Source organism: Marinicrinis sediminis (assembly GCF_042685085.1).
In the GTDB taxonomy this organism is placed as follows: domain Bacteria; phylum Bacillota; class Bacilli; order Paenibacillales; family KCTC-33676; genus Marinicrinis; species Marinicrinis sediminis.
In genome coordinates this window covers 172,171-229,841 of record NZ_JBHUMM010000010.1, presented here as the reverse complement: position 1 = coordinate 229,841, position 57,671 = coordinate 172,171, and the positions used below count along the sequence as shown (strand labels likewise).

The 57,671-nt window shown below is 49.9% G+C and carries 34 protein-coding genes, 1 pseudogene and 1 riboswitch (2 of these 36 only partly in view); of the genes and pseudogenes, 2 read left to right on the top strand and 33 right to left on the bottom strand.

All coding sequences use genetic code 11. The annotated features are described in order from the left end of the window. From ACFSUC_RS06995 to ACFSUC_RS06930, 14 genes and pseudogenes are all read right to left on the bottom strand, one after another. Positions 1-5,540: the 5' portion of an alpha-amylase family glycosyl hydrolase gene (locus tag ACFSUC_RS06995; RefSeq protein WP_379928805.1), read on the bottom strand. The gene continues 46 nt to the left of window position 1, outside the view; the window shows 5,540 of its 5,586 coding nt (coding positions 1-5,540); the start codon lies at positions 5,538-5,540; the stop codon falls past the left edge of the window. Positions 5,541-5,822: 282 nt separating this feature from the next. Continuing rightward, complete coding sequence (glnA, locus tag ACFSUC_RS06990) at positions 5,823-7,247, bottom strand: type I glutamate--ammonia ligase (RefSeq protein WP_379928804.1); 1,425 nt, start codon at positions 7,245-7,247, stop codon at positions 5,823-5,825. Positions 7,248-7,524: 277 nt separating this feature from the next. After that, complete coding sequence (gene aroF, locus ACFSUC_RS06985) at positions 7,525-8,565, bottom strand: 3-deoxy-7-phosphoheptulonate synthase (protein ID WP_379928803.1); 1,041 nt, start codon at positions 8,563-8,565, stop codon at positions 7,525-7,527. Between the two features lie 165 nt (positions 8,566-8,730). Continuing rightward, a complete protein-coding gene (locus tag ACFSUC_RS06980; protein ID WP_379928802.1) occupies positions 8,731-9,687 on the bottom strand; it encodes a 4-hydroxy-3-methylbut-2-enyl diphosphate reductase in 957 nt (318 codons plus the stop codon). Positions 9,688-9,939: 252 nt separating this feature from the next. Next, on the bottom strand, positions 9,940-11,382 hold the full coding sequence (locus ACFSUC_RS06975) for a sensor histidine kinase (RefSeq protein WP_379928801.1): 1,443 nt from the start codon (positions 11,380-11,382) through the stop codon (positions 9,940-9,942). 3 nt (positions 11,383-11,385) lie between these two features. Beyond that, positions 11,386-12,072, bottom strand: a complete 687-nt coding sequence (locus ACFSUC_RS06970; RefSeq protein WP_379928800.1) for a response regulator transcription factor — start codon at positions 12,070-12,072, stop codon at positions 11,386-11,388. A 278-nt stretch (positions 12,073-12,350) separates the two neighbouring features. Then, complete coding sequence (locus ACFSUC_RS06965; RefSeq protein WP_379928799.1) at positions 12,351-13,877, bottom strand: S1C family serine protease; 1,527 nt, start codon at positions 13,875-13,877, stop codon at positions 12,351-12,353. 131 nt (positions 13,878-14,008) lie between these two features. Continuing rightward, positions 14,009-14,419, bottom strand: coding sequence for a YugN family protein (locus tag ACFSUC_RS06960; protein WP_379928798.1), 411 nt, complete (start codon positions 14,417-14,419; stop codon positions 14,009-14,011). 69 nt (positions 14,420-14,488) lie between these two features. Beyond that, entirely contained in the window at positions 14,489-15,148 is a 660-nt protein-coding gene (locus ACFSUC_RS06955; RefSeq protein WP_379928797.1) for a response regulator, read from the bottom strand. Further along, positions 15,145-16,215 carry a sensor histidine kinase gene (locus ACFSUC_RS06950; RefSeq protein ID WP_379928796.1) on the bottom strand — a complete coding sequence of 357 codons (1,071 nt, stop codon included), beginning with the start codon at positions 16,213-16,215 and terminating at the stop codon, positions 15,145-15,147. Before ACFSUC_RS06950 ends, ACFSUC_RS06955 begins: the two co-directional genes overlap by 4 nt. A gap of 5 nt (positions 16,216-16,220) precedes the next feature. Next, the gene (gene liaF, locus ACFSUC_RS06945) at positions 16,221-17,288 is read right to left on the bottom strand and encodes a cell wall-active antibiotics response protein LiaF (protein ID WP_379928795.1); all 1,068 of its coding nucleotides are present in this window, start codon (positions 17,286-17,288) and stop codon (positions 16,221-16,223) included. Positions 17,289-17,613: 325 nt separating this feature from the next. Beyond that, a complete protein-coding gene (locus ACFSUC_RS06940) occupies positions 17,614-17,742 on the bottom strand; it encodes a hypothetical protein (protein WP_379928794.1) in 129 nt (42 codons plus the stop codon). A 93-nt stretch (positions 17,743-17,835) separates the two neighbouring features. Next, positions 17,836-18,342: an RNA polymerase sigma factor gene (locus tag ACFSUC_RS06935; RefSeq protein WP_379928792.1), complete on the bottom strand. Its 507-nt coding sequence runs from the start codon at positions 18,340-18,342 to the stop codon at positions 17,836-17,838. A 362-nt stretch (positions 18,343-18,704) separates the two neighbouring features. Further along, positions 18,705-19,073 (bottom strand): annotated as a pseudogene (locus tag ACFSUC_RS06930) (3D domain-containing protein); the annotation flags it as partial. Positions 19,074-19,788: 715 nt separating this feature from the next. Here ACFSUC_RS06930 and ACFSUC_RS06925 point away from each other — a divergent pair. Continuing rightward, positions 19,789-20,082 carry a hypothetical protein gene (locus ACFSUC_RS06925; RefSeq protein ID WP_379928791.1) on the top strand — a complete coding sequence of 98 codons (294 nt, stop codon included), beginning with the start codon at positions 19,789-19,791 and terminating at the stop codon, positions 20,080-20,082. 121 nt (positions 20,083-20,203) lie between these two features. Here ACFSUC_RS06925 and thrS read toward each other — a convergent pair whose 3' ends face one another. From thrS to metA, 19 genes are all read right to left on the bottom strand, one after another. Continuing rightward, positions 20,204-22,144, bottom strand: a complete 1,941-nt coding sequence (thrS, locus tag ACFSUC_RS06920) for a threonine--tRNA ligase (protein WP_379928790.1) — start codon at positions 22,142-22,144, stop codon at positions 20,204-20,206. Positions 22,145-22,556: 412 nt separating this feature from the next. Next, positions 22,557-23,435 (bottom strand): sporulation protein YtxC, encoded by an 879-nt coding sequence (gene ytxC, locus ACFSUC_RS06915; RefSeq protein WP_379928789.1) that lies wholly within the window; start codon positions 23,433-23,435, stop codon positions 22,557-22,559. 146 nt (positions 23,436-23,581) lie between these two features. After that, complete coding sequence (locus ACFSUC_RS06910) at positions 23,582-24,832, bottom strand: extracellular solute-binding protein (protein WP_379928788.1); 1,251 nt, start codon at positions 24,830-24,832, stop codon at positions 23,582-23,584. Between the two features lie 79 nt (positions 24,833-24,911). Next, a complete protein-coding gene (locus tag ACFSUC_RS06905; RefSeq protein WP_379928786.1) occupies positions 24,912-25,346 on the bottom strand; it encodes a hypothetical protein in 435 nt (144 codons plus the stop codon). Beyond that, positions 25,315-26,931: a response regulator gene (locus tag ACFSUC_RS06900; RefSeq protein WP_379928785.1), complete on the bottom strand. Its 1,617-nt coding sequence runs from the start codon at positions 26,929-26,931 to the stop codon at positions 25,315-25,317. The genes ACFSUC_RS06905 and ACFSUC_RS06900 overlap by 32 nt, the downstream gene beginning before the upstream one ends. Before the next feature lie 60 nt (positions 26,932-26,991). Then, positions 26,992-28,770, bottom strand: a complete 1,779-nt coding sequence (locus tag ACFSUC_RS06895) for a sensor histidine kinase (protein ID WP_379928784.1) — start codon at positions 28,768-28,770, stop codon at positions 26,992-26,994. 130 nt (positions 28,771-28,900) lie between these two features. After that, positions 28,901-35,512 (bottom strand): glycoside hydrolase family 66 protein, encoded by a 6,612-nt coding sequence (locus tag ACFSUC_RS06890; RefSeq protein ID WP_379928783.1) that lies wholly within the window; start codon positions 35,510-35,512, stop codon positions 28,901-28,903. A 313-nt stretch (positions 35,513-35,825) separates the two neighbouring features. After that, complete coding sequence (locus ACFSUC_RS06885) at positions 35,826-38,219, bottom strand: glycoside hydrolase family 66 protein (RefSeq protein WP_379928782.1); 2,394 nt, start codon at positions 38,217-38,219, stop codon at positions 35,826-35,828. A gap of 133 nt (positions 38,220-38,352) precedes the next feature. Next, positions 38,353-40,131 (bottom strand): glycoside hydrolase family 66 protein, encoded by a 1,779-nt coding sequence (locus ACFSUC_RS06880; RefSeq protein ID WP_379928781.1) that lies wholly within the window; start codon positions 40,129-40,131, stop codon positions 38,353-38,355. Between the two features lie 96 nt (positions 40,132-40,227). Further along, positions 40,228-41,061, bottom strand: coding sequence for a carbohydrate ABC transporter permease (locus ACFSUC_RS06875; RefSeq protein ID WP_379928780.1), 834 nt, complete (start codon positions 41,059-41,061; stop codon positions 40,228-40,230). A 33-nt stretch (positions 41,062-41,094) separates the two neighbouring features. Beyond that, the gene (locus ACFSUC_RS06870; RefSeq protein ID WP_379928779.1) at positions 41,095-42,066 is read right to left on the bottom strand and encodes a carbohydrate ABC transporter permease; all 972 of its coding nucleotides are present in this window, start codon (positions 42,064-42,066) and stop codon (positions 41,095-41,097) included. 137 nt (positions 42,067-42,203) lie between these two features. Beyond that, positions 42,204-43,520 (bottom strand): extracellular solute-binding protein, encoded by a 1,317-nt coding sequence (locus tag ACFSUC_RS06865; protein WP_379928778.1) that lies wholly within the window; start codon positions 43,518-43,520, stop codon positions 42,204-42,206. Between the two features lie 324 nt (positions 43,521-43,844). Continuing rightward, on the bottom strand, positions 43,845-45,524 hold the full coding sequence (locus ACFSUC_RS06860) for a glycoside hydrolase family 13 protein (protein WP_379928777.1): 1,680 nt from the start codon (positions 45,522-45,524) through the stop codon (positions 43,845-43,847). Between the two features lie 104 nt (positions 45,525-45,628). Beyond that, positions 45,629-46,639 carry a LacI family DNA-binding transcriptional regulator gene (locus ACFSUC_RS06855; protein ID WP_379928776.1) on the bottom strand — a complete coding sequence of 337 codons (1,011 nt, stop codon included), beginning with the start codon at positions 46,637-46,639 and terminating at the stop codon, positions 45,629-45,631. Positions 46,640-46,844: 205 nt separating this feature from the next. Further along, on the bottom strand, positions 46,845-49,709 hold the full coding sequence (locus ACFSUC_RS06850; protein WP_379928930.1) for a trypsin-like peptidase domain-containing protein: 2,865 nt from the start codon (positions 49,707-49,709) through the stop codon (positions 46,845-46,847). 103 nt (positions 49,710-49,812) lie between these two features. Then, on the bottom strand, positions 49,813-52,260 hold the full coding sequence (locus ACFSUC_RS06845) for an EAL domain-containing protein (protein WP_379928775.1): 2,448 nt from the start codon (positions 52,258-52,260) through the stop codon (positions 49,813-49,815). A gap of 168 nt (positions 52,261-52,428) precedes the next feature. Continuing rightward, complete coding sequence (gene mqnC / locus ACFSUC_RS06840; RefSeq protein WP_379928774.1) at positions 52,429-53,562, bottom strand: cyclic dehypoxanthinyl futalosine synthase; 1,134 nt, start codon at positions 53,560-53,562, stop codon at positions 52,429-52,431. Positions 53,563-53,735: 173 nt separating this feature from the next. After that, positions 53,736-54,890 (bottom strand): PLP-dependent transferase, encoded by a 1,155-nt coding sequence (locus ACFSUC_RS06835; RefSeq protein ID WP_379928772.1) that lies wholly within the window; start codon positions 54,888-54,890, stop codon positions 53,736-53,738. Between the two features lie 106 nt (positions 54,891-54,996). Then, positions 54,997-55,932: a homoserine O-acetyltransferase MetA gene (gene metA / locus ACFSUC_RS06830; protein ID WP_379928771.1), complete on the bottom strand. Its 936-nt coding sequence runs from the start codon at positions 55,930-55,932 to the stop codon at positions 54,997-54,999. Between the two features lie 154 nt (positions 55,933-56,086). Continuing rightward, positions 56,087-56,213: riboswitch (SAM riboswitch) on the bottom strand. 136 nt (positions 56,214-56,349) lie between these two features. On the opposite strand from metA, the gene mgtE reads away from it, so the two are divergent. Beyond that, on the top strand, positions 56,350-57,671 hold the 5' portion of the coding sequence (gene mgtE, locus ACFSUC_RS06825; protein WP_379928929.1) for a magnesium transporter. 46 nt of this gene lie beyond the right edge of the window; only the first 1,322 of its 1,368 coding nucleotides appear in the window; its start codon is at positions 56,350-56,352; its stop codon lies off the right edge, out of view.

Genomic DNA, 57,671 nt, shown 5'->3' with positions numbered 1-57,671 from the left:
TCTGCCCGGGTGGCATTGCCTTTTGGCACAAACTGATTTTGTCCCTGTCCTTTCATAATGTCCAGCGCATGGGCTTTGCCCACATCGTCAGCAGCCCACTTGGAAATGGACGCTTCGTCACCAAAGCGGTGCGAGCTAATTTCCGCAGTCACGCCTGCTGCATATTCATACGCCTTCACCATCATAACGGCCATTTCCTCACGGGTAATCGTCTCATCCGGCGCGAATTGCTCTTTGCTTCTGCCATTGACGATTCCCGCCTGGTATACTGCTGATACATCGGCTGCATACCAAGCCTGATCTTTCACATCCGCAAACGGATGCTCCCCATCGCCTTGCAAGTTCAAGGTTCGGGCAATCAATGCTGCAAACTGGGCACGCGTTACTTCTTCACCAGGTGCAAACATCGTGTCTGTCACACCCGCTATAATCTGCTTCGCAGCCATTTCTTTGATGGCTTGCTCTGCCCAGAAGCCCGCTTTGACATCTGCAAAAGTTTTGTTGTATTCCAGTACGGCATATTTACTGAAATGGCTGACCTGTGCCACCATCATGCCATTCTCCACTTTGCCGCCTACATATTCCAGTTCTCCGTCATCCCCTACATAATACATGCCGGTTAGCGATTCGTCCGCTCCCTCTTTGACTTTCAGACGCAGCGTAATCGGCTTGCTGAATTGCGTCAGCTTTGTTTGCTTGCCCTCTTTCGTCTGGATAGACAGGGTGAATGCATACACCTCACCTGCTGTCTGAATCTCGGCTTTTTTCTTGCCCTTCGCCTTATCCAGCAGCTGTGCCGTCTCATTACCGTTCAATGCTGTAAATTCAAAGCTGATTTCAGCATCCTGCATTTCTTCATCAGACAACAGCCCCTGCACCTGCTTCAGTACATCAGCCGGAATCTCTGCAGTGAACTCTTCACTTTGCACAGACAGGCTGTTCTTGCCGTCAATAGCCGCTGCATTCGCAGGAAGCAATACTTTCTTTTTGCCTTTGGCCACACTCACGCCAATTTTGCCATCCTTGTCTGCTTTCGGGTTGGTTACCGTTTCCGTGTCTTCTTCGGAATCTTCCTCTGTATCATTCGGCGGAATCACGCCGCCTGAGCCCGAACCGCTGGAAGGTCTTTTCATGACCGTCACTGCGAAATAACGTTTCTCAGACTGTTCTCCGTTCTCAATTTCTGCCGTCAACGTTACCGTCTTGTTAGATTGACCGGATGCAGGTCTGCTGACCTCTCCGTTCACCTTGATCACCTGTTCGTCGCTGGAGCTCCATGTGATGGCAGAGCCGTTGGCCCCTTCCACCGGTAAGGTCAGATGATTGGTCACGCTGGAAGCCGAATTGCTGCCTGCAAAACCAATTGCCAGCGCTTCTGTATCCAGCTCCAATGCCAGCTGCTCTTCGGCAGGTACGTCAGTCAGGATAAAGGTCCCCCCATCGTGCATCGCAGGCAAGGTCACCTCAATCTGATCATTTGCATCGGCGGTATATACGACACGATTGTAGGCATCATAGATCTCCATGCCTTCCGTGATTCCATCGAGTGTTAGCGTAACCTGCTGGGCCGAGTCGGAGGTGTTCAATCCGACATATAGAGCCTCATCCTCATGTTCACGCTCAAATACAAGGTATTCATCTGCATTGCTGCCCTGAATTTTGCTGCGTGTTCCTTTGGAGAAGATTTTCGAATGATCATCCCGAATGTTCAGCAGCTTCATGTAATGATAATGAAGCTCACCGTTGACACCGATCTGATCCCACGGCATGTCGTCTCTGTTCTCACCAAGTGCAGTATCAAAGTTCGCATTTTGACCTGTGCGGCCTAGCTCCTCCCCATAGTACACAACCGGCTGGCCTTTTGCCGTAATTTGCAGGGAAGCCGCCACTTTCAGCTGACTGAGAGCCTTGTCGTGAATCTGCTGGCTGCTGTAGGACGGATGCTTCCCCTTCAGCTTATCCTTCAAATGATACAAGAAGCCATCCTCATCATGACTGCTCAGGAATTGTCCCATCGTGACGTTATTGTCGATCTTGCCATTTCTGTCCTGTAAATAAGATTCAACCTCATCAACCTGACCTTGTACGAAATCCTCTGCTTTTACCTTGAAATCAAAATCAAGCAAGGAATCCATTTGTCCGGTTCCGGTATAGCCGCCGCGATTGTCTACGCCGCCGCCATAAAATTCCCCGATCATTTTAAAGTCAGGCTTGATCTCGGTCAGGGCGTTTTTGAAAGCACGCCACGTCGTGTTCTCGACATGTTTGACCGTATCGACACGGAAGAAATCAATGGTGTCACCACGCTCGGTGCGCGCACGCTCCAGCCAACCCGCCTGCCATTCTACAATTTGTGCCCGCACAGCCGGGTCTTCGGTCTTCAGATCCGGCAAACCGGAAAGCTCGCCGAACAGATCCGAGTCATTAATAGGCTGTTTCCGAATCATATTCTGGAATCTGGACTGATCGTCGCTTGTCGGATAATTGGTAGCTCCCGTCGTATTGGTATCACCCAGTTTCAATCCGTAACCAGTATGGTTCAACACCACATCGACCATGATCTTGATGCCACGATCATGTGCTTCGTCAATCAGCGTTTTGAACGTCTCCACATCCCCGAGATGTTCGTCTACGTCTGTAAAGTCAATGGCCCAGTAGCCGTGGTACCCGTATTGATACTGGTGCGGCTGTCCGAAACCAAGGTTATAGTTGATATTGTCGACAATCGGAGTAATCCAGATTGTATTGATGCCGAGCTCATCCAGATAATCGAGTCGATTGATCAATCCTTGGAAGTCTCCGCCATGATACGTCTCCAGATGTTCCTGATCATAGTTTTCACCATTCGGGTCATCATTGGAGGTATCGCCGTTCTCGAAACGGTCTGTCAGAATGAAGTAGATTCTGGCTTCATCCCAGTCAAAAGCCAGTTCCCCGACCGCTTGTTTCGGTTCAATGGTGACGGTCGTAGAAGTGTCATAATGATTCCCGTATTTGTCGATGACTTTCACCGGAATCGTCTTGGTACCTGCTGTTGTCGATTCCTCTACCGAAATGGTTTGAGTAAGCAGCTTCAGGTCAATCGGCTCTTTGTCACTACCGCCAATCGCAGATAAGTCCGCTCTCACACTCTTGATTATGTTCTGGTCTCCCTCATTCACTTGTACGGAGAGAATGGTATTCTCATCATAATGGACAGGGGATGGTGAGATGGAAGCGCTGATCTCCAAACTTGGACTTTGGTACTCGATATAGCTCTTCCCGTCCGTCTTGTCCGGATTATGCACATCGTCTTCTACTGTCATCTCGCTGTCGCGGGTAACTTCAAATTCATAGGTGGTCACACCATCGGCAATGTCGTTCAGTGTAAACACGAAGTATTCGTTGTCTGCGTCATAGCTCATCGTATGTCGGGATGTCCCTTCCGGGCTTTCCAGCACGAGCTCGACCCCTTCAATGCTATCCATTTCATTGTCCCTCATCAGCAGCTCATCGCGGTAATAGAACGTAGCCTTACCTTTGTCCAGTTCAGGACCTGTCAGATGAGGAATCTGGCGAATTTCCCTTGTGCCCTGAGTCACATATACCTTAGCGGTACGCTGAGTAGGTGCCAAGGTCACATATCGATCCGTCGTGATATCTTCCTCATCCCAATCATTGAGCCTGACCTTGAAGCCCATGGCACTCGTACCATCAGAAACGGGAATCTCGACAAATTTCATCCCGTCCCGTGTTTCCGTAAATTTCTTTTCATCGTTCGTCTTGCCTGTGGCCCAAACCCATAAGTTCCAGCCCTCGTAATCTCTTTCCGGACGATCATAGTAGAAGTGCACATAGCGTCTGGTCAGCGGATGCGGCTCTACCGTCAAGCTGTAAGACAGATCATGACCCAGCAAGCCATAGCCTTCACTCTCCAGTGATTGCGGCGGGATCTGGACGTCAATCGTCTGTCCGTACTCCAGTTCACTGCTGTCGATTGTAAACGTCAAGACATTTCCGCTAATGCTGTAGTCATACGTCACAACGGTAACTGACAGTCCACCATATACCGTTTCGGTAACCGATTCATTGAACTCGATGCGGAGCTCCGTCGTATCAATCGGCATATTGGCTGTTCCTACGGCCGGTGTCGCGTCCATGATGGTCAGCTGCTGGATAACCCCTTCCAGCGTCAGCGAACTGCTGTAAGCGCCCAGGGAATTCGGATCAGACCCTTCATTCCAGCTATCGGCGACTTCATTATTTGCGTGTTCGACTATGACGTCAAATGCACCATGTTGTCCGGCATTGTCTCCACTCAGTACGGCTATCGCCTGAATCTCGTCTCCACTATCTAGTTGCAGTACACTCAGCGGAATCTTGCCTTCGAATCCAACCGCAGGATCTTCTGCATTTTCTTTGTTCAGCTTTACGGCAAAATCAGCACCCTTGGTCGCCGTATCTGTGGAAAGGATCGAGTTGCCCATATCATCGGCATCAACCAGCTTGGCACTGCTATTGTCAGCCTGATGGACAATATGATATTGCGGCTTGGCCGTCGCAGCTCCGAAATTGAACGGATAGCCCTCCGGATTTGCCGATACACCTGAATCCACTCCATTGACGTTCAGGGCCAAATTCAGATATTGCCAATTTTCTACGTTAAGCGCTTCCACCCAGTAGTATAAATAATTTCCGTCATTCACCAGACGCAAATTGTCGATGTGGAAGTCTTGCCAGCCAGCCTGCTCCGAGCGACCTAGTACAGGCGCATCTGACCAGGTGGCGTCCTGACTGCCATCGATTTCAATATTAAACACCTGCAGTGTCAGTTCGTTGCTGTAAACGGACTGCACGTTCGGCGTGCTGCCATGATTCCAGTCCGAGGCGACAACATTGGAGGCGTCCTCTGGAATGACGTCAAATGCGCCGTGCTGATTGTCCGTATTTCCGCTCTGCACGACGATCGCCCGAACGGTATCCCCGTTTTCAAGTCCGAGCAGACTGAGCGGTATTTTCCCTTCAAAGCCCTGTTCACGATTGACTTTGAATTCGGCTCCCTTCTGGTCTCCGTCTGTGGTAGCAACCGGGTTGTTCAGATCGGTTGCCGCATAGATCGCTGCGACATTCACATCCGTGTTATTGCTTATGCGTTGCATGATATGAAATTGCGGCTTGGCATCCACGCCACTGAAATTGTATGAATAGTTCCAAGGGATACCGGATACACCGGAATCCGCTCCGTTCACATTGAGCGCGATATCAATAAATTGTCCGTTATCTGTCCAGTTGGGCACATTCACCGCATCCACCCAGTAGTAAAGGTACTCACTGTCGTTCGTCAATCTCAGATTGTCAATCTGATAACTCTGCCAACCTCCAGTTTGCGACCTTCCCAAAACCGGTACATTGTCCCATGCGGAATCCATGGAACCGTCCACTGCGATCAGTCCATCATTGACTCTGGCTTGCGCTTGCTGTGTGCCCATGACCGGGAACATGCCCACGATCAATGCGGCCATCAGTACATAAGCAAGCCATTTACGATACATTGTTTGCATGAATTGACCCCTTTCTCCCCTGTTAAAATAGAAACAGATGAAAACGTTTGCACATTTCTGAAAGAAAGAAGAACTGCTAGGGAGGTGTTGCCATGTTCCGAATCAGTTCTTTACCGTTGCATGAGTGCAAACGCTTTCAGCTTTACAGTGATTATTTTAACATGCTCCCGTCCTTTATACAATCCCCTATTCATTAATTAACCTCACAAAAAATGGCGGCGCAAGGTTCGACCCTTGGCACCGCCATTTTTTATGAAGCACGTTTTGCCATGTGTTCGGAAATTAGCAGTCGAAGTACAGGGAGTACTCGTGCGGATGAACACGGATGGATACGGATTTCGCTTCGTCACGTTTGAAGGACAAATAGTTATGGATGAATTCTTCGCTGAATACATCGCCTTGAAGCAAGAATTCATAATCTGCTTCGAGTGCATCCAGTGCTTCTTCCAGGCTAGCTGGAACACTGCGGATTTCAGCCTTGTCTGCATCAGACAGATCATAGATATTTTTATCCAGTGGACCATAGCCCAATTTGCGTGGATCAATTTTGTTCTTGATACCATCCAGACCAGCAAGCAGCATCGCTGCGAATGCAAGATATGGATTCGCCGTTGAGTCAGGTGTTCTGAACTCGATGCGGCAGCCTTTTGGTGTCACGGCTGCAACCGGAATACGGACTGCGGCAGAACGGTTTCCTTTGGAATATACCAGGTTAACTGGCGCTTCATAGCCTGGCACCAGACGTTTAAAGGAGTTCGTGCTTGGGTTGGTCAATGCAATCAGTGCAGGTGCATGATGCAAGATTCCACCAATATAATGAAGTGCGGTTTCACTCAGATTCGCATAGGAACCTTTTTCGTAGAACAAAGGCGTATCCCCATCGAAGATGCTCTGGTGAACGTGCATGCCTGATCCATTGTCGCCAAAGATCGGTTTCGGCATAAACGTAGCCACTTTGCCAAATTGTCTAGCTGTATTGTGAACGATGTATTTGTATTTCAACAGATTGTCAGCTGTTTTCGTCAGGGTGTCAAAACGGAAGTTGATTTCCCCTTGACCCGCTGTAGCCACTTCATGGTGATGACGCTCGACGCGAAGTCCGGCATCCGCCAGCAGGTTACAGATCTCACTGCGGATATCCTGTTGGGTGTCTACTGGAGCTACTGGCACATATCCACCTTTTTGACGAACTTTGAAGCCGAGGTTTCCGCCTTCTTCCTTGCGTCCAGTGTTCCATGCTGCTTCCTCGGAATCTACCGCATAAAAGGAAGACTGCTGTCCGCTCTCGTAGCGTACATCGTCGAAAATGAAGAACTCAGACTCCGGTGCAAAAAATGCAGCCGTTCCAACACCGGTTGTTTGCAGGAATTCTTCTGCTTTTTGTGCAATAGAGCGCGGATCACGATCGTAGCGATCCCCTTCTGGTGTATGAATGTTACACATGATATTTAAAGTAGGATGTGCGGTAAACGGATCGATAAAGGTAGATTCCGTATCTGGCAGCATCACCATATCGGATTCCTCAATACCGCGGAAGCCTGGAATGGAAGAGCCATCAAATGCAACGCCGTTCTCAAATGTCTCCTCCTCTACTTCTGTAGCAGGCAGGGTGATATGGTGGGCTTTACCGGACAAATCAACAAAACGGAAATCTACATACTCAATGCTGTTCTCTTCGATTACCTTTAAAACGTCTTGAACTGACATGAATAATTCCTCCTATTTCCGAACATTAAGCGGCTTACCACCGACGAACGTTCTCTTTTCTCAACCTTATAGACGTTATTATAAGATGAACCCCTACCCTCGTCAATAGCCATGTTAGGTATTTTTTTTATAAATGTAAGGTATCGTAACATTAGTATAAATTAATAATCCAATAGTACAAATGCGCGTGCAAAGGTGTCCAACAAAAAATCCTTCTTCCCGTCTCTAACACGGAAAGAAGGATCGATAAACGATGAGAATTCGCGCAATCAGCGGGTTAGCCGACCGGCTGTTTCACAGTATCAAACTTGCGGCCCATGACATTCGCCAGTTTCTCCAAATCAACAAGCAGATTGGCGAATTGATCAGGGAACAGGGATTGCACGCCGTCACCGGTCATGGAATTGTCCGGATCGGTATGCATTTCAATAATCAGACCGTCTGCACCTGCTGCCACAGAAGCCTTGGACATTGGCTCAACCAGCTCACGACGACCTGTGCCGTGACTTGGATCGGAAATAACAGGCAAGTGACTGAGTTGCTTCAGAACCGGAATAGCCGTCAGATCCAATGTATTTCTTGTGTAGCTTTCGAAGGTACGAATACCGCGCTCACACAGCATAACGTTTGGATTTCCACCAGCCAGAATGTACTCCGCCGCATTCAGGAACTCATCATACGTCGAACTGAAACCGCGCTTCAGCAATACAGGCGTATCGATCTCGCCCAGCTTGCGCAAAAGGTCAAAGTTTTGCATGTTGCGTGTACCCACCTGCAAAATATCCGCATACTTCGCACATACATCTACATACTCAGGCGTCATGACTTCTGTAATCGTCAGAAGTCCATGTTTTTCACCGGCTTCTGCCATCATCTCCAAGCCTTCCACGCCTACACCCTGGAAGCTGTAAGGACCTGTTCTCGGCTTGAATGCACCGCCACGGAGTACCTGTCCGCCCGCTGCCTTCACCAATTTTGCAATTTCGTCGATTTGCTGTGCATTTTCAACCGCACAAGGCCCGCCCATAACAACCAGCTGGTCGCCACCGATTTCCACGTCCTTGATTTTAATCACCGTATCACTCGGATGGAAGTCACGGCTAGCCAGTTTGTACGATTTTGAAATTTTGATCACGTTCTCTACGTCCTTCATTGCTCTGATTTGTTCAACTAGTTGCGGGTCTGCCTTGCCAATAATGCCAATGACGGTACGATCCGTCCCTTTGGAAATGTGCGCCTGTACCCCTTGTTTCTCAATGTGATTGACAATTTCCTGCAGACGCTCATCTGAAATCGTATTCGATGTAATTGCGATCATTCATTATCCACTCCATTCCATATATCGCTTCAACGCTTATACGCTTTTAAGCTTTTCATCATTAAAGTAACTATATCCTATTTTTTTTCATGCGTCAAGTGTGCCCTATTCCCATTTCAGAAAAAAACATCCCGGTCCCGCCAGGCGGTCAGACCGGGAGAATCATTACGAGGACTTTGCAGGCTGATTCTTGACACGCGGCAACAGCCGATTCAGGTCAATCGTTCGTTGCACATCCCAGGTTTCAGGCAACTCGGGATCAAACTGCTCCAGATAAGCAATCACTTCCTTGGTGATCAAGGTCGGGGTCGAGGCGCCTGAGGTAACCCCCACCTTGCGCACCTGCATGAGCCACTGGCGATCCAACTCAGTCACATCGGCGATCCGGTACGCTTTTACCCCTGCAATTTGCTCGGATACTTGCGCCAACCGATTGGAATTGTTGCTTCTCGGATCCCCCACTACGATGACGAGATCGGTTTGCTTGGCCTGTTCGGCTACCGCTTCCTGACGAACCTGTGTAGCCAGGCAAATCTCATTATGAATTTGGGCGGATGGAAACTTCCGAATCAAGGCATTCATAATATGCTTGATGTCCCATTGACTCATCGTCGTCTGATTTGTAATGATAATCTGCTTTGTCTCCAATTCCAGCGAGGCAATCTCTTCTTCCCGTTCAATGAGATGCACATGCTCAGGACAGATACCGATGGCGCCTTCCGGCTCAGGATGCCCTTTTTTCCCGATATAAATGATCTCGTAACCTTCATTCGTTTTTTCCCGAATCAGGTCATGCGTACGTGTCACATCGGGACAAGTGGCGTCGACCACGGTCAGTCCCTTCTCTCTTGCCGTATTGCGCACTTCAGGAGACACGCCATGTGCGGTCAGAATGATCGTACCTTCGGTGACCTGTTCCAGAATCTCCAGTCGATTGGGACCGTCCAGAGTCACAATCCCTTCCTTCTCAAACGCTTCCGTCACATGCGAATTGTGTACAATCATGCCCAGAATATAAATCGGTCGAGGCAAATCCAGATTTTTAGCCGTTTGCATGGCCAGCACCATGGCATCGACAACGCCATAACAGTATCCGCGTGGAGAAATTTTCACTACATCCATTTGTTCGGCCACCTCCGTTTGTTGTGATCCTGCTCGTGTAACATCGATAGCGAGCTTTCTATTGTCTTCTATAAGATAAGCTTTGTTAAGTTTCTTTGTTAAATTGCTTTGTTGAGCTACTCTATTGAAAGGCGCGATGGATATCCTCATCACAGATGATAACCGCATGAAGGAATGTCGTCTATACGGATGAGGTGGATGGGGTTGCGTTCATCTTGCCATGCAAATCTCCTTCATTATATATGAACCCATCTATTCTGCAAACCCGAGGGGCAGCCAGATGATAAAGGTGGTTCCCGTTCCCTTTTGAGTCTCTACCTCTACCGATCCATGGTGCGCGTCCATAATCCATTTGGCGATGGACAAGCCGAGACCGGTTCCTGGCGTTTCCCCTCTGGACACATCAGCCCGGTAAAAGCGCTCGAAAATATGCGGAACCTCTTCCGCTTCCATGCCTACACCCGTATCACGAATGCGAATGCCGACCTGGCTGCTTCCGGTTACAGCATCCAGCATCACTTCACCCTGTGGCGTGTACTTGAAGGCATTTTCAATAAAGATGAAGAACAACTGCTGCAAATAATCCGCATTTCCCTGAATCACCACGCCCTCAAGAGGGGAGAGATCCCCAATCTGCCACGTCGCCTTGCGAGGCAACCACTCGGCTCTGCGTGCCACTTCCTGCACAAGCGGCAGCAGGTCAATCTCCTCCAGCACGATATCATGGCCGGCATCCGCTCTGGCCAGTGAGAGCAGGTCGTTCACCAGTCTGCTCATACGCTCGGTCTCAGACAGGATATCTTTCATGGCCTCTTCATTCGTTTCTTTCACATAAACCGGGTCCAGTTCCTGCGGTTTTTCGATCCATTTTTGCTGCATTTTCTGCAACAGCTCCAGATTGCCGCGTATGGTCGTCAGCGGGGTGCGAAGCTCATGGGAAGCATCGGAAACGAATCGCCGCTGCGCCCGGTACGCCTCATTCAGATCATCATACGCTTGTTGAATACGTCCCAGCATCCGATTGATCCGATCCACCAGTCGTCCGATCTCATCATGCTGGGAGCCTTCGTAAGCGATGCGGTGGCTGAGATCATCCCCTTTTTCAATTTGCTCGGCCGCCTCGATTACATGGTCAATCGGGGTCAGGGCCTTGCGCGCCATGAACCAGCCGACACTCGCCGCCAGCGCCAGCAATACCAGGGCAGCAAACAGATAGATCCACCGGAATGCTTCCAGGGTTTGCTCTACATCCGAGACCACAACCGCGACCTGCAGCAAACCGATAAAGGTCGTCCCCTGATAAAAGGGCATATCATACACCATAAAGGTGACATCGGAATGGAGTGCATATTGCTTGAAGAGACTTCCGCTTATATCCCCCTGCTGATAGCGAGCCAGCTCTCCCTCCTTGACGGGCAGAGCCAACCCCTGCAAATTTTCCGATTGACGCATAATCTGTCCTTCTGCATTGACGATTTGAAAGAAATAGGATTCGAACGCATCCAGTGGAAAGATAATCGATCGTCCGAGCAGCTGTCTCTGCTCATAGACCTCCATGCCTTTCTCCTTCAGGTTGTTGCGAACATTGTCATACAGATAGTTTTGCAGGAAATAATACAGGATGAATCCAAATACGACGACAATCACCGTCAGAATGCCCGTATACCATAATGTTAGTTTCAATCGGATGGACATGGCTTATTCACCCCTTAATACGTAACCTGCTCCCCGCACGGTCTGAATAATTCGGGGGAAACCGTGCTCTTCTGTTTTTTGTCGCAGGAGATTAATATAAACCTCCAGCACATTAGACTCACCGCTATAGTCAAAACCCCATATCTGTTCCATAATGACATCTCTCGGAAGCACGCGATTCGGATTTTGCAAAAACAGCTTCAGCAGCTCATATTCCTTGGTCGTCAGCTCTATTCGGTGATCCCCGCGAAAAACCTCCCTCGCATCGAGGTGCATGGACACGTCCTTGAACTGAATCACGGTCGATGAATCCTGGTCTTCCCGCTGCTTGCGGCGCAGCAACGCCCTTACGCGGGCCAACAGTTCATCGAGGGAAAACGGCTTGACGACATAATCATCAGAGCCAAGGTCGAGCCCTTTGACACGATCGTCTATCTCGTCTTTCGCGGTCAGCATCAGAATCGGCACATGGATGCCGCTCTCGCGAATGCGCTGGCATACCTCCCAGCCGTCCAGCTTCGGCATCATCACATCCAGAATGACGAGATCGACCTCAATCTCCAGCAGCTTGCCCAATCCTTCCTGCCCGTTGGACGCAATATCTACCTGATAGCCTTCAAAGGCCAGACTGCGCCTTAGTAAAGACGTAATTTTCTCATCATCATCCACCACCAGAATTCGTTCCCTCATCCTGCTCTCTGCCTCCCCTGCCTCATATCTGCCTATCCCGTTTTCGCCATTTTCTAATTAGCTGTATCATAACAAAATGCGCCTCGAAAAAAAACCAAAGAGGCAAAAGCACCCTTGCTTTTGCCTCCTTCATCCATCTATTTCTCTGTTCACATCGATCTATTTCTCTATTCACATCAATCTATTTCTCTATTCACATCAATCAATTTCTCTCACTTCGTCTTTACCGCGCCTTCCCCGCGCCTTGTACAGTGTGCGGCGTATCATCAATACGGTAATCAAGACTGACTACGATCGCCGATCATCACGACAGCTTCGAGCTGTTTGCCGTCCCGAATGATGACCATGTTCACCTTGTCACCGACGTCCTTGCTGGAGATGATGTCGATCAATTCTTCCGTGTTCTTTACCTTCTTGCCATCTACTTCAACTACAACATCTCCAGGCTGGATACCTGCCTTGGCAGCCGGGCCGCCACGCTCCAGTTGCGTGACGAAGGAGCCGTCTGTGCTTTCCAGATTGTAGCTCTCCAAATAAGCTGGTTCAATATCTGTCAAATAGACGCCAATGTACGGCTTCGGAATGGTTTCATTGGTCTTCAGCTTCTCCACGACATCCAGGATCGTACTTGTTGGAATGGCAAAGCCAATTCCCTGGGCATCTGTGCTGACTGCCGTATTCACTCCAATGACTTCTCCCTGCAAATTAAGCAGCGGGCCGCCTGAGTTACCTGGGTTAATAGAAGCATCCGTTTGCAGCAAATGTTCATAATTGCGTTGTCTGTTTCCATCCGGGATCGAGATCTCCCGCTCTCTCTGACTGAGTACCCCTACACTAACGGTATGGTCAAAGCCGACCGGATTCCCGATCGCCACCACCCAATCTCCTACATTCAGGGAGGCGGAATCACCCATTTTCAGCGTTGGAAATGCTTTATCTGACTCAATTTTCAGAACAGCCAGATCCAGATCAAAATCCGATCCGAGCAGTTCCGCCTTATACGGTTCCTTGTGGCCTTGAATTTCCACATAAATCTCATCCGCGCCGCCTACGACATGCTCATTGGTCAGCACATAACCGGATTCTTCAAAGATAAACCCGGAACCCATGCCCGCCGGTCTTTTCTGACCGTTTCCATTGTTGTTATCCGGCTGCACATATTGATCCCCGAAGAAATATCGGAAAAAGTCATCATTGGAAAACGGACTTGCATTCGAAGACTGGGACGCGTACGTCTCAATCTTCACAACAGCCGGACTGGCCTGATTGACAATACCGGAGAATGAATCCGGGCTGACATTGCCGTTAAAAGCCGTCTGGGAAATACCAGGTGTAGTTGTGGACTGACCTTGTGAGGACGCAGCCTGCATTTGCACCGGATCATCGGTAAACAGATTGGTTCGGTCTGCCGCAAACATCAGGCCGCTCACAACCACTGCACCCGCAAGAAAACTGGCAAACATACGCTTGATCCCGGAGGATCTGGCAGGCTTCTGCTGTACGCGCCAGGTTCGATTCGCGGAGGAAGTCTGCTCGGCAGAACCGGCGTCCATCAAGACAGGGGTCTGGTCAGGAGCGGTGGATTCAGTAGACGCATCCTGTACCGGAATGGCATCTTCCTTGGACCGATAAGGCCCGTATGCGTAATACGTACTTACCGTACGCTCAGGGCGCTCGGCAGGTGGAGACGCGTCATCTTCATCCCGGGAGCGATCGGGTTGCTGCTCATTTTCGGAAGAAGCGTCACGGGCATCATTTTTGAAAAAATCATCATATGGATTGCGAGGTTTATTGGAATCGTTCATCGAAATACAGCCTCCTTTTTCATGTATCCTTTCACATGCATGCATGACTGGAAGTGTTCATGTGCGATATCTATATCTTGCACCTTTAACCTTAATAGAACCTTAATTCCAGCTAAAAAGGAGTTAAAACTTTATACAAATGCCTGTTCAATGCGGGCTAGCAGTTTCTCCGCGCTATCGATCCATTTCTTCTCTACCTCCGCATCCGCATCCACCGGAGCCTGAAACTGATCGAGCATGGCCCCATAGGTTCGGATACGGGCTTCCCCGTCCAGTCCCTCCTGATAGACATGCTTCAGCACATACGGTGTCCCCAGCTGAATCTGCGCATCCGGATCGTCCTGCAATCCGTCGAACGTACCGGAGACCACTTGAAACGGGATGCGAAGCCATACCTTCTGTCCTTCTTCCAGCGCCCGGTCAAAACAGCCATGCGCGTAGTCCCAGTTGCCTCCGAGGGAAAAGCCTTGCTGCTTCAAGGCCTCATGAATGGCCATATAGCGATCTTGCCTGTTTTCGATGGTAGATGAGATCGGATACATAAAAAGGCTCTCCTTTGGTTTTTTCCATAGGATGAGCCTCGCCTTCTCATTTTAAACATTCGCCATGCATCACGATGAGCCTGCCCAACCTTTTCGATGGGCAAATACCGCGAGCTGCGTACGATCCTCCAGCTGACATTTCATAAGTAAATTGCTGACATGGGTTTTGACCGTTTTGATACTGATATGTAGTTCCTCCGATATTTCCTTGTTCGTTTTCCCCTCGGCAATCAAGAGCAGCACTTCCTTCTCTCGCGGGGTCAGTTCTTCATGCTCCTGATGAGTCAGTCGGTGGCGAATACCACGAGTCAAAGCCTGGGAAACTTCCGATCCCATCATCTGCTCACCTCTGCTGGCCCGTCTCACGACTTCAACGAGCTCCCCAGAGGACACGGTTTTCATCACATAGGTGAGCGCACCTGCCTCTATCGCCTCCACCACCTTCTCGTCCTCCAGAAAGCTTGTCAGAATGACAATACTCGCTTTGGGATGTTGACGGAGCACCTGCTGCGTGGCTTCCACCCCGTTCATGCCCTTCATCATCAAATCCATCAGAATCACATCCGGAAAATCGGCATCGGACAACGCAGCCAGCTGCTGAATGGCATCCGCACCGCTGCTTGCTTCTCCCGCGATCTCTACATCCGGCTCTACCATGAAATAGGTCTTCAGTCCGGCACGAACCATGTCATGATCGTCGACTAAAAACAGACGAATCCTGTCGCTCATGCTTGACGCTCCTCCTCTCCTTCTGACCGATCCGGCTGGCTGTCCGCTTCGTTTGCGAACAATGGAATGCGCATGACGATTTTCGTGCCTGCTCCTCCATGACTGACGATCTCAATATGTCCGCCCAGCTTTTCTGCCCGTTCCTTCATATTATTCAATCCATAGGAGCCGACCGTCTCCTGCGCTGTGAATCCCTTTCCGTCATCCGTCAGATTCATCAGCAGACGATGTCGGTCACTGCGCAGATACAATACCGCATGCTTGGCTTCAGCATGCTTGACAATGTTGGCCATCGCCTCCTGAATGATGAAAAAAACCTGATGCTCGATCGATTCAGATACCGGTTCATCCATCTGAATATCCAGGCTGCCCTGCAGCTCATTCTGTCTGCAATAGTCCGGAAACCACGACTGCAACGCTTCGCCCAGGGTTCGATCCTCCAGCTCCATCGGTCTCAGCTGTGCAATAAAGCCCCTCATCTGTTTCTGGGCTGAATGCGACATCTCCGTCAACTGCTCCATGACCTGTCTCGCAGCCTGCGGATTGTGTTCGAGAATGCGGATGAGGGAAGAGGCCGACATGTGGATCGCAAACAGTTGCTGACTCACGGTATCATGCAAATCCCGTGCCAGTCTCTTCCTCTCTTCCAGGACGGCCATCTCCTGCGTCTGTTCCTTCATTGTACGCTCTTCTCCGATGATTTGCAGCAATTTCATCCGCTGCTCCAAAGCCGCAGCCATCCGATTGAACGATTCACTGGCATCTTCATAGCCGCCCCAACCAGCCGCATTCATCCGTGTCTTGTATCTGCCCTTCTCAATCTGTAGCAGACTCAGTTGCAGCTCATCCAGCTGTCTCTGGTAGCTTCTTGCCACCAAGTATCCGATAAAGGCATGGGCAAGGAGCACAACCAGCACCGTGATCCAGATCTGTTTCGCAGTAAGAAAATCCCCGTCATACCAGTATACCTGCATGGCTCCCGCCATCCCGATAGCCAGCACGGCGGCTCCCATAAAGGAGACGAGCAGCTGCCACTTCGAATGTCTCAGCTTCTTCAATACAATCATCTCAGCTAGCCCACCTGTCTGATCTTGATATCGCCGATAAACATACTCGCCGATATTCTAATCTTCTTGGGTGCCTCTGCATAGGCAGGAGACTGATAGGACATATTCTTCATCAGGCCGCTGTCCTTGCGGTCAAATACCTTCATATCTCCGAGGAAAGAAGAAAAGTGCACGTTCAGTTCGAGATCTGTATCCTCCGGGACAAAGATCTTGACATCGCCGATAAAAGCAGAGACGGTTATTTTGGTCTCCCCGTACGCAATGTCAGCCTTTGTCAGGTCAATGACCGTATCGCCTACAAAATGAGAGATGTTCATCGGCTCCAGTCTGTAGAATTGATGACCGAGCGTGAAATCACCGATAAACTGATTATGATTCACTGGCTTTCGTTTGTCCGGTCTCCCGCCATATCCTCCGTAATGTTCCTCATCCATATAGCCGTATTCATGGTCGTCTTCCATCCTCGCATCTGAATCGTACCGAGCATGATTGCCCTCACGCATGCTGCCTACGTCTGTCGCGGTCGTCTCGCCACGAGCCAGTCTCTGTTCTTCACGTTCCAGATCCTCCATCTTCTTGCGCAGCTCCGCCTTCAGTTCTTCATCCGTGAGCGTTTTTTCATTCCGCAGTTCTTCTCTGGCCATTCTCCATTGTTCTTTCATTTCGTCCTTTGATCGCGTCCATTCCGAACGGGCATGATTTTGCTCGTAACGCTGATCCTCTTTCCAGTGCGACCAGTTTTTTTTGGGACTCAGCATAATACTTAACCCCACTACAATCAGCACCACCGGCAAGATCAACGGATAAATTTGGCTGAATTCCATATGGATGTAACCGAGATTGTGTCCAAGGAAATAAATCCCGAACGCCAGCCCCAGCAAAGACCACAGCATATTCGCTCCATCCTGTCTGGACAACAGGCCGATCGTACAATAATAAATCAAAATCACAGGCCAGAAATCGGCAAACAGCATACCGATATTAATATGCCAGTATCCGATCTGATCCAGAAAAAAGGCCACACCCATCCCAATCAGCAATAGTCCCCAAAATATGCGCGAAGAGAGTTTCATCTGTATCTTCCTTTCCTGCTTCCTGCTTATCCTGGAACGAGCATTCTTCTCTCTCATCCCAACCTTCTATCACCAGTGTATCCAATTGGAAATGGCGGGTAAAGGAGCGGGGGTAGGAATTCTTCTCGGTCTCCAGACGGAGTTCAACAGCAAAAAAAGACCGCCTGACAGGGATGCTTGCATCCATCAGACGGTCTTTCTCTGCGATTGCGTGAGCCTGAACATTGTGAAAGTGAACACAGGAGAAGACATACGCAACGCATTGGCTTCATGAGCAAATTCGGCGGCACACGCATTAGACTTGATGCTTTTTCGAGTGGCCGGATTACTTTTCAGCCTGTTGATTTGCTTTCGCTGCATTCGCTGCATTCTTCGCGGCTACTTCTTCTGCAAACTCAGCGTTGTATTGTTGTTGTGGTTGTTGGTTTTGTTTGTTTTTGTTGTTCTTCGCCATGTCTGTTCACCTCCCCATACTCTGCTTGGAAGAGAACATGCCCTTCCACAACACCTAGTATGGTTCAGTGATCGTGCTTTTATGTAATGCCCTTTAACAATTTTGATCCGTCAGCTTCTTTTTGAGTTTCTCCCTGCAACGAAACAGACGAATCTTGACCGTTCCGAGCGGAATGCCCATCCGGTCCGCAATCTCCTGATCCTTGTAACCGTACATATACTTGTACTCCATCATCATACGCAGATCCTTGTCCAGCTCTTTCAGCTGCTCCCTGACATCATAACCCGCCAAATGCTCCTCAATGGTCATCTCGCCACCATGTGACTGGTCGGCAATCAACCGGTACTTGCCTTCCTCCATTGATTTGCGTTTGATCATATTCAGGGCGGTCTTGTTGACAATGGACTTTGCCCACTGGATAAACTTCTCCTTGTGATCAAGCGAATCCAGATGCTGCAGAATCTTGATCCATGATTCCTGGACGACATCCAGTGCATCCGCTTTATTCCGCATTCTGGCATAGGCAACCGTCATCATGTCGCGGTATACTTCCTCCAGAAAAGTGGGTTCTTTCATTGGCTCAATGGATGAATACTCCATGATTTAATTTCCCCCATTCCCCAAATTGGTGAGAAGTTAAACCGAACCGTCTCCCGTCTTGTCGAAATCCGGTCTCGGACAATCGTCGAACAAGTGGGAAGGTTCAACAATATTCACTAAACTTTATCAAATGTTTATTTTTGTTTACTTTTGGTTCCTCCATTGTAACATATCCAACAACAATTGGATGCTCATTTACAACACTTATATTTTTCTTGACAAAATCTGATGGATATCAACAGCAGACGCGATTAATGTCACACGACCCTCACACCAATATGAAAATACAGCCATACAGAGCAAAAAAGCCCGGACAGAAGTGTAAGGCTTCCGCCGGGCGTACGTTTGATTGATTGTGATACTCAAATCGCCTGATAGGTTTTCATTTTCTGTTCAAACATTTCTTCAGTCAGCTTTCCAGAGCCTCGTTCAATGACGTAGACATCAAGCGTTTTCTTTCCCCACTGTGTGAAGACATCGTCTTTTGTATGAAAATACAAGTCAATGACATTCCCCTTAATGGCAGAACCGATATCGGCCACGACCCCATAGCCGTAACCGGGAATCCACAACACGGTTCCCAGAGGAAACATATCCAGATCAGCCGCGATGGTCGAAACGATATCCCGCTTCACTTTGACCCCTGAATAAGTAATGCCATACTCCGGATGACCCGGTTCCTTGCCCGTCGATTCGATCCCCGCATAATAACCGGTTGCGGTAACCTCCACGGTCTCATAGTGACCAGACAGCTGCTCATCGCTCCATGCGGCCAGATCCACTTGGTGTGAACCTTCCCTTTCGTCAGCTATTTGCTTCTGCTGTGGCGTGACCGGTTCAATTGCTTGTGCCGTCTCTTCGGCATGTACATCTTGATCCGCGGTCGGTTCCAGCGGCTGATTTGCCGCAGATGCTGTCTGTTCCTGCTGTAAAGATTCCTCTATCAGTGGCAATGATGCTACTCTGCGCTCATAGGTACTGGTCTGAAACAAAGTCGGCGGCTTGACCGATTCCGCTGGTGCTGCGGACAACTCCGTTTGCCGCTGAAGCTGAAGTGCCTCAACCTGCTCTTCTGTCGAGAGAGTGGTTGGCAATGGCGCTGCCGATCGTGGTGTCGGCAACGAATGTCTGTCCTGCCCGGACATGACCATACTAATGGATATCATGAGCATCAGCAGCATACTGATACTGAGCCAGTTATGAACCCGTCGAATAAGAAATCGCATATACGATTCACCCCTCCTAGATAAGAGCGTGTCCACAATGGAACCCGTTTATACCTGTGAGAGGTTTGGGGAGATAATATATGGTATGATAATTACATTGTTCTTTACGATTATTAGGAAATGATGGGTTATACTGTATGTCTTCAGGACACCTCTGGCTGGTTATTCATACCTGACAGCACCGATGTGCTGCCAGTTTTATTTTAAGGAGGTCAATGTGATGGGAAATCCTCACCAGATTACAAAATATGGATTACTTGCTACCGCGGTATTGTCTATGATTTATGGTTTCTATATTCTCAACAACAGTAGCAAATGGGCCCATACGTTTTCATCAAAAGTGTATCTGGAGAATGTTTCAAAAGGAAGGCCCTCAGTAGAAGTTCAAACCGCTGTTCTGCAAAGTTACAGCGTAAAATATTTTTTAATCGGATCATTGTCATTTCTGCTTGGGTTAACCCTGTTCACGATATGGCTTATTTATTTTGGAAAACTGAAAAATAACAACGTCTGATGTGGTTGGCTTGTAAAAAAATAAATGATGCCCATGTTCATGATTCGTTAAAAAAGCCAGAGACGGAAGAACGTCTCTGGCTTTCGTGTTGTTAGGGACTGTTAGGGATTCTTAGGGATTGTTAGCGATACTGTTTGTTGCCGACTTCTTCCCGGATCATCTCGACAAACTCTGCCACAGCACGCATCCCGATATCTCCTTCGCCGCGTTTACGCACCGATACGCCTCCAGCTTCCCGTTCATTTTCACCAACGACAAGCATAAACGGATGCTTCTCCAGCTGGGCTTCGCGAATCTTGTAACCAAGCTTCTCATTTCGGAAGTCACCTTCTACCCGGATGCCCGCTTCCTGAAGCTGCTCGACCACCTGGTGGGCGTAGTCGTCGAAATGATTGGAGACAGGAATGACCTTTGCCTGAACCGGAGAAAGCCAGACAGGCAAGGCACCTGTAAAGTTTTCCAGCAAGAATGCGGTCATGCGTTCCATCGTGCTGATAATTCCGCGGTGAATGACGACCGGGCGATGCTTGTTCCCGTCCTCGCCGACATATTCCAGCTGGAAGCGGTCCGGCAGCAGGAAATCCAGCTGTGCAGTGGACAAGGTCTCTTCCTTCTTCAGTGCAGTGCGAATCTGCACATCCAGCTTCGGACCATAGAATGCAGCTTCTCCCTCTGCTTCATAATAAGGAATGTCCAGTTCCTCCACGACTTCCTTCAGCATGCGCTGGGACATTTCCCACATCTCGTCATCCTGGAAATATTTCTCCTTGTCTTCCGGGTCCCGATACGAGAGACGGAAACGATAATCGGTGATGCCGAAGTCCTCATACACTTCCTGAATGAGTCTGACTACCCTGGCAAACTCCTGCTTAATCTGGTCTGGTCTACAGAAAATATGGGCGTCATTCAATGTCATAGCTCTTACCCGGTGCAGGCCGGTCAAGGCTCCCGACATCTCATAACGGTGCATGGTGCCCAGCTCGGCGATCCGAATTGGCAGTTCACGGTAGCTGCGCATGTCCGACTTGTACACCATCATATGATGCGGACAGTTCATTGGACGAAGCACCAGTTCCTCATTGTCCATTTCCATTTTAGGAAACATATCTTCCTGATAATGCTCCCAGTGACCGGAGATCTTGTACAGTTCCACGTTTGCCAGCACAGGGGTATAGACATGGTGATATCCGAGCTTCTCTTCCTTGTCTACGATATACCGCTCGAGGATGCGTCGAAGCTTGGCACCCTTGGGCAGCCATAACGGTAGCCCCTGACCCACTTCGCGGTTAAACGAGAAAATTTTGAGGTCCTTGCCCAGACGTCTGTGATCGCGCTTCTTCGCTTCTTCAAGCAGATGCAGATGCTCATCCAGCTCCGCTTTCTTCGGAAAAGCCGTGCCATAAATCCGCTGGAGCATCTTGTTGTTGGAATCGCCCCGCCAGTAAGCTCCTGCAACGCTTTGCAGCTTGAACACCTTGAGCTTGCCAGTGGATGGTACATGTGGGCCTCGACACAGGTCGAAAAATTCGCCCTGATCGTAAATGGTGATCACCGAATCTTCGGGAAGATCACGGATCAGCTCCAACTTGAGGTGATCGCCCAGTTCTTCATAAGTGCGCAGCGCTTCTTCGCGGCTTACCTCTCTGCGCTGAATCGGCAGATTTTCCTTCACAATGCGGTTCATTTCCTTCTCAATCTTGTCCAGCTCTTCGACGGAGATGGAATGCTCCAAGTCCATATCATAGTAGAAGCCGTCCTCAATGACGGGACCGATACCCAGTTTAACCGCCTGGTCTCCATACAGACGCTTGATCGCCTGTGCCATCAAATGCGCGGTACTGTGCCGAATGACTTCCAGTCCATCCGCACTGTCTGGCATCACGATCTCGAATGCGGCGTCTTCGATAATCGGTGCATCCAGATCAACGACCTTGCCATTGACTTTGCCTGCGATTGCATTTTTCTTCAGACTGCTGCTGATGCTGCCAGCAATGTCACCTGTCGTGATCCCGGCATCATATTCCCTTACAGCGCCATCAGGAAAAGTAATTTGAATTGACATTTCATATCCCTCCATCAAGTGTTCAGAAAACAACAAAAAACGCCTGTCCCAAAAGGGACGGCGTCTGTTCAACCCGCGGTTCCACCCTAGCTTCCAGCATCAGACACACTCATGCTGCTCAGGTATTCGATAACGGAAATAACCCGGTCATGCATACTGGCTGCTACAGGCTTGCTGGCAGCGTTCCGCATTACAGCTACAAAGGGGTCAACCTCTGTCGACACTGGAGGAAATTGCAGCCCATGTTCCCTCTCTCTGTACAGCTCGCTTCAGAAGTTGGTATCTTTGATCTTCGCGTTGATTGTTTCTGACATGTTATTTGCCTTAATTATAGTCGGTTGCGAACCGTTGTCAAGCCCGTTTACACATTCTTCATACTGATCGCAGATCCCTTGGCTGATCATAGAGCCCTTCACGGAAGCGGGATCGGTCGCTTCGCTTCAAGCGGAAACGGCGCATCCCTGCAAATATGGGTGCGCGACTCGAAAATCTGCTCGATCGTGCGAATGACCTGAAGCTCCGGCTCTTCCGTGTGGATGTATATTTTCTTCGGGGATACATGGATCAGCGTGCTGACGATCATATCCTCGTAATTCAGATCCTGATCCAGCATCTCGACGACCACCGACTCCATCTGTTTGGACTTGATCGGCTGCAGCTGTTCATCAAGCAGTACAAATTCATAATCTCCCTTATGCACCAGATGCACATACGGGACCTTCGTTTCCTGCACGTATACGAAATATTTAAGCAAATGAATGAAATCCTGATATTGCCGCTCCATGACATATTCATCGATCGCAAATTCAGCGAGCTCACGCAGTTCGTTCTGATACCCGTGCAAGCGAAACCGGAACAGTCCAATCAGATTCAGCTGTCCCTCAAGCGTCAAATGGGGCAATATTTCTTGTGACAACCGCTTCACCCGGCACGCATAGCCGCCTTCCTCATCCTCTTCCTCCATCAGCTGTTTCGTGTAATCCGCCATCTTCACCCGTTCCTCGGATCGTTTTTCCTGACAGATTCGCTGGATGAGCGACTCTATAAATGCATGCTCGCAATGTCCGATCATAAATGAGGCGGACGCCCGGCTCAATGGCTCCTTCAGATCACATGCAAGCAATTCCGGTTTATATGATACATGGACTTCCCTGCGATCCATATAACTTTGCAAGCTAATGACAACCGCTTCCTCCGTGTAAACAGGCGCTACTTCGCTTTTGAGCGCGGTCGCAAATGCAGCCGCCTCCTCCGTCCCCTGCCCTGTAAACACGACAGCAAAATGCTTCATTTGCCCACTCCTTTCTCCAACTGTTTAAAGTATATGGGGTGCCAACCACAGATATACAATCAAACGATTGGAAAAAGCATGGCCAACAACACGGTGCCATGACCCGCTGTCAACCCGATCATCCACGCTTCAGACTGGACAACGGCCTACGGTTCAACCTGCAATAACTGATCCATTTTTTGCGCAGCTTCTGTAAGAGCCGCCTCTGTTTCCATCTCTCCCTGAAAAATGTGAGTCAGGTAGGTCACATATACCTCATCAATTTGTTCCCAGTTAATCACCGGCGGTCTCAGAAAAGCATGATCCAGTGCATCCATATAAGATTGCACATATGACATTTTCTCAGCATCCTCATGCAGCTTCTCCGCGGTCTCCATATGCGTAGGCAGTATCCCGGTGCTTGCCATCAGCATCTGGGCTTCTTCTTCCGCCATCCATTTCAGAAAGGTCCAGGCTTCCTCGGCAAATTTAGTCCCCTTCGAAATGACCAGATTTTCCCCGCCCAGAATAGACGTATCGAGTGACTGATTGGGAAACGGAACCGAAATCACCTTGTCCAGTTTTAACCGATCCGCAGGCTGGCTCTGCTGAATGCTGAAAAACCATGGCCCCGCATCAATCATAAAGATGCGATTGCTAAGAATCCCGCCCCACAAATCCGCCGTCCGGGAGAACATATCGGGTCCCAGCACCCCGGCCTGATGCAGGCGAACCATTTCATCGATTGCCCGGACACTGTCAGGATGATTGAAGTAGCCGCTGGCCTGCTTGAAATCCGGATCGGTCAATTTCCCGCCTAGCGCGTAAAAGTAAGGCAGACTGTACCAGGGCTCCACACTGGCCATCCCGATGACATAGTTCCTTTGTTCTGCAATCTGGAACAGCTCCTGTATCGTATCAGGCGGCTCGCTGTATCCTGCGGTTTTCAGGAGCAGTTTGTTGTACACGGCAGTTTTTGTGTTGATATTCAGCGGAATGCCATAGTATACGCCTTCGTACATGTTCGTCTCCAAGGCAACCGGATGAAGTGACTGCTTCACCTCATCGAAATCAGGAAAGGAGCTCACCGGATACAGCACACCCAGATGAGCAAATTGCGGCACCCAGACAATGTCCATGCGAATAATATCGGGTGTCTTGTGCGAGGTCGCTCGGGCAATCAGGGTAGATCTGAGCTCCCGAGTATGCGAGACCCGAACCGGCTTGATCTGGATATCCGGATGCAAGGCATGAAAGCGGGGGACAACCTCCTGCTCAAAGATTCGAGTTTCTTCCTCGCTGTACGTATGCCACAGCTCCAACGTCACATTCTCCTGCTCATGCAGCTTCTTCACTTCGTCGGGATCTTCAATGATTCGCTGATTCAGGCATCCGCTCAGCAGCACGATCGACAGCATGCACAGAACACACAGGAAAAGCCCCTTCACGACTCGAGATTTTTGCGGCGCAGGCAATGGATGAAATGCCTGCGGTGCACTAGATGTTCTCGGTGTTTTTGGTGTACTCGATGGTTCCCGTGACTGTGTTTTGAGTATTCTCAGTGTTGTGAGTTTGCTCAGGGTTGTGAGTTTGCTCAGGGTTGTGAGTTTGCTCAGGGTTGTGAGTTTGCTCAGGGTTGTGAGTTTGCTCAGGGTTGCGAGTATCTTCAGGGTTGTGAGTATCTTCAGGGTTGTGAGTTTGCTCAGGGTTGTGAGTATTTTCAGGATTGTGAGTTTGCTCGGTGTTCTCGATGGTTCTCGTGACTGTGTTGTCGATGTATACCGTGTTGTCGATGTATTCCGTGTTGTCGATGTATTCCGTGTTGCCGGTGTTCTTGGTTTTGGGGATGTTCCCAGTGTTTGCACTTTTGAAAGTGTATGTGAAATGGGCGTCATTGGCTTCACCTGCCTCGATGAATTTCCCGATAGTCAACGGGCGAACAGGATGTCATTTTCTTAAACAGCTTGCTGAAATATTTCACGTCATTGAAGCCCGAGGCTTCTGCCACCTCGTACACTTTTAATTCGGTATGCTCCAGCAGTTCCTTCGCTTTTCGGATGCGAAGCTGAATGACGTAATCAATGAAATTTTGTTCCGTATATTTTTTGAACAAGATCGAGAAATAATTTTTGCTAATGTGAACAATATCGGCTACTTCTTGCAAATGAATGTCCTGCTGATAATGTTCATGAATGTAATCCAGCGCCCGTTCCATCGGAGAATCATAGGAGGGATGACGATCCTGCTTCTCATCGAGCAGACGATGACATTCCTCTACCTGAGTCAGAAACGTATCCAGAAAATCTTCGATCGTTTCCGTCTCCTTCATGGCATCAAACCGCTCCAGTAAGTGAACGGATTCCATATGGTTGGAAAATTGCAAGGAAAGCAATTCGCACGCTTCATGCTTGATCCGCATTTCATCCCCATGTGAACAGGCTGTATGAGACAGCGCTTGCCAGGTCTTTATCCATGTCTGAAGCAAGGACTGCATGGCCTCATTGTCATTCAGGCGAACTTTCTGCATCAGCTCACTCTTGAAGCGGTCAAACTCAGGCTGGTTTGCCTGAGTGGATTCTCCCTGGCTGCTCAGGGGGGTTGTCTGAACCGCTTTCGCTTCCACTTCATGCTGGTATATATGACCCAGCCCTTCAAAAAATCGGCGCTGGCAGGCCAAACGGCTATGTTCAACGGCTTCATTCAACTGTCCAGCGTGATCGGCCTGGTCCATTCCCATCGTCAGCTTGTAGCCGATGACCGACTCCAGATCCCCTTTCAGCTTTTCCATGAACGATGCATCCTCGGATTCAGCAGGAAGCAGCAGCAGCAGTTCCTCACTGGAAATGTGCAGGGCATAACCTCGGTCTAGCTGATCATAGAAGGTCTCCACGAGATCTTCCCAAACAATCGTTCTTTCCAGTTCCCCGACTTCCGCCTCGCTCCGGCCTTCGTGCACCCTGTCCAGTCTCACGCACACGACCCACATCTTCGTCTCCATCCATGACGGAAGGGAAGCAGCCGATTCAATCGGTTGCTTTTGCAACAGGTTGCGCTTCAGCAGCTGTTCGACTTTCTTCCGTTCGAGTTGCCTCGTGCTGCTGGCATACGCATCGATGACATCGTGCATGCTGCGCTCTGCCTGCAGCTGTCGGATACACGTGTGCAAGACCTCCAGGAGTTCCTCAGGCTCAAGCGTCGGCTTCAGAATATAATCCATCGCGCCGAGCCTCATCGCTTCCCGCACATAATCAAAATCATTGTAACTGCTCACCAAGATCACCTTGGCATGGGGATAACGTGCGATGACCTCCCGTGTCAGCGCCAATCCGTCCATAACCGGCATTTTGATATCCGTAATTAAAATGTCAAGCGACTGGTTGTGCAGCAGCTCCAATGCCTCACTTCCATTCGCACAATCTCCGATCACCTGCATCCCATGCTGCTCCCATGGAATGGAAGCCCGTATCCCGAAACGGATGACCGGTTCATCATCTACAATCAGCACCTGATAAGCCACAGTGATTCCCCCTTCTCTTTCTCTGGATGTTTTGAACTGTATGCCTGTATGCGAGCTGAATCAGGATGACTGCCGCGCCATGAGCAGAATCCGGATCTCGGTGCCTTCCCCTTCCCGGCTGTCCACCTGAATGCGGGAGGAACCGTCAAAATAAAGCTGCATGCTCTCATAAACATGCTTCAGTCCAATACCAAGCCATCCTTCCTCGATCGCCTGCTCAGGATCGTTCAGCAGCTCTACCTTTTCAACAGGCATCCCGATGCCGTTATCGGTGATGACCATCTCAATGCCTGCCAGACGCTTGCGAACCTGAATGGTAATCTCTCCATTCTGATTGCGCGGTACAATGCCGTGGAAAATGGCGTTTTCCACTAATGGTTGAATCAGCATGCGCGGGATCATGAAATCCTCCGCCCGTTCATCGATGTCCAGGATGAGATGGAACTTCAAGTTGTATCGGAGTTCCAGAATCACCAGGTATTTCTCGATAATTTGCAGTTCTTCCGCCAATGTAATGAAATTGCCCTTCTTGCCCATATTGGCTTCCAGCAGCCTGATTAGGGCCGAGATGCCATTGTAAGCCTGTTCCGACTGATTGTACTTGATCAGCCACCTGATCGTACTGAGCGTGTTGAACAGGAAGTGCGGATTAATGCGATGTACAACGGCTCTCAGTTCCGCTTCCTGCTTCTTCCGATCATTCTCCTTCACCTGCTCCATCAATTCACTGACGCGGGAGAGCATCTTGTTGAAATGCCGGCTCATCAGCCCGATTTCATCCAGTGTATGGACCTGGGTTCGAACCGTCAGATCCCCCTCTTGCACTCGCTTCATCTGTCTTGTCAGTTGCTTGATCGGCTTGGTGACGCGAGAGGCGATAAACAGCCCGATTATGATCGCCGCAAACGTATAGATCAGAAAAGAACGCCATATATTCTCGTGCAGACGATCAAGCTGACCGGTAATCTCCTGGATCGGCACGACCCCGACCAGCAGCCAGCCATTACTCAGTCTCTGCTTGACCCCGTAATAGGGAATATCACGATGGGAGAATTCAAATTCGATTTCTGGACGCTGAATGACCCAATTTGCCAATTCCGTATTGGGAATTTTCTTGTTGATCAGGGACAGATCATCATGAATCATAAATTCTCCCGCCTCATTGACGACAAACAAGGTCCCAGACTGGCCCAGTTGAATGGCGTCAATGCGTTCAAGCAAATCTCTGCCATTGAGATTGACCATAATATATCCCTGATTTTGCAGGGTTTCAAAATCCTTCAGCACCCGTACAACGGGAATAACAAGATCCGTTCGCTTGCCAGCACCGCTGAACAGGTCATACTGCAAGCCGCTCCAGACCAGCTCACCGTCCATTTCACCTGCCCGCTGTGCCCAGTCAAATTCAGAGAGCGTATACTGATTCAGCTTGGGTTGGGAGAACGTCCCGCTCCCCCAGCTGTCCTGCTCCTCCCGGAGCACGTAGATCATCTTGACGAACGAACTGGAATAAACCAGATTATTCAACGTAGCCGTCATAAAACGATCCTGGTCACTGGCTTGATTCCATGGACCTTCATTTTTGGCCAGCTGCTGAATATTCGTGTCACTATAGAGCAAATCTGATGTATCGCTGGCCACATCCATAACAAAGGACAGAGAGTCCGTTGCCTGCTTCATAATTTGAATCGACGATTGCCTCACATTGTTTTTGACCGTTTGGGTAGACACCCAGTAAAAGGACAGGCTTGTAAGCAAGGTCGGAATCAAAATCACAAGCAGCATGGCTATAATCATCTTGGATGCAATCCGCTGGCGAAAGTGGTTGATTGGAAACATTCTGCATCACCTAAGCGCTTTCAATAGTCCCTCTATTCTATCATAATTCTGTCCATGAAATCGTGGAAACAGAGCAGGGAAGAGCCGATCCCATCATCGTGGTCATCAGCTCTTCCCGTTTTTCCAAATGTTAATTATCTTCCAGTTGCCTGATCCAGTTATACAGCATTTGCGCTCCCTCTTTGCGCTTGGACGGATCTTCCGGCTCAAATGTGCCATCCGCATTTCCTTTGACTAGCCCAAGTTGGTACGCTTCCATGATCGCAGACTGTGCCCAGTCAGATATCACATCCCCATCGGAAAACAGTGCACGGAGCCCTTGTGTATCCGATTTTTCTGAGAATGGTTCGGACATTTCGGACGCGTTGGCATAATGCCAGGCCCGTACCATGAGCGCCACCATTTCCTCACGGGTCAATAAGCCTTGCGGGTCAAACTGTCCTTCGCCACGGCCATATACCAGTCCGGCCTCGCTAGCGGCCTGAACAGCTCCAGCATACCAGCTGTCTGTAGCCACATCGTCAAATGCGGTCACAGTCCCTGCTTTTCCGGTGTCCAGGTTCAACAGACCAGCCAGGAGAACGGCAAACTGCGCCCGGGTCGTGGCCTGCTCTGGTAGGAAGCGCCCCGCTGTATCTCCGTTTACAATACCTCTGGCCGACAGAACCTGAACGGCCTCGTGTGACCAGTCAGCAGCTTGCAAGTCTTCATACGCTACTTCCACATGAAGCAAGGCATAGGTCGTATCTTGCACGACAGGCATGGATTGCCCTTCCTTCCATGGTGCGGTGAACAGCCACTTGTTCTTCTGGTCATCATAACGGTAGAGACCGATCAGGTAGTCTGCTCCCGTCACATCCGGATTGTCGAAGCGATACCCCAGCTTCACATCCTCCTGTACCACCGTTACCGTTCCATCTTCCTGAACCAGTTCCATCGATACAGACCATGCATCCAATTGCTGAATGCGCGTCTTTCCACCGAAGGAAACGGACAGCTTGTCGGCATGTGCGCCCGTCTCCGGCTTCATCTCCATCAACAGAGAAGTCTTCTCTTGCAGTTCATTGCCGCCTGCCCGCAGCATGTCCTTGAGCTGCTTGCCGGTCAAAACCACCGTCCGTTTCCCGGCTTGCCATTCTACTTCCTCACGATCGGACAAAGCGGTAACGATCTCAGCCGGCATCCGTACCTTGCGCTGCTGCTCCTGAAGGGTAATGACGATTCTTCCTTTCGCATTCGGCTTCAGGTCTTCCGCACGAATCACCCTGACTTCCTGTTCTTCTTCCAGATCTTCTTCATCTTCATCCCCATCTTGGTCCGCATCATCATCCCGGTCACTTCCGCCTCCGGAGCGCGGATTTCCCGGCTGCGTGACGGAATCAAACAGGGAGGACACGGCAACCGAATCCGGTTCATAATCGAGCACCAGCATCGTCCAGTAGGATAGCTCCGGTACGTCAATGACCAGTTCGCTTCCCTCCCAAACGAATGTCAGCTCCTGCATGAGACCCTGATTGCGATCCGGTGTAGCTGCGTGCACTGCCAGATTTGGTGCGTCTGCAGCGGTAATGCCCGTCTCATAACGAACGCGAAGTTGTTCCTGGGTCTGCGGTTCATTCGCTTCATTTCGCCAGTTGTCATCATTGTTAAGCAAGTTGATCAGATGAATCAGTTCCACTTGTTCAAAACCAGTATTGGTCGTATTCTCGCGTACAATCGTCCACAGGGACTGCTTCGATCCGTCTGAGCTGACCGGAAGCATTTGTCCGTCGCGATCTGTGACACTTATCTGAGCCTGGGTATCTTCCACGCTGTCAAACAGAATATTTTCATAAGCCGCGAAAAATTTGTAGTATTCCTTCATGGCGGCCTTCAGAGATGCCGTCATTTTTTTGCTGCGGTTCGGGTAATACTCATGAGCCAGCATATTCGGCCCTTCCGTGATGTCCTCAGCGGTTCCGAGTTCAATATGCGTCGCGCCCATCGCAGCCAGTCCCGCATCCATCAATCGCACCGAAGGCTCATCGAAAAATCCAACGGTCATTTTTCTCAGGTTGATGGAACCTTTGTCGTCTTCCTCATACTTCAACGTGACCTCATGGGCGCCGCTTTCGAGGTGAGGCACAATATAGTAAATATCTTCATTGAAGGCATCCTTGTTCTCGGTCGCGCTGAACCAGATCTTGACGGGCTTGCCATCGGAACCCAACACAGGCTCTCCATCGATGTACAATGTCCGTGTAGCCGTCGCGCCTTCATTCGAATAAGTGAAGATCAGCGAGGTCTCCCCTGCGCGATCCAGCTCGATATCGAAGGTCACCTCATCACCCGGGTGTCCGAAGTTCGTAATGACATCTTTGTAAATCGTCATCGGAGGCACAAATCCAGCCTTTTCGGCATGCAGTTTCTTCGTGCCTATTTGCAGGTAATCCAGCTTGACGCCATCATCATCCCGATCTGCAACCTGAATCGTGATCGTATTGAGACCATCCTGGAGCGGGACACCGGTTTGACTTAATAATTGCCACTGCGTATCGTTCTGGAATACCACTTCTTCTGTCCATGTATCATTGACGGTGACCGTCCGAACCGCAGTCCGGCCTGAAGTAGCCTGATTCAAATAGGCCCAGTCCAGTGTGTACGTGCCTGCTTCTTCCATCTGTACGGTGAAGTCGATGAAGTCACCTTCGTCCTGGAAGCCTTCTACTACACCCCGCGATACGGTCATTCCGTGATCGACTGGAAACAACTGGGCATCCTCTGCTTCATATTCCGTCTCTCCGACAATCAGACTATCCAGATTCACATACTGCCCCTGGGTTACCATCACCAGATCCACTGTATGGCTTCCTGTAGTGAGCGGTACGTCTACGGTTTTCTCGCCCATGCCTCCGTTCCAGCCTCCAGGCGTGGCGCCAAACGTGATGTCGTCCAGCACAATCTCACCGTCCACCAGGATATCGAAGACCGGATTGTTGCCGGAGCGATACGTGAAGGTCATCTTATCCAAGTCTTCTCTCGCCTCTACCATGAAGCGAACGGTCTGACCCGTATTCCCGTGATTATCCGTCTTGCCTGGCGATGTGGAGATTTCTCCCACTGGCGCGACAACTGGTTCCCAGCCTGTCGTGCCCGCTTCCGCTTCATAAGACAGTCCCTCCAGCTCGAATCGGTCGATGGCGACTGCTTGCGCATCTTCCTGCTCCTGCTTGATCAGGATGACGGATTCACTGTCTGCCTGATCGAGATAGATCGGCATTTGGACCGCTGTCCAGTCTGCTGCTGGTTCGAGAGTAATCAAGCCTGCCTTTTTGCCATTCACATAGATGGCTCGCTTCGTGGACAATCCTTCATTTTTATAATAGATGGTGAGCAGCTTTACTCCACTTGTGGAGGTAGCGTCCGTGCTCACTTTCAGGAAGTCCCCTTTTTGTGCAAAATCATAGACATACCCGACTTCTCCAGGCTCGCTGGCGGTCGTCGCTTGTCCCTGTGCCTGCTGCAACGCAGTTTCCGCTTCGATCTGATTGCCATCAAGCTGCCAGCCATCCAGTCTGATGGAGGTGGATAACGTCTGCTGCGGCTTCATCAGGATCGTATTGCTGCCTGCAATCAACGAAGGATTCATCGTAAGCGTGCTCCAAGCACCGTCTGTTGCAGGGAAGGTGACCGATTGAAGCTGTCCGTTCACCTCTATTTCATAGGTCAAGGCTTCGTCTGCCTGATAGATCCAGTCCAGCGCGACGGTCTCATTCGTGTCATGGGTCACCGCAAAGGTTGCCGCGTCTCCGGACTGACCAAAATCACCAATAAAGGTTGGTTGGGTCTGTACCCCGTTCTTTCCTGTCTCAGCAGCTTCGGCTTCCAGCTTCAGGCCGGCCACCACACCGTGCAGATTCAAATACGTATCGGCACGATCCAGGGTCAGGGTCAGCGAGTTGCTACCGGCGTTCAGATTCGCCTGTACTTCGACCGTTCCCCACCAGTCTCCGCCGTACCAACCATTGTTGGCAAAGGCAACTGGCATATCCGTGCCGTTTACATTCAGGGTTCCTGTCGTATTGTCCGTACCGGTCCGGTACCAGAGCATGATCGTCTGTGTACCAGACTGAGCGGCGTCCACATCGAAGGTGATGGCATTGCCATTGGCTCCATTGAAATCATCCGTATTCGCCTGTGATTCATTCACACTCATCGTGCCCTGTGTGCTTACCTTGCTACTGTCGGAAACCAACACCTCTTGTGGATTCAGGAACAGTCCATCCACATCCATAAACTGACCGCTACTCTTCATCGTCAACCGCAGCGTATCGGTGCCAGGTTCATTGACGAATGGCAAAGGCTCCAACTGCCATCTGCCTTCACTGCCCCAGCCTCCTGTCGAAGACAGATCGAGCGGCTGGCCATATACGGCCCCGTTCACGGTTACGTCCACCTGTGGCGTATTGCTACTCGCATATTTCAGCACCGCACTGGCAGCCTGCTCATCTTCAATCGGGAAGGAAATCCAGTCCGGCGACTGCTTCACCTGTGTCACATAATTCCGAAGCACCGTCCCTTCCTGGGTTTGGATCTGTGCCTGCTGTGTCGGATTCCAGCCGTACGCTGCATTCTCCGCCTCATAATATTGCGCCCCGAGTTGCAGCGCATCCAGTTTCATGCCCTGGTCATTGATGCCGTTGACCTTCAACTCGATCGTATTCGTTCCCGCTTGCAGGGGAACATCCGGTACAGTAAGCGCTTCAAAGGCTTCCCAGTCCCCGGTGGATTCAAAATAGAGATTGCCATACGCTTGACCGTTAACGGTCAATTCCCGCATGACGGGTTGCTGTTCGATTCCGTAATGGAACACTAGCGGGTAATTCCCTGCCGCATCAGCCTCTACGTGAAAGGAAACATAATCGCCATCCGTCTCGAAGTAGTAGACATGGCCCACCTTGTCGATCTTGGAGCTGATCAGTTCCGCATATTCGGCTTCATAGATTTGCTCCATCGCACCCTGCTTCACCATCAGGCTGTCGATATTGAGCCATTTGTCACTGGTGTTCAGCTGTAGCCTGATCTCGTTGCTGCCTGCCTGAAGCTCTACAGATACAACGGCTTCGGCTGTCGGGTTTCCCCAGCCGGTTTGCTGATCGAAGGCAATTTGTGAGGCGGCTACCGTTCCGTTGACGGTCAGTCTGCCTTCCGGATATCCGCTGTCATTGCCATGTCCGTACACCAGCTTTAACTCAGCCGTACCGGCTTGTGCTGCATCGACGGTCCAGACAATCTGGTCCTCGTCCTTTTTGCCAAAGTCACCGACCCAGCCCGGAATGTGGGCAATCCGTGACTGGAAGACCACCGTGCGGGGTACATCCTGCACATCGGCCGCATCATAATGCTGTCCGGCGGCCTGCTTGTAGTTCATGTATGCCGCAATCACCATGGCTTTGCCGCCATTGCTTAAGCGCGTATCATTAATGACCTTCTTCAGATCCCGGTAAAGGTCCATGTCTTGCCAGATTTCACTGTAGTCAAAGTCCGTCAGGGTGGATGGCTTCGGCACTTCCGAATAGCCGCCATTGCCCCCTACCATGTTAAAGGTGACATCACTTTGCTCCGGATTATTCGTCTCCAATGCGTTCTTCACCGCATTAATCAGTGCATCATAATCGAGAGAGAAATACCGTTCATTGCCGAAATAGTCATACAAGAAGCCGCCATCCCACCAGCCCCACTGGTCGAGATGCATACCGTCAAAGCCAAACTCATTGGCCGCTCTGTTGAATTCTTTCGTAATGTAGGCTTGCCACTCCGGATTGCCCGGGTCCTGCAAGTACAGAGCCGTCGGCGGCGTTACCCAATCAAAGAAATAGCCTTCCTGAAACTTGACCGGATCGGGATTTGGGAAGGTCGCATTCTTGCGATAGAGACCCCATTCTCTCTGCACGCCAAAATCCTCATAATGTTCCCTCGCCGCATAATTCATCTGATACGCCATCGCGGCAGAACCGTATTTTTGAGCAGAGGTAACCTGCTGTTTGACGGTCAGGGGATATAAATATCGACCGAGCAAGTCCATATAAGCCGTCTCTTCATCGATCGGAGCACTGATAAAGTTGCCGTCTGCATCCAGAACCGGCTTGCCCTCTGCATCGGTTTCTGAATAGACAGAGACATCATGCCTCCACATCCAGTCATAGAACTGATAGCCATTCAGGTAATATTCCTGAGAAAGTTCCTTGAACTTCTCATCGCTTTGTTGCTGGGATTCTTGCGGGAATTCCGTCGTATAGCCATAGCGTGGATAACGTGTCCAGTCACTGGATACATCAACCGCGGCAGTGACAAACTCATCTTCCCTGCCCTCCACATAAGCCTTGACCAAATATCCCCGGAAATCGGTACCTGGGGGCTCCCACGTAAACGTCAGCTCCGGCTGCGTATTCGCCACCATCTGAATCGGCTTTGTTCCCGTCGCAACCAGATGCTGGATATGGTAGACCTCTACGTGCAGCGTCCCCTGCCAGTTCATCTGGTTGTCTAGCGTCAAGGTCATCTGCACCTCTTCATTCGGTGCATATCTGGCCTTTGCACCGACCAACTTATGGATGGGCTGATCCGGCAACTGGGCCTGTACGGCTTGAATCGAAACGGGTGCATTCGTCGTCCGCTCGCCCCGTACTTCCGGCATTGGAATTGCAAGCTGCAAGGCTAACATCCCTGCGGTAAGCGAAGCTATCCATGTTCTTTTCTTCATCGTGTCCTCTCCTTCGTATGATGTTCGGTTTGGTTTGGTTCGGATTGGTTCGGATTGGTTCGTTTGGATCGGTTAAATTTTCCAATCCATCTTGCTGACATTGGTGACCATCGCTGACCCTGCTAACTCTGCTAACTCTGCTAACCATGCTGACATACAGGAAGAGCACCCTTGTGCCCTTCCTGTTCAGCGTCATGTTTGATCTAATCTTCTATTTGATCATCCGTCTCATATTTCGATAGGCACTTCATTTTTGATATTTCATTTGACATTTCATTCGTTACGCCATTTGGTATGAGCATGTTGACTGCTCCTATTGAAGCTCTACCTGGATGTTATCGAATCGCGCCTCGTTTTCACTGCGCAGTCCCACCGTTCCCCGGTAGAAAGGCTGATCTTCATCGGTCACAACGGCCAGGGGTTGCAAATCAATCGAGACGGAGATGGTCGTACCGGTCAAGCTCATTTGCATGTAATGGTAGCTATTGGCCTCATAAGGGAAGCTGCCGCTGGCCAGCTCTCTCCATGAACTGTCATTGTTTTTCTTCCACAACGCCCACTGAGATCCGTCCTTCAACTCCAGCTGATAGAATCCGCCTGCGAACTGCTTGCGTGCCAGCAGGGCGGCATTCGTCTGTTGATCCGGCAAAAAGACATGTGCGGATAGGTCGTAATCTCCCTGGCTGAAGCCGGGTTGATAGCTGAGAATTCCACCTTGGGAAACCGTCATTTCCTTGGAATGACCCGCAGGCTGCTGAACAGACCAGTTTCCGCTTTCAGCCTGCCAATTTGCTGGAATTGCACCATTGAATGCGGTTTCAAAATTTTCATCCAGTGCTATCGTACCGAAAGTTTCCGTCTGCTTGTCGATCCAGAGCATATCCCAGTAATGCAGGGACGGAAGCTGGAAGGACAAATAGCGACCTTTGGCATCCTGTCCGGTGGTATACGAAAGCGTTTGCGGTTTGCCATGCTCGATTTCCGGAGAGGCCATGTAAAGCTTGGCATTCGGCGCCAGTGTGCCTTCCACATGCCATTTGACCGGAATGCCAGACAACACATCTGGAGCAGGCGCATTGGCATTCGGGTCTCTCCATCTGTCAGACACGCTGTTCTTTAAATTGATCAGATGCAAGACGTCTACACCGGGCTTGCTCTTGGCCAGTGTCCAGATTTTACCGGACTCCCCGTCCATGCTCGTCGGATATCCAGTCAGCTCTGCAACGTGGTTGCCTCTTTTCATACCATCACGAAGCAGGTTCTCATAAGCCGTTAGAAAATGATATTGATCCAGTGTGGCGTCGCGAAGTGAATCGGACATTTTCAGCTTTTGATCAACAAAGTATTCCGTAGACAGCATGCCATCTCCGTCCCCCAGCTCAATATGGGAGGCGCCGGCAGCGAATATGGTGCTGTTGGCCAATCGGATGCCGGGTTCATTGAAGTAAGCGGTCTGCCCGTCCGGGATGGACTTGCTATAGTCCCGATTCATGTATGCGGCGAAGACGATCGCCTTGTCAGTACGTACCTGCACATCCTCTGCAATCCGGTTCAGATCGCCATAGGTGAGCGTACCCGGATCATCCCACAGTTCGGAATACACGAAATCCACGTTGGCTCCACTTGCAATCTCGTCCTGACCGTAAGTGCCTACTGAATTAAATACCATCCGCTTGTCTAGCTGAGTCCGCGCGTTATTTACAAACGGCGCAAAGGTCAGCTTCAAGTCAACCGGCTGCTGCTGACTGTCCCACAACGCACCTCGATCGCCCAGGGAGTCGATATGCCATCCGTCAAATCCGAGATTCTGAAACACCTTGGCTTCCTCCTGGAACAAATAGGACTGCCAGCCTGTGTGAGCCGGATTGAACAGATAGATGGTTTCCGTCGCCCAGGATGGCGGCAAACAGCAGTGCTGATCCTGATCGGTCTGCGTATATCCACCATTTCCATTGCGGAACAATCCCCACGACAGCTGTACGCCACTGCCGTCTTCCCAGTAACGGTCATAGGCGCCGTTAATCAGGTTGTAATTCATGGCCATCATCCCGTATTGATGGGAAGCTTGAATGAAATCTTCAATGACCTTGCGATCCACGGGACGATTGGCAATTTCAGGCCATTGCGCAGCCGGGGAATATGGAATATGGTGCTTCCACTGCCAGTCATAAAACTGAATGCCATTTAAATGATAGTTTTTCATTTGCCATATCCAGTTGTAGGGATCTGGCACCTCGCTTGCTGAGAAGCTGCTTAGAAAGCCGTATCGAGGAAACTTCTTCCAGTCACTGGATACATCTACGGCCGTTGCTGAGCGGTCCAGCACGGTCCCGTCTGATCCCGACACGACCACCTCGACGTGATAGCCTTTAAAATCTGTCAGGGGAGGCGACCAGTTGAAGGAAGAGGTGGTGGAGGCGCCAACCGACAGTTGGACCGGCTGATTCATGGTTTCCACCCGTTCCCCCAAATGGGTGAGCTTCATCGATACGGTGCCAGTAAGGGCACGTTGGGTCCGATTCACCAGGTCCACATACAGACTGACGGATTCCCCTGGACTGTACATGGCCTTGTCGGTATTGACTCGTTCAATCAGGGTGGAAGCTGCTTGAGCCGTTTTCTCTCCGGTGCTTGCGAGAGGCAGCATCGAAATAATGAGAAGGGTAACAAGAACCTGCATCCAAAATGTTTTTCTAGTCATCTGCATCTGCTGACAACTCCTCTTGTTGATATCAGCAGGCTGTCTCTCCGATTCAGGAAGACAAAGTGCGCACTTTCTCACCCGTCTTCCTGCCTCGATTCCTGTTCCGATCGTATTCAATGGGCTTCTCTGTCTGTCATTACTCGGTTTCCATTACGATCATGTCCCAATATTTCAAGCTTGGCAGCGTCAGCTTCACCTGATCGCCCTCCTGCTCAAATTCCACAGGAACAGCAGAGCCTTCATAGGCATCCGGAGTGGCCATCCACACCTGGCTGACCTTCTCGCTCATCTCGACCGTCACTTCAACCTGCTCCTTCAACTGCGGCTCGCTCTGATTCGCCACCGCATCGTTCCAGGTCATGTGAACGGCATCGGAGAAATTGATCAGGTGAATCATGGTGCGGTTGTCTTTTTGCTTGGCGAAGCTCCATACCTTTCCTTTCTCAGCATCTGCGGAGATCTCCATCTGCTCCGATGTTACGGTCAGTTCGATTTCCTCCAACTCGTCTCTCAGTACATTTTCATAGGCTACGGCAAAATCATAGTAACGAACGAGCGCCTGCTCCAGTTCATTCGGGATCGACAGATTTTTGTTCGGGAAGTATTCTTTTGCCAGCATATTTTCACCCAGCTCCAGATGAGATCCACCCGCAGCGAATATCACCGCATCGGTCAACAGTACGCCAGGTGTGTTGAATTCTCCCTGTGCGTTGGCATGGTCATAGTTCATATAGGCAGCCAGCACCGTGCCCAGCTTTCCTTTGCTATATCGCAGATTCTCATCGATGATGCCCTTCAGGTTGCGGTATTGCGGATGCCCGCCCCACACTTCGGTGTACAGAAACTTCACCGGTGCCTGGGTAGCCAGAAACGCCTGTCCGTACTGACCGACCGCATTCATGACATAATCCACATCGATTTCGCTTTTGGCGTTATTCAGAAAAGGCGCGTAGCTCTGTGCCAGGTCAATCTTTTTGCCCTTCGCGTCAAAGCGCAGGCCCCGGTCTCCCAGCTGGTCAACGTGCCAGCCGTCAAAGGGCAGCAATTCGAATACTTCTTTTTCCGTTTCAAACAGATACTGCTGCCACTCTTCGTTGGCCGGATTCAGCAAATAAATATCGCTCGCCCAGGAGTCCGGAAGCGGATGCGTGTCCTGTGTCTTCGCCTTCGGGTCCTTGAACATGCCCCATTCCTTCTTCACGCCGTCTGCTTCTGCCCCTTCATACGCTCCGAAAAGGAGGTTGTAGTTCATCGCCTTCATGTTGTAGGCATGGGCAAGGTCAATATAGTCCTCAACGGTTTCGTAAGAGACAGGTCTGTTGGCAATATCCGGCCAGGTTTGAGCGGGCACGCCTTCGCTCTCCCACTTCAGCGGAATGTGATGCGTATACTGCCAGTCATAGAACTGAATGCCGTTGATATGGAAGCGATTCAGACGCTCGATAACTTGTTTTCGCTCTTCATCCTCCATCTCATGGAAATCAGCCAAATAGCCGTAACGGGGATACTTTCCCCAGTCACTGGATACATCGACTGCTATATTTTCCTGATCGATATAGCTGCCATCTTGCTGTATGAACGTTTCCACCATGTAGCCTCTGAAATCGTCCTTCGGCGGTGTCCAGCTCCAGGTCAGTTCTTCTCCGCTGAGCTCGTGGGTTTCTTCCTTCAATACTTCATTCATGTGTTTATAGCGAACCAGCAGCTTGCTGCCATCCACCTGTGAATCAGCCTGGAGTGTAAATTGGACGGGGGTGCCCGGTTCATAACGGGCCAGATCGGTTGTGATACCCTGAATCCATCCATTCGACTGGACCTCCATGATGCTCATCTCCTTGTCCTGGCTACATCCCGCTACGGATACGGTCAGGCCGGCGGCCACGATGATTGCGATCGCTTTCTTTTTTAAAAACATACGTCTAGCTCCCTCCTTCTTCCTGTTGAACCACACCCTCTTGCGGGGTGTGGTCCTCTCTCTATGCGCACATGTGCTCCATCCTGCAACTCTGCGTTAGCCTTTTACACCACCTTCATTGAATCCACCTTGTACAAACTTCTTCTGGAAGGTGATGTAGATGGCAATCACCGGGAACAGGGCAATGATGGAAGCGGCAAACGCCCAGCCATAGTTGGTAGCATGCTTGTCGTAAAACATTTGCAAGGCAACCGGCAGCGTCCGTTTCGCCTCATCCTTGATCAGCGTGAGCGCAAGGAAAAACTCATCCCACGTTCCGTTGAAGGAGAAAATAGCCAGCGTTCCGATGGCAGGCAATGATTGCGGCAAATAAATGTTCCAGAATATGCGCCAGTCCCCGCCTCCATCGATCAGGACGGATTCCTCCAGCTCCCTCGGTATACTCTCGAAGAATCCCCTGAGGAAGAAGGTGGAACCCACCACGCCTCCTCCGATGTAAATGAGCCACAGACCGGTATACGTATCGACCAGTCCCAAGCTTTTGATCACGATATATTGCGGTACAATCGCGATGACCACCGGAATCATCATCGTCAGCAGGAAGCCTCGGAAGATAAATTCCTTGCCCGGAAACTCAAAGCGTGAAAATCCGTAAGCCGTCAGCGCTCCCAGGAACAACCCGCCAACCATCGCCACGCTTGCCACGATGACACTGTTCATAAAGGCTCTGGCAAAGTTCTCCCGGTTCCACACGATGTCGTAGTTGGTCAGGTTCGGAATGACAGTAAAGATTTCCTTCGGCTTCGGCAAGGTATAGGCCGATTTGACAAAGGTAGTCAAGAGCATATAAATGAATGGGAACATAAAGGCCAGCGCACCTAAAATGATAATGGTATAAATAACCGTTCTAGACAGCCAGTTGACTTTCATGGTCTCCCTCCTCTTCTTGGCAAGTAATAGGGCTTACAGGAATTTCTGTTTCCCGATTTTTCTCATTTGTGTGTAGGTGATGATGAAGATCGTCAGTCCCATCATGACGCCCATTGCTGAAGCATAGCCGAAGTTCATGCTCGTAAAGGCCTGCTTGTAGATCAAGCTCGGCAGCACTTCCGTCTGTCCCATCGGTCCACCCTTGGTCAGGAAGTATACCTGCGGGAAGATGTTGAACGCACCCATGATCAGGTTAATCACGATAAAGATCGTGACCGGGGCAAGCATCGGCAGGGTAATGAAGCGGAACTGCTGAATGCCATTCGCTCCGTCAATATTGGCCGCTTCGTACAGGCTCTTGGGAATGCCCTGCAGGGCAGCCAGATAAATCACAATGCCCCAGCCGACCGTTTTCCAAATGTGGAAGGTCCAGATCACCATCATGGCTGTCCAGTAGTTGCCCAGCCAGTTAATCGGGGTATCAATGATTCCTACATTCAGCAGCATGAAGTTGACAATCCCGTTCTCACCAGCTGCAAACAGGAAGCGGAACAGGTAAGCGACCACGATCCAGGACGTAATAATCGGCAAGTAGTAGATCGTCCGAAAGGCAATTTTGTATTTCACAAATTTGGCGTTGATCAAGACAGCAAAAAAGACCGCCAAAAACCAGTTGATCGGAACCGTGAATACCGTATTCAGTATCGTGTTCTTGATGGCCTGAAAAAACGCCCTGGACTTGATCGGATCGGTGAATGCATCCACGTAATGTGCGAAGCCAACCCACTCGCTCTTCTGTCCCGGCATAATTTTATAATCTTGAAAGCTCATAATGATCCCTTTAACCAAGGGATAGATGACGAACACGGAAGTACCGATAAAACCCAGGATGACAAATGGCAATACTTTCAGCCACTGCCTTACCCCTTTTTTAAAGGCATCTTTAAAGCTCTTTTTCTCTCTGAACGTAGGCTCCGACTGCATACCTGGTGTCAAGCTCGTCATGTGGAGTCCCTCCTTTCAAGGTTGCAACAATCTGTCAAACACCTTGCAGCAACAGGCTGACAAGGAGATAAGGATAAGGACTCTGCCAGCCCGAAGGTCTGACAGAGTCATGAGTTACATGAGTTACATGGGTTGAATTAGTTTTCCAGTACGGACTGAACCAGCTCCGTTGCTTCCTGTAGCGCGTCTTCTGCGGAAGCTTCACCGCGAAGTGCTTTTTCGAAGGCCAGATTGACGATGCCTTCCATGTCGCCCCATTTCGCAATAGGTGTACGAGGAAGAGCGGTTTTCAACTGCTCCACATATTCTGCAACGAACGGAATTTCCAGGAATGCCGGATCATTCGCTGCTGTCTTGTTGGCCGGAATCAGGCCGGTTTTGGACATGATTTTTTGCGGTTCTTCAGAGAGCATCCATTTCATAAACGTCCACGCTTCTTCCGGATGCTTGGAGTTCGCGAAGATAACCAGATCCTCACCGCCAATGACAGAGCGTGATCCGCCGTCACCAGCTGGAATTAGTCCACGAACGGTATCTTCAAGCGGCTTGAAATCTCCTTCTTCATTCATCAGAATGCTGTAGAACCATGGGCCATCATCGATCATCAGGTATTCATCACTCTTCATACCGTCCCATCCGCCTGGCTCACCACCAAGAATGGTCGGAGATACAAGACCTTGCTTGTTCCATTCCACAATTTGTTCCAGTGCCTTGATGCTTTCCGGACTGTTCAGATAACCATCCACCTGGCTGTAATCTTCATTGGTCATCGTGCCGCCCAAACTCCAGAAATATGGCAGGTAACCCCAAGAGTAAGCACCGCCGATACCGATACCGCCGAGATGACCCTGTTCAACCAGCTTGCCGGATGCAGCAGCCAATTCTTCCATCGTAGCTGGCGGCTCGGACAGTCCAGCCTTTTCAAGCAGGGCTTTGCTGTAAATGCCTACTTTGGTATTCGTGTTGACCGGGACGCCATAGTAGCCTCCGTTGTAGAAGTTTGTTTGCATCGGTCCTTCGAAGACATTGTTCTTGATCTCCTCAAAACCATCGAGCTTAGACACATCGGTCAGTGCGCCCATATCTGCAAATTTCGGTACCCATACAATATCCATTCTCATCAGATCAGGAGCGGCATCGCCTGCTACACCTGCAATGACCTGCTGCTCAAGTCCTTCATACGGCATGCGGGTCAGCTTCAATTCAATGCCTGGATTCTGTTCTTCGAAAAGTGGCTTGATTTCATCATTCAACACTTTCTCTTCGGCATCGCTGTACGTATGCCAGTATTCAATCACGACACGGTCCTTGCTGGAACCGCTGTCATTTCCGCCGCTGTTGCTGCCGCCGTTTCCTCCGGCATTGCCAGCGTTGTTGTTTCCTCCACATGCGGCCAAGGAAAACATCAGAACAAATGCCAAGATCCCCATCGTACATTTCTTGATTGCTTTCATACTTTCTCCTCCTTCATCACGTTTGTGATGGCTAGATGTTGTGTGCTCTACAAGTCTTATTATGGAGGGAGAAAGGAAAAACCGTAACCGTTTACGTTATGAAAACGGTGTCATTTATTCCGTTTTTGAAACGCTTTCATTTTGGGTGAACTGGAAATGGTGTCTTATTTTCTAAAGCAGAGAAGAAGAAAAGACACTTCCTCCACGAACCATGTTGAAACCGATGGCATAGAAAAAGGCCCCCCAGCCCCAAAACAGGGCAAGAGAGCCTCTCAGCAAGCTCACGCAATTGCAATTGTGTGAAAGTGTGATCCTGCAACCAGATTACTGAATGCGGTAAACGCGCGCTTCATATGGCTGAAGCGTGAAACGGTCAATCGGTTGTTGTTCGTCGATATTCGCATAGTTGCTAATCATCAGCTCACGGGTGTCATGCTTCAAGTGAGCCGGCAGCTGGAATTCAGTCTCTTCCTTGAAGAAGTTGAGAATAATGATCCACTTTTCATTCCCGAGCGTGCGGGTATAGGCATAAATGCGATCACTGTCTTCCAGGATGAGTTCATAGTCCCCGTACACCATCACATCATGTTGTTTGCGAAGCGCAATCAGTTGCTTGTAATAGTGGAAGATGGAATCCGGGTCCTGCAACGCTTTTTCAGCATTGATGTCTGTGTAGTTCGGATTGACCTTCAGCCATGGCGTGCCGCTTGTAAATCCGGCATGCTCACTGCCATCCCACTGTACTGGAGTACGGGCATTGTCTCTCCCTTTCACATAGATGGCGTTCATGATCTTGTCTGCATCCTCGCCGCCCTCGACCACTTTCTCCTGGTACATGTTCAGAATTTCAATATCCTGATAGTCATCGATGGAATCAAACTGGACATTGGTCATGCCGATCTCTTCGCCCTGATAAATATACGGCGTTCCCTTCAGGGTATGGAGCAAGGTGGCTAGCATTTTGGCAGATTGCTTGTGATAGACACCGTCATCGCCGAAACGGGACACCATGCGCGGCTGATCATGATTGTTCATGTAGAGGCTGTTCCAACCATTCTCCGCAAGTCCGACTTGCCATTTATGCAGAATGCTTCTAATTCCGTCCAGCGTCCATGGCTGCACATCCCACTTCCCGCCTTCACCGGAATCGACATCCATATGCTCGAACTGGAAGACCATGTTCAGCTCATTGCGCTCCGAACCGGTATACAGCTTCGCTTCATCGACAGATACGCCCGGCATTTCCCCGACGGTCATCACATCATACTGGGAGAGTACCTTCCGGTTCATTTCCTGGAGGTAATCATGAATTTTCGGACCGTTCATGAAGTAGTCTCCGCCCCACTCATACTGATCAGGGTTGCCGGCACTTGGCAAGCCATCCACTTTGGAGATAAAGTTGATGACGTCCATGCGGAACCCGTCAATGCCCTTGTCGAGCCAGAATTTCATCATGTTGTATACGTCTTCGCGCACTTTGGGATTCTCCCAGTTCAGATCAGGCTGCTTCTTGGAGAAGATGTGCAGGAAGTATTCATCCGTCTGCTCATCATATTTCCAGGCCGAGCCACTAAATACCGACACCCAATTGTTCGGCTCTTTGCCGTCCTTGCCCGGTTTCCAGTGATAGTAGTCCCGGTATGGACTGTCCTTGGACGATTTGGAGGCGATAAACCATTCATGCTCGTCAGAGGTATGATTGACGACGAGATCCATCATCAGCTTGATGCCACGCTGATGCATCCCCTCCAGCATTTCCTCCCAGTCAGCCATCGTGCCGAACTCATCCATGATGTCCTGGTAATCGCTGATGTCATAGCCGTTGTCGTCATTAGGTGATTTGTAAACGGGTGACAGCCAGATCACGTCTACTCCGAGTTCCTGCAAGTAATCCAGTCTGGAGATAATCCCCTGGATGTCTCCGATGCCATCCCCGTTGCTGTCCTTGAAGCTGCGTGGATAAATCTGATATACAACCGCTTCTTTCCAAAATGCTTTTTGCATATTCCGACACTCCTTCTCTGCTATCGCTCTGTATTGTTGACGGATTTTACGTAAACGGTTACTCTCTGTGGCGTCAGACAGCCGATCCAGACATATGCGGTACCCTAAGTCTGAATCGCCTGTACGGAATCTCTCTCAACCAGTTGATATGGCATGATGCGACTGTCTACCTGTCCCTTCACAATGAGTTCGAGCAGCATTTTCACTGCTGCCTTGCCCATTTGCTCCAATGGCTGTTCAACCGCAGTCAAAGGCGGTGTGACCATTCTGGCAAGCGGGGTATTGTCATAGCCAATCACCGACATCTGCTCCGGGACTCGAATGCCCAGACGATAACAAGCCGATATGGCACCTGCCGCCATTTCATCACTGGCCGCGAATACGGCTGTCAAGTTGTCTCTATGCTGCTCCCATAACTGTTCCATGCCTGCCGCACCGCTGTTAAAGCCAAAATTGCCATAGTACATCCGGGAAGCCTCGAAGGGAAGGCCATAGTCTTCCAGCGCCTGTCTGTACCCTTCAACACGCGGGGTGCCAGCTATGGGATCGCCCTGTGTCCCGCTGATCATTCCGATGTGACGATGTCCTTTCTCCAGCAAATACTGCACCGCTGCATAGGAAGCCTTGCGATCATCCACCTTTACAAATGGAACCGGATACCGCATCGACTCGGTAGATACGAGGACAAACGGCATGCGGGAAGCGATCAGCTGCTCATAATAGGGTTCCTTCATGAAATCACTGACAAACAGGATGCCTTCTACCTGTTTTTCCCTTAGCACTTGCAAGTACTTTTCGGTGCGTTCCCCGTTCTTCGCGGTGTTGCAAATAAATACGTTGTATTGCTGCTGCTGGGCAGCCTCTTCAATCCCGGACAGCAGCTGGGAGAAGAAGAAGCTAGATACGGTCGGGAACATGACCCCAATGGTAGAAGTTTTCTTGTTGACCAGCCCTCTTGCAATCTCATTGGGCGTATATCCGAGTTCATGAATGACCTGTAATACTTTTTCCTTTGTTGTCTTGGAGTATCCTTCCTGACCGTTCAGTACCCTGGATACGGTCGCAATCGATACGCCTGCCTTTTTGGATACATCTCGAATCGTCGGTTTGCTCATTACCATTCTCTTTTCTGTTAGAGTAAACGTTTACTGTTTCCATCGTATCGAAACCCAGATTTGATGTCAATGTATTCGTTTACAAATATCGTGTCTTATTTTATGATACGTATTCACAAAGAGCCTCCAGGTCTCCGATTACCTGAATGGCAATCTGGACCCGAAGGCTCTATGCGTTCGCTAAAATTTGTTTACGTGTTTGTGCTTATTCGGTAAAGGTGAAGGAATCCAGTGCTTCCTGCAATAACTGACGATTATACGCGGTATCATTGGATTCGGACAGGCTCTGGCTGATCAGATACATGTTGTCATCCTTTTCAACGAGATATATGCGCTCCCATTCCATTTGACTGTCTGCGGACATCTTGGTCTCATACTCGATGTACCAGGCATCCAGGCCGAGGAAGGTAATGGCTTCATTCTTCTTCTCGTTTATCTCCAGACCATACTCCTTCATTTCCTCGATCGATTTGTCCAGCGATTTGAGGAACAGATCCAGCGTGAGCTCTTCACTGACGTTCACGTCAAAGCTGCCGCCTGCAAAACTGTAATTCAGGAAGAGACCATCGCCATACTCGGATTCATTCCAGAATGCCGGAGTCTGAACCTCGTATCCGTATTCGCTGCTCTTGAATGTTCTCGGTTTCGCATCATCATAGAAGTCTTGCTTGTCTTCCAGTTGACCAAATCCGTCCGCAATAGACGTGCTGTCAACCTGAAGCGTGTCTGCAAGATGCTCGAAGATATCCGATGCTTCATCAGCCGTTATCTGATCGGTGAAGGTAAAGTTGAAATCATACTTGTAATCGCCCTGCCACACATACAGCACATAGTGGGTCTTCCAGCTGTCGTCCTGCTTGGTTTTGTAGTAGTACCAGCTGGCTTCGGCATCCGCTATACTCGCAGACTGTGTCTCCGAGATGTCCAGATACGCAGGTGCGTACGTATTACTCAAATGCTTGCGTTGTCGTTCCATCCACGCTTGCAAGGTATCTCCATCGACGGTTGAAGTCATACGAGCCTGCAAGTTCATTTCCCTGTCCTTATCTCTGAAGGAGAGGTCGTCGAAATACGTTTTATTCCATCCGGCCGGCAATTCAAACGCAATGCCATAATCCTTGTTTTCGTACTTGATATAGCCGTTCACCACTTCGGTGATGTCTTTGACTGCCCCTTTGGCCAGGTCGAAGGAAGGCTTGAAGCTGTTCAGCAGATCCAGGTAGATCTTCCATTTTGCTGCGTTCTTGTAGATATCTTCTTCCACTTCAAGGCTCAATTGATAGACCTTGCCGTTAGATTGGTAGGCGCGGTATTCGGTATAGTACGTATCATACTTGCCGAGTACACGTGCATATGGAGCCTCGGCATCGGCCACGTAGCCGGAATCAAGGACGTTGTCATACAATTCATCCTTCAGCCAGCTGACCAGGTCATCATCCGTCATTTCCGCCAGGTCGTCATAAATATCAACAGAGAGATAGTATTCACCTTTACTGTCGAAGAAGCTGACGCTGCTGGCATCGAGAGACTGGTAGCCTTTGGACATGCCGCTCGGGTATTTCATCGACCAGTCCTGATAGCTGTCGCCAATCCATTTTTTGTTGGCATCTGCTTTCAGACCGGAATTGCCGTGTACATCACTGGTCGCATCGGTAATAATAATTTCCTGTGTGCTGTTGTAAAACTTGACCAGACCCCCGAGTGATTCGGCAATAAAGCGCAGCGGCACGAGGACTGAGCCATGCTGCATGATCGGTTTAGCTGAAAGCTGAACTTCTGCCTCATTCAGACTTGCTTGCTGGCTGCCTAGTGTCAGCACGATGCGGGTATCCGCCTGTTCAATGGAGACTTGCTTGCTGGCTGCATCCCACTTCACTTGTGCGCCAAAGGCCTCACTGATCGCTCGCAGGGGCACAAGGGTATGTCCGTCTACAGATTTCGGAGCTGCAATGGTGTGAATGTGGCCGTTCACCATCATTTGCTTGGCACCGAGTTTCATCCAGATGGAAATCCCCTGGTCTTCCGGGCGTTCTATTTTGTCGGTCTTCGTATACAAATCTTCTTCCAGTACCATGTTTACAGTATAAGGCTGCTGGTCTCGCACCATGGACAATTTCACCTTGTCGCCCGGTATGTATGCCTTCAACAGCTCATTCAGTTCCAATAATGTATGTACTTTATGACCATCGATTGAGATCAGCTGATCACCGGTTTGCATATCCAGCTTTTCGGCTGCTGAACCCTCTTCTACATAGGATACAGTCAGTGCATCATCATTCGGGAAGCCAACGAGTGCCGCCCAGCTTTCTTCCAGTTCCATTCCTACATAAGCGCGCTTCACATAGCCAAAACGCTCGAAGTGATCCATGACGTAATGAACAGTATCCGATGGAATCGCAAATCCGAGATTGTCCACAGCATAGTCCACGAATTTCAGGGAGTTGATTCCGATCACCTCACCGCGAGCATTGACCAGCGGTCCCCCGCTATTCCCGGGATTGATTGCGGCGTCTGTCTGCAACAGGCGGTATTTGGCATTGACCGATCGATCCACCCCGCTGATCACCCCTACGGATACGGAGTTACGCAACGAAAAGGAAACAGGTGTGCCGATGGCAATGACGGTTTCCCCTGGGCGAACCACGGCTTCCTTGGCTAATGTTGCAGTCGGAAGCTGCAAAGCGTTAATCTTAACCAGGGCCAAATCACTTTCTTCATCCATGTGAGTCGTTTGTCCCATAAATTGACGTCCGTCCGACGTAACGACCACAATATTCTCCAAATCTTTCACCACATGTGCATTGGTGACGATCGTACCATTCGATTTGACAATCACGCCGGTGCCGTGAGCCAGTTGAAAACGATCAGCGGTCGGATTGGATTCACCGTCTATCTTAGGCTTTCCGATAATGCCAACAACCGCTGGTGAAATCTGTTCAATCACATCCGGCAATGAATCAGAGACCGAATCCTTGTAGGATTGAGCAGAAGTAGCGATTGGGCTCCAGCTGGCAATTGCAATGAGAAATGTCATAACCAGTGGAATGATTGTAAAATGCTTTTGTTTCATTTTCAAATCTACCAACTCTCCTTCTTTTTCCAGTGACAAGCAGTCTCTAGTATATCACTTAACAAGTCATTCGTCATGACTTTTTTCCTATCTTTCTCCTATTTTACCTTTGCACGGCTCGCTGCGGAACGAAAAATTGCTGTTCGACATCCCAGGCGGACAGCGGCTTGCTGAAGTAATAGCCCTGAATTTCCCGACAGTCGTTCAGGGTTAATACATCCAGTTGCTCCTTGCTCTCGATTCCTTCCGCGATGACGGACATGTTCAAATGCTGGGCCATGGCGATAATGGTAGAAACGATAGCCTTGTCATTCCGGTTGACGGTAATATCCTGGATAAAGGAGCGGTCGATCTTCAGTTTCTGGATCGGAAACATCTTCAGGTAGCTCAGCGAGCTGTAGCCGGTGCCGAAATCATCGAGGCTGATCCGTACCCCTAATTGATGCAGCTCGTTCAGGATGCTAATGGAAGTATTGGCGTCCATCATCATGCTTTCCGTGATTTCCAGTTCCAGGTATTTCGGTTCCAGTCCAGTTTCCTCCAGAATTTGCTGGACATGAGCGGCCAGATTCGACTGATGAAATTGCTGGGAGGACAGGTTGACCGAAATCGGAATAAGGGGCCCGCCTGCATCATGCCAATCTTTCATTTGACGGCATGCCTCTCTCAAAATCCAGCTGCCAATCTCGTAAATGATACCCGTTTCTTCCGCAATCGGGATAAACACCCCGGGAGACAGGACCCCCTTGGCGGGATGCTGCCAGCGGATGAGCGCTTCGACGCCGATCATGCGCTGTCCCTCTGTCTGAATCTGTGGCTGGTAATGCAAGAAAAGCTCCTCATTTTGCACCGCTTTTCTCAAATCTCTTTCCAGTTCAATCTTCTCTATCAGTTGCTGATTGAGTTCCGCAGAATAATAGCAGTATCCGTTCTTGCCTTCTCTCTTCACTTCATACATGGCACTGTCCGCATGCTTGAGCAGTTGACCGCTGTCGATACCGTGATCCGGATAGACGGTGATGCCGATGCTTGCGGTGACGTAAAAATCGGTCTCCATCAGACTGTATGGCTGTTGGATCTGGTGAATCAGCTCGTCCGCGATGGCCGATACCTCTGTGAGCTGGTCAAACTGCTCCACCATCAGCGTAAATTCATCCCCTCCGATTCGAGCGAGGCAGATCGGACGATCGATCACCACTTGCCGGATGCGTTCACTCACTTCCTTTAGAAACAGGTCGCCGTACATATGGCCGAGGGAATCGTTGATCATTTTAAAGCGGTCGATATCGAGGACCATGACTGCGAATCGGGTATTCGCTTCCTGGTGCTGGGTAATCCGGGCATCCAGTCGCTCATTAAACATTCTGCGATTAGGCAGTCCCGTCAGTTCATCGTGGTACGCCAGGTGCTGAATCAATTCCTTGCTCTTCTTCTCTGCGGTCACATCCTTGGCGATAATGAAAATGCCATTGACTTCATTTTCGATGGTCACGGGAACGACGACGACATAGAGCGAGATCAAGTGGCCCTGCTTATGTATCATATCTGCTTCGTAGGAGATGCTTTTGCCGGTAAAGGATTGCTGGAATAGCTGTCTGATCCGATCCCGATCCGCTTCTGGTATAAGGGCGGAGATGGTTTCGATAGGCTCATGCATAAACTGTGAACCGTCATAGCCCGTCATGGTAGAGGCGGCTTCATTAAAGCCGACGATCCGACGATTGAGATCAATGGTAATGATGCCATCCTGATTGTTTTGGAACAGGGATCGAAACCACTTTTCACTCTGTCTGGCTTCGGAATCTTTGATGGTCAGCCGTTTGGATACATAGATGCCGATCAGCGACATGACGAGGGTAAAGAGCGTTCCGCCAGTGATGATGTAACCGAGATATTTCTGTTCCAGGTCAATGCCGAAAAATGGCGGTGATTTCTGTGAGATATGAAAATTGGCGGCGATCATGCCCACATAGTGCATGCCGGCTATGGCGATCCCCATCATGACGCCGCTTCCAAGCTTCTTCCAGAACCCTCGCCCAGACTGATCCTGACTGAAGTAGAAGGAAAACGCCAGTGCGCCAATGGAAGCGAGACCCGCAATCACAATCGAGAGTACAAACATCATCGGATCATACGTAATATGGATCGTAATCGCGGCCATACCGATGTAATGCATGGATGAAATGCCGATAGCAAGCAGCAGACCACCCACCAGTACACCAACCACGGTTACGCGCTCTCGACTGACGATATAGAGTGTAATAAATGCAGCGAGCAAGGCGGCAACAACCGATATCAAGACGACCACCAGGTCATAGACAATCGGAACGGGGAGCGAAAATGCCATCATGCCGACGAAGTGCATGGACCAGATGCCCATACCCATGACGATCGCTCCGAGCAGCAGCCAGGTCACACGCCTGCCCCCTTTGCTCAATCGCACCCGACCGGCCAAATCCAGCGCTGTGTAAGAGGCAAATACAGCAATAATATAGGAAAACAGCACCAGCTCCAGATCGTAGGTGCCATGCATATGCATGTTGTGGTTCATCTTCTTTCTTCCTTTCCTACCAAATATCATCTTGTATTCCAGAGACAAATAATCGCATACGGAGAGAAACGGACAAAAAAATCTCCCGAAGGCTCTCCGTATGCCAAATAAAACGCGTTTTATTCGTAACACACAAAAAGTTTTCGAGAGATTCGAAGTTTGGGTTGTCTAGTTCTGCAAGATGAAGTCTTTTTCTACTCGTTCCTCTTCGCCAAACACTTTGATCGTGTTGTAGTACGTATCACGCTGGACAGGCGTCTTTCCTGCCTCCCGAATCAGTTTCAGAATCAGATCGATGTTGACTTTGTGGGTACAGGCCGCAGCCGATACCACATTTTCCTCCATCATAGTGCTGCCAAAGTCATTGCATCCATAGGACAGCGATTTCTTGCCGACCTCGGGTCCCATCGTCACCCATGAAGCCTGGAAGTTCCGAATGTTGTCAAGCATGAGGCGGCTGATCGCCAACGTTTTCAAATATTCCTCGCTGCTGACACGCTCTGCCTTGAGATTCGTATTATCCGGCTGAAAGGTCCAGATAATGAAGGCCAAAAACCCTGGAGACGGCAGCTGTTTCTCGATGCATTCATCTTGAGCATCCCGCAGGCGCAGCAAGTGAAGCACCCGTTCTTCCATCGTTTCACCGAAACCGATGACCATTGTGGCTGTCGTAGACATGCCAACTCGATGGGCTGCCTTCATAATCTCAATCCACTCTTGCCAAGGGCCCTTCAGTCGACTAATCTTGTTGCGAATGCGATCCACCAGCATTTCAGCGCCTGCTCCGGGCAGGGAATCCAGCCCCGCTTCATGCAGCTTCTCCAGCACTTCCTCATAGGTGGCGAGTCCAGACAGCTTCTTCATCTCCCGAATCTCAACGGTGGAAAAGGAATGCATGTTGACTTTGGAACGCTGCTTGATTTCTCTGAGCAGATCCAGATAGTAATCAAAAGGCAGATTTGGATTCACTCCGCCTTGCATCAGCACCTCGGTGCCTCCTACTTCCTCGAGCTCCTGGATTTTCTGATGAATCTCTTCATTTGGAAGCACATATCCTTCTTCAGAACCCGGTCTGCGGTAAAAGGCACAGAACCGGCAGTATACGTTGCACACATTGGTATAGTTTATATTACGGCCTACAACGAAGGTGGCCTGCGGCTCCGGATGGAATCGCTGCATCACCTGGTTAGCGGCCTGTCCGATTTTTTCCAATTCATTGGATTCAAACAACGCGACGCCATCTTCCAGCGACAGCCGTTCGCCGTTAACAGCACGTTGTAATATCTCATCGATCCGGCTCATCGTCACACTCCCTCTCTAGCTACTGCTTTCATGTTAACATAGAACGTCATGCTTTTCACTATCCCGATCTCCGGCTGTCCTTTTGCATGCAAAAAAAATGGACACTCCCGCCGTGTCCGCAAAATCTGACCAGGTGCCCACCTACCATTCTATTTGCATTTCTATTTGCATTTCTATTTGCATTCCTGCTCGGCTTTGGTAAAAGCTTGCTCCAAATCCGCAATCAGATCGTCGATATGTTCAATCCCTGTCGAAAGACGCAACAGGCGATCATCCACCCCGATTCTCTCCCGAATCTCCAGCGGAATATCGGCATGGGTCTGCACAGCTGGATAGGTCATCAGTGACTCGACTCCGCCCAGACTCTCCGCAAAAGCAATCAGATCGATATGTCTCAGGATCGGCTCGATCAGTCTGGCGTCCGTTACTTTAAAGGAAAGGATGCCAGTATTTCCTGAGGATTGCCCGTTCTGAATCGAATGCCCTTGATGTGCAGAAAGGGCCGGATAATAGACAGTTTCGACCAGATGGTGCTCGTTCAAATAGGCGGCGATGGCCGTCGCATTCGACTGGTGGCGCTCCATGCGAAGGGCTAGCGTCTTCATTCCGCGCATGAGCAGATAGCTGTCCTGAGGGGCCAGCACCGCCCCGATGGAGTTGTGCAGGAAAGCCATTTCTTCGGACAGGGCCTCTCCACGGATTACGATCAATCCGGCCAGCACGTCGTTGTGACCACCCAGATATTTGGATGCACTGTGAATGACGATGTCCGCCCCGAGTTCAATCGGTCTCTGGAAATACGGACTCAGCAAGGTGTTGTCCACGATGCAGAGCAGATCATGCTGCTTCGCCCATTCACTGACTTTGCGAATGTCTGTAATCATCATGAGTGGGTTCGTCGGGGTCTCGATCAGAATGGCTTTCGTGGCAGGCGTACGCAGCGCCTCCAATTCTTCAATCTGCTGGGTATCCACATAACTGGCCGTGATGCCAAACCGGGACAGGATGCGTTCCAGCAGCCGATAGGTTCCGCCATACAGATCCAGAGACACGAGCAAGTGATCACCATGAGAGAACATGGAAAATATCGTTTGCAGGGCTGCCATGCCTGAGCTGCAGGCAAATCCTCTGTCTCCGCCTTCCAGATCGGCGATCGCTTCCTCCAGGACTTTGCGGGTCGGACTTTGCGTACGAATGTAATCAAACCCTGTGCTCTCCCCCAACTTCGGATGGCGGAAGGCGGTAGATTGAAAGATCGGGAAATTCACTGCACCCGTTGTTTTCTCGGATCGAGAACCAATTTGAGCCAGACGACTCTCTATTTTCATTTCCTTATAATCCCCCTCAGTTTACTCAGAATTAACGGTTGGAAAAAAGGCTTTGGTCGAACAGCCCTTTTTCCATCTTCTCAACTTGTTGATTCCGTCCGTATGCTTATACGGCTCCGGATGATTTTTTATGACTGCTCCATTCATAAGGTGTCACTTGGTATACATAATAATTCAGCCAGTTGGAAAAGAGCAGGTTGGCATGCGCTCTCCACGTGACCATCGGATATTGGGACGGATCGTTATTAGGGAAATAATTTTTCGGCAGCTCGATGTCCATCCCTTTCTCAACATCGCGATCATACTCCCATTTTAACGTAAGCGGATCATATTCGGAATGCCCGGTCACGAAAATTTGTTTGCCGTCCTTTGAGGCGACGATGTAGATGCCCGCCTCCGGCGATTCGGACAGAATCTCCAAATCCTCCACCTGTATGATGTCATCCTTCCGCACTTCAGTATGACGGGATTGCGGGACGTAGAAGGTTTCGTCAAAACCTCTCAGCAGCTTGATTTTCTGTTTGCTTACATGATGGGGAAATACGCCGAAAATCTTTTCCTCCATCGTATATTTGCGAATGCCGTAATGATGATAAAGTCCAGCCTGCGCCCCCCAGCAAATATGCAAGGTCGAGACGACGTTTTCTTTGGACCACGCCATAATTTGCTGCAGCTCATCCCAATACTCCACATCCTCGAAGTCCATCGTTTCCACCGGGGCCCCCGTAATGATCATTCCGTCAAACTTCTCATCCTTTACATCCTCAAAGGTCTTGTAAAACTGGTCCAGATGCTCATGAGAAGTGTTTTTGGACATGTAGGTTTTGGTATGCAGCAAAACAGGATCGACCTGAAGCGCTGTGTTGCCGATCAAGCGCAGCAGTTGTGTTTCCGTTGTAATTTTGGTCGGCATCAAGTTCACAATGGCGATTCTCAGCGGTCTGATATCCTGGTGACTGGCTACGGTCTCATCCATCACGAAAATATTTTCCTCTGATAGCACTTCCCTGGCTGGCAGTAAATCCGGTACTTTGATTGGCATGTCTCCACCCCTTCTGGTTTCTGTTTTTTTGTTTGCGCATGATCAAGCTAATCCGCGGGTACACTTGCAGCGATGTGAGTGCGGAAACAGTAGAAAAACGACCTTCCCTGCGATGAGCAAGAAAGGTCGTTTGAAAAGTTCCGTTCAAAGGCCTCTCTCATCTCTCAGACCAGTCCGCTGGACGGACTGTCTGTCTGCAAGATTTAGCACCGTGCATTTCTTTCGAAATGTCGGTTGCCGGGTATCATCGGGCTAGTCCCTCCACCTGCTCTTGATAAGAGTTCGAAACATCAGATTCGATTGATTTACTTACTAATTTAATAAAGTTTTACATGCACGTCAAGTAAAAGTTAGTTTCAATCCTTGAAATGATGTGGTATTTTTTAGTCATGTGATACTGGAGAATAGGTGATGAAGATGACACAAGACATGAACATGGAAAACCTGTTAATGGATACGATTAAATGGATGAAGGAACAGCGAACGGAGCAGTTGGAACAGATGCTGGAGGAGTTACAGCCATACGACCTGGCTGAGCTGTATCAGGAACTTCCCATCAAGCACCGTCCGAAATTTATTACACTCCTGGATGTAGAAATGCTGACCGATCTGATTCAGGAACTGGACCAGAAGTTGCAGCTGGAGATTTTGCATTTTCTCGGGATTGAGCGCTCTACGCCCGTACTGGACCTGATGGAAAATGATGATCTGGCAGATCTGCTTAATGAGTTGACCGCTGAAGAAATGGAGCAATTCCTTCATTCCATGAAGAAGGAAGAATCAGAAACGGTCAAGCATCTCATGCAATATGAGCCGGAGACAGCAGGCGGCATTATGACCAACCGATTTGTCTGGATTCGCCATCATTATACGGTGCGCGAGGCCGTAGACAAGCTGAAGGCATTTGCAGAGTTTGCCGAGAACATTTATTACCTGTATGTGCTGGATGATCAGAAGAAACTGGTCGGGGTCGTTTCCTACCGCGATCTGCTTCTGGCTGATATGGAAAACCGGATCGAAGACATTATGTTCTCCAGAGTAATTCATGTTCACGTTGATATGGATCAGGAAGATGTCGCGCGCACGATTGAACGTTACGACTTTATTGCAGTCCCTGTCGTGGATGATGAGCAGAAGCTGGTCGGAATCGTGACGGTTGACGATGTGATCGACGTTATTGTGAACGAAGCGACGGAGGATTTCCAGAAGCTGTCCGCTACCGGCTCCGGTCGAAATAGCATCGATTTGCAAACCGAGCCGTCCAAGGCCGCAGGGCGCAGGCTGCCCTGGCTGATCCTTCTTCTCTTTCTCGGACTGCTGTCCGGCAGTGTGATCGCCCAGTTTGAAGATACCCTGGAGAAAGTCGTGGCCCTGACGTTCTTCATGCCCATGATTGCCGGCATGACGGGTAATACCGGGACGCAATCACTCGCGATTGTCGTGCGGGGCCTTGCCAGCGGGCAATTTGACAAAAGCTCCTTCATGAAGCTGGTCACACGGGATCTGACCGTCGGACTCATTCTCGGCGGAGTCTGCGGGGGACTGGTTGCGGTTATCGCCTATATATGGCAAGGAAATCTCATGTTCAGTCTGGTTGTCGGACTCTCTTTACTGCTGACACTCATTATCGGAACTTTGGCCGGCACGGTCATTCCAATCTTGCTGCATAAGCTGAAGATTGACCCTGCGATTGCTTCCGGCCCTCTCATTACAACGCTCAATGATATTTTCTCACTCAC

Coding starts and splice junctions, on each gene's coding strand:
- ACFSUC_RS06970 (WP_379928800.1), bottom strand. CDS start 12,072: ATGAGGGAACGAATTCTGGTGGTGGATGATGATGAGAAAATTACGTCT.
- ACFSUC_RS06880 (WP_379928781.1), bottom strand. CDS start 40,131: ATGTTTTTAAAAAAGAAAGCGATCGCAATCATCGTGGCCGCCGGCCTG.
- ACFSUC_RS06845 (WP_379928775.1), bottom strand. CDS start 52,260: ATGAACCACAACATGCATATGCATGGCACCTACGATCTGGAGCTGGTG.
- thrS (WP_379928790.1), bottom strand. CDS start 22,144: ATGTCAATTCAAATTACTTTTCCTGATGGCGCTGTAAGGGAATATGAT.
- ACFSUC_RS06855 (WP_379928776.1), bottom strand. CDS start 46,639: ATGAGCAAACCGACGATTCGAGATGTATCCAAAAAGGCAGGCGTATCG.
- ACFSUC_RS06890 (WP_379928783.1), bottom strand. CDS start 35,512: ATGAAGAAAAGAACATGGATAGCTTCGCTTACCGCAGGGATGTTAGCC.
- ACFSUC_RS06940 (WP_379928794.1), bottom strand. CDS start 17,742: ATGGCGAAGAACAACAAAAACAAACAAAACCAACAACCACAACAACAA.
- metA (WP_379928771.1), bottom strand. CDS start 55,932: ATGCCAATCAAAGTACCGGATTTACTGCCAGCCAGGGAAGTGCTATCA.
- ACFSUC_RS06835 (WP_379928772.1), bottom strand. CDS start 54,890: ATGAAAATAGAGAGTCGTCTGGCTCAAATTGGTTCTCGATCCGAGAAA.
- ACFSUC_RS06960 (WP_379928798.1), bottom strand. CDS start 14,419: ATGTATCCGATCTCATCTACCATCGAAAACAGGCAAGATCGCTATATG.
- ACFSUC_RS06935 (WP_379928792.1), bottom strand. CDS start 18,342: ATGGAGTATTCATCCATTGAGCCAATGAAAGAACCCACTTTTCTGGAG.
- ACFSUC_RS06860 (WP_379928777.1), bottom strand. CDS start 45,524: ATGCAAAAAGCATTTTGGAAAGAAGCGGTTGTATATCAGATTTATCCA.
- ACFSUC_RS06950 (WP_379928796.1), bottom strand. CDS start 16,215: ATGATTGTATTGAAGAAGCTGAGACATTCGAAGTGGCAGCTGCTCGTC.
- ACFSUC_RS06980 (WP_379928802.1), bottom strand. CDS start 9,687: ATGGATGTAGTGAAAATTTCTCCACGCGGATACTGTTATGGCGTTGTC.
- aroF (WP_379928803.1), bottom strand. CDS start 8,565: ATGATCGCAATTACATCGAATACGATTTCAGATGAGCGTCTGCAGGAA.
- ACFSUC_RS06870 (WP_379928779.1), bottom strand. CDS start 42,066: ATGACGAGCTTGACACCAGGTATGCAGTCGGAGCCTACGTTCAGAGAG.
- ytxC (WP_379928789.1), bottom strand. CDS start 23,435: ATGAAGCATTTTGCTGTCGTGTTTACAGGGCAGGGGACGGAGGAGGCG.
- ACFSUC_RS06895 (WP_379928784.1), bottom strand. CDS start 28,770: ATGTTTCCAATCAACCACTTTCGCCAGCGGATTGCATCCAAGATGATT.
- ACFSUC_RS06965 (WP_379928799.1), bottom strand. CDS start 13,877: ATGAACGATTCCAATAAACCTCGCAATCCATATGATGATTTTTTCAAA.
- mqnC (WP_379928774.1), bottom strand. CDS start 53,562: ATGAGCCGGATCGATGAGATATTACAACGTGCTGTTAACGGCGAACGG.
- ACFSUC_RS06850 (WP_379928930.1), bottom strand. CDS start 49,709: ATGAAACAAAAGCATTTTACAATCATTCCACTGGTTATGACATTTCTC.
- ACFSUC_RS06975 (WP_379928801.1), bottom strand. CDS start 11,382: ATGTCCATCCGATTGAAACTAACATTATGGTATACGGGCATTCTGACG.
- ACFSUC_RS06865 (WP_379928778.1), bottom strand. CDS start 43,520: ATGAAAGCAATCAAGAAATGTACGATGGGGATCTTGGCATTTGTTCTG.
- ACFSUC_RS06885 (WP_379928782.1), bottom strand. CDS start 38,219: ATGCAGATGACTAGAAAAACATTTTGGATGCAGGTTCTTGTTACCCTT.
- ACFSUC_RS06910 (WP_379928788.1), bottom strand. CDS start 24,832: ATGCTGTCGATCGTGCTGCTGAGCGGATGCCTGAATCAGCGAATCATT.
- glnA (WP_379928804.1), bottom strand. CDS start 7,247: ATGTCAGTTCAAGACGTTTTAAAGGTAATCGAAGAGAACAGCATTGAG.
- liaF (WP_379928795.1), bottom strand. CDS start 17,288: ATGAAACTCTCTTCGCGCATATTTTGGGGACTATTGCTGATTGGGATG.
- ACFSUC_RS06875 (WP_379928780.1), bottom strand. CDS start 41,061: ATGAAAGTCAACTGGCTGTCTAGAACGGTTATTTATACCATTATCATT.
- ACFSUC_RS06925 (WP_379928791.1), top strand. CDS start 19,789: ATGGGAAATCCTCACCAGATTACAAAATATGGATTACTTGCTACCGCG.
- ACFSUC_RS06955 (WP_379928797.1), bottom strand. CDS start 15,148: ATGAGCGACAGGATTCGTCTGTTTTTAGTCGACGATCATGACATGGTT.